Here is a 56,948-nt window from a genome sequence, read left to right on the forward strand (position 1 = left end):
TTCCGAGCGCGGTCGCGTGCGCGCTGGCGTCGAGGCCGACCCAGAGCTCGATGCGCGGATTCCGCACGGCATCCACGATGTCGACGAGGTGCATCTCACCGTCGTGGTACCGGGACAGGTAGGCCGTCGCGCCGACCTCGTCGGTGACCGTGCGGAGTGCCGCCCGTACGCGTGCCAGGAAGACTCCACGAGCGTCGGTCTCCGACTGGAAGGCCGGGAAGCGCGTCCCCAGCACCAGCCCGTCGGGCTCGCTCGTCAGATATCCCTCGTGGATCAGGGTGCGCACGAGGTTGTAGGTCGTGCCGGTGGTGAGCCCGGTGACGGCGGAGAGCGTCTTCACCGGCATCGGCCGAGGCGAGTTGGCGACGATGTCGACCAGACGCAGCGCGCGCTGCACCGACCCGATGAGGGTCGGCTCCGCCTCGGGGGCGTTCACCGCTATGCGCCTCCGCCGGACGCGCGACCTCCCAGAGCCCGCGAGTCGCGCTGACCCGAGGCATCCTGTCGCAGTTCCTTGGGCAGCGAGAACATGAGGTCCTCCTCCGCCGTCTTCACCTCTTCGACGTCGCGGTAGCCTGCGCCGTCGAGGGCGTCCAGCACCTCGCGCACGAGCACCTCGGGTACCGAGGCCCCGCTGGTCACGCCCACGGTGGCGACGCCGTCGAGCCACTCCTGCTTGACCTCTTCCGCGTAGTCCACGCGGTAGGCGGCCTTGGCGCCGTACTCGAGGGCCACCTCGACGAGGCGCACGCTGTTCGACGAGTTCGCCGATCCGACCACGATCACGAGATCCGCGTCCTTCGCGACCTTCTTGATCGCCACCTGACGGTTCTGGGTCGCGTAGCAGATGTCGTCGGACGGCGGATTGTGCAGTTCGGGGAAGCGCGTGCGCAGGCGGTTGACGGTCTCCATGGTCTCGTCGACCGACAGCGTGGTCTGCGAGAGCCAGACGACCTTCGACGGGTCCTTGACCTCGACCGTGTCCGCCTCCTCCGGGGAGTTCACCACGGTCACGTGCTCGGGGGCCTCGCCCGCCGTGCCCTCGACCTCTTCGTGGCCGTCGTGACCGATGAGCAGGATCTCGAAGTCGTCGCGCGCGAAGCGCACGGCCTCGCGGTGCACCTTCGTGACGAGGGGGCAGGTCGCGTCGATCGCGTGCAGACCTCGATCGGATGCCGCGTTCACGACCGCGGGCGACACTCCGTGTGCACTGAAGACGACGTGCGCTCCCTCGGGGACCTCGTCGACCTCCTCCACGAAGATCGCGCCCTTCTCCTCGAGCTCGGTGACGACATGGATGTTGTGCACTATCTGCTTGCGCACGTAGACGGGCGAGCCGTAGCGCTCCAGGGCCTTCTCGACCGCGACCACTGCGCGATCGACGCCTGCGCAGTATCCGCGTGGAGCGGCGAGTAGAACACGCTTCTGTCCGACCACCGGGTTATCCTGAAGCCGACCTGCCGCCGCACGTACTCGTGGGATGCGGGGAGTCGGGAGATGAACGGCAGTCGAAGTCACCCTTCGATTCTACCGTCGGCTGGCTGAGCAGGACCGGGAAGGTGCACTGAGCGGATGACAGTCTTCGAAGCGTCGACGCGTCCCGGCGAGACGCCCCCCGCCGACGCCGTCGCACCGCGCGACTCGTCGGCGTCGGCCCCCACCTCGGTGGCGCGGCTGAACGCCACGATCCGCGACTTCGTCGCCCGCTGGAACACGGTGTGGGTCGAGGGCGAGATCACCTCGTGGAACATCCGCGCCGGCAACATCTTCGCCCGTCTGAAGGACACCCGTTCGGATGCGCAGATCTCGATCCGCATCTGGTCGAGCGTGCGTCCGCGCATCCCGAACGACCTCGGCGTCGGCGATCACGTGGTCGCCGCCGTCAAGGCCGACTACTTCGTGAAGTCCGGTGACTTCAGCTTCGCGGTGTCGGCCATGAAGCACGTCGGGCTGGGCGACCAGCTCGAGCGTCTGGAACGCCTCCGTGCGCAGCTGCGCCAGGAGGGCCTGTTCGACCCGTCGCGCAAGAAGCGCCTCCCCTTCCTCCCGCACGTGATCGGCCTCATCACCGGCGAGCGATCGGATGCCGAGAAGGACGTGCACCGCAACGCGGAGCTCCGGTGGCCGCAGGTGCGATTCCGCACCGAGTACGCGGCGGTCCAGGGCGACCGGTGCGTACCCGACACCCTCGCCGCTCTCGCCCGCCTCGACGCCGACCCCGACGTCGACGTGATCGTCATCGCGCGGGGCGGCGGCGATCCCCAGACCCTGCTCGGGTTCAGCGACGAGCGCCTGGTGCGTGCTGTCGCAGCAGCATCCACCCCCGTGGTGAGCGCGATCGGCCACGAGAACGACCACCCCCTGCTCGACGACGTCGCCGACCTGCGCGCATCGACACCGACCGATGCTGCGAAGCGCGTCGTGCCGGACGTCAGCGAGCAGCGGGCGCTGATCGCCCAGCTTCGCTCGCGTGCCACGTCGCGTCTCACGCAGCGCGTCACGCATGACATCGCGCAGCTCGAGCAGCTGCGCTCGCGGCCGGCTCTGCGCTCCCCCGACCCGATCATCGACTCACGGTCGCAGGAGGTGTGGCTCATGCTCTCCCGGGGCCGCGACAGCATCACCCGGCAGCTCGACGCCGCGGGGAGGAAGACGAGCGAGCTGCGAGCCTCGCTGCGCGCGCTCTCCCCCGCCGCGACGCTCGCCCGCGGCTACGCGATCGCACACCTCGACGGCGGTGTGATCCTTCGTGACGCCGCCGACGCACCGGCGGGCAGCGCCCTGACGATCACGGTCGACCGGGGGTCGATCTCGGCGCGCTCCGAGGGCGAGATCGCCGAGAGCGACGACTGAGCGGATCCCGACGCGGAACGCGACGTGTGACACGCGAGGCGAGCTGTCTTGCCACCGTGCGACGGCGTCGGAGTGCGGCGGTCCGTGCCCTGCAGCGCGATGGCTCCGCGGCGGCTCTCCGCGTGAGCGCTCGGCGTGCGCCGCGTAGGATGGAGGCGTGAGTGCGCTGAACGACACCCCTGTGGACACGCTGTCGTTCGAGGCCGCGCGTGACGAGCTCGTGAAGGTGGTGGCGGAGCTCGAACAGGGCGCGCCGACCCTCGAGCAGTCACTCGCCCTCTGGGAGCGCGGAGAGGCGCTCGCTGCCCGGTGCGAGGAGTGGCTCCTCGGCGCGAAGCGCCGCCTGGACGCCGCACGGGCCGCAGCATCCGACTCCCCCGACGGAGCGGAGTCATGAGCAGACGAGCCCCGATCGTCGCCGAGCTCGGCCGCCCCGAGACGCCGGAGGAGACCGCGGTCCGCAAGGCCGAGTTCAGCAAGGCGTACCGGTCGAGTCAGACGGTCCGCGGACTCATCGCCGCACTACTCGCCACCCTGGCGATCGTCGTCGTCATCGTGCTGGCCGTGCCCCGCGGCGAGCCGGCCACCGAGCGCACAGTCGACATGGTCGGCATCGCCGCCGACGTCGAGTCCTCCGTCGGCAGCCCCGTCATCGTCCCCGAGCTCGGTGATTTCTGGCGTGTGAACGCCGCCGGCCTCACGAGCGGCGCGACCCCCGTGTGGGATGTCACGCTCGCCCCCGCATCGCAGAACGAGCGCGGCTTCATCAAGCTCGCCCAGGCCTTCGGCGTCGACTCCTCCTGGGCCCCGCAGCGGCTGAACGGCATCGCCCCGACCGACACCACCGACATCGGCGGACTGGAGTGGGACGTGTACTCACTCGGTGATGCGGGCGCCAAGCAGAACGTGACCTACGCCATCGGCACGCAGGCCGGCGACGACTACGTGCTCCTGTACGGCTCGCGCTCGGCCGAATCGACCGCCGACCTCGCCGAAACCCTCGTCCCCCAGATCCGCGATCTCTCGGAGTAGCCCATGACGCACCCGCTCACGCCCGCCGCCGCCTGGACGCAGATGCAGGAGGGGAACCGGCGATTCGTGAACGACGAGCCCCGTCACCCCAATCAGGATGTGGCGCGGCGCCGCGACCTCGAGGCCGCTCAGCACCCGGTGGCGACCCTCTTCGGGTGCTCCGACTCCCGCCTGGCCGCCGAGATCATCTTCGACCTCGGCCTCGGCGATCTCTTCGTCGTGCGCAACGCGGGTCAGGTGATCGGCGAGTCCATCGTCGCGAGCCTCGAGTACGCCGTCGCCGTGCTGGAGGTACCGCTCATCGTGGTGCTCGCGCATGACTCGTGCGGTGCCGTGCGCGCCGCGATCGACGGCACCGCGATCAACGCCGACCCGCTGCCTCCGCACATCTGGAAGCTCATCGCCCCGATCGTGCCCGCGGCCCGCAAGGTGCTCGCCGAGAGCGGTGGAACGACCGTCGACGAGATCGACGCCGAGCTCGTCGGGCGCGAGCACCTGCGCAACACGGTGGGCGACCTGCTGCAGTCGTCCGAGATCATCTCGAACGCCGTGGCCGAGGGACGCCTGGGCATCGTGGGCGCCAACTACCGACTCGCAGAGGGCACCGCCGTGCCCGTCATCACCGTCGGCATCGAGACCGACGGAATCGAGACCGAGGGGCAGAGCCCCGCAACCAAGGAGGGTTCGGAATGACCGACCAGCGCAGCGACGACCAGTCGCAGTGCCGCATCGAGTACGACACCATGGGCGAGGTGCGGGTGCCCGTGAACGCGCTCTACGGGGCGCAGACCCAGCGCGCGGTGGAGAACTTCCCGATCTCGGGCAAGGGCCTGGAGTCGGCGCAGATCGCTGCGCTCGCCCGCATCAAGAAGGCGGCGGCGCTCGCCAACAAGGAGCTCGGCACGCTCGACGGTGCGATCGCCGACGCCATCGCCCAGGCCGCCGACCAGGTCGCCGCTGGCACGCACGACGGGGAATTCCCCGTCGACACGTACCAGACGGGCTCGGGCACGTCGTCGAACATGAACATGAACGAGGTGCTGGCGACGCTGGCCACCCGCATCCTCGGCGCGAACGTGCACCCGAACGACCACGTCAACGCGTCGCAGTCGTCGAACGACGTGTTCCCGACCTCCGTGCACATCGCGGTCACGCAGGCGCTCATCGACACGCTCATCCCCGCCCTCGACCACCTCGCCGTCGCCCTCGAGGCGAAGGCGGAGCTCTGGAAGGATGCCGTCAAGTCCGGTCGCACGCACCTCATGGACGCCACCCCGGTCACCCTGGGTCAGGAGTTCGGCGGGTACGCGCGTCAGATCCGCCTCGGCATCGAGCGCGTGCAGTCGGCTCTCCCCCGCGTCGCCGAGGTGCCGCTCGGCGGCACCGCCACCGGAACCGGCATCAACACCCCGCTCGGCTTCCCGCAGAAGGTCATCGAGCTGCTCGCAGCCGAGACCGAGCTGCCGATCACCGAGGCGAAGGACCATTTCGAGGCACAGGGCGCCCGTGATGGTCTCGTCGAGGCGTCCGGCGCACTGCGCACGATCGCGGTGTCGCTCACGAAGATCAACAACGACCTGCGCTGGATGGGCTCCGGCCCCAACACGGGTCTCGGCGAGCTGCACATCCCCGACCTGCAGCCGGGCTCCTCGATCATGCCGGGCAAGGTCAACCCCGTCGTGCCGGAGGCCGTGCTCATGGTGTGCGCGCGTGTGATCGGCAACGACGCGACGGTCGCCTGGGCCGGAGCATCCGGGTCCTTCGAGCTGAACGTCGCGATCCCCGTCATGGGTACGGCGCTACTCGAGTCGATCCGTCTGCTCGCGAACGCCTCGCGCGTGCTCGCCGACAAGACCGTCGACGGCCTGCAGGCCAACCTCGAGCGCGCGGCCGCCTTCGCCGGCATGAGCCCGTCTATCGTGACGCCCCTGAACAAGCTGATCGGCTACGAGGCCGCCGCGAAGATCGCCAAGCACTCGGTCGCCAAGGGCATCACCGTGCGCGACGCCGTGATCGACCTCGGCTACGTGGAGCGCGGCGACCTCACCCTCGAGCAGCTCGACGAGAAGCTCGACCTTCTGTCGATGACCCACCCGGGCTGACCCGGCCGTCCGGACAGGTGGATGCCGCAGGGACGCTCCCTGCGGCATCCACCTGTCCCTTCTCGTCTGTCTAGCTGAGCTCGCCGCCCTCCAGCAGCTCGGTGACGAGCGCGGCGATCGCCGAGCGCTCCGAGCGCATGAGCGTGACGTGGGCAAACAGGTCGTGCCCCTTCAGGGTCTCGATCACGCTGGCGATGCCGTCGTGGCGTCCGACCCGAAGGTTGTCGCGCTGGCCCACGTCGTGGGTGAGGATCACGCGCGAGTTCTGTCCCATCCGGCTCAGCACCGTGAGGAGCACGTTCCGTTCGAGCGACTGCGCCTCGTCGACGATCACGAAGGCGTCATGCAGCGAGCGTCCGCGGATGTGTGTGAGCGGCAGCACCTCCAGCAGCCCGCGCTCGACGACCTCTTCCATGACGTTGCCCGAGACGACCGATCCGAGCGTGTCGAACACGGCCTGGCCCCACGGTCCCATCTTCTCGCCCTGGTCTCCGGGCAGGTAGCCGAGCTCCTGACCTCCGACGGCGAACAGCGGGCGGAAGACGATGATCTTCTTCTGCTGCTGCCGTTCGAGCACGGCCTCGAGACCCGCGCAGAGCGCGAGAGCGGACTTGCCCGTTCCCGCGCGTCCGCCGAGCGAGACGATGCCGACCTCCGGGTCGAGCAGCAGGTCGATCGCGATGCGCTGCTCGGCGGAGCGGCCGTGCATGCCGAAGATGTCGCGGTCACCGCGCACGAGGCGGTACTCGCCGTCTCCCGTGACGCGCCCCAGCGCCGAGCCGCGCTCGGAGTGGATGATCAGTCCCGTGTTCACGGGCAGGCCGCGGGCCTCCTCGCTGATCCCCACCTCGCTCTCGTACAGGTCGCTGATCTCGTCGCCCGACAGGTCGAGCGTGGTAATCCCCGTCCAGCCGGAGTCGACGGCCTGCTCGGCGAGGTACTCCTCGGCGCGCAGGCCCAGCGACGCGGCCTTCACGCGCATCGGCAGATCCTTCGAGACGATGGTGACGTCCTGCCCGTCCTGGGCGAGGTGCATCGCGACGGACAGGATCCGGCTGTCGTTGTCGCTGAGTCGGATGCCGGCGGGCAGCACGGAGGTGTCGGTGTTGGCGAGCTCGACGCGCAGCGTTCCCCCCTCCCCGACCTCGACCGGGAAGTCGAGGCGACCGTGCTCGATGCGCAGGTCGTCGAGGTGGCGGAGGGCCTGGCGCGCGAAGTAGCCGATCTCGGGGTCGTGGCGCTTGCCCTCGAGCTCGGTGATGACGACGACCGGGAGGACGACGGAGTGCTCCGCGAAACGGAACAGCGCCTGCGGATCGCTCAGCAGGACCGAGGTGTCGAGCACGTAGGTGCGCAGGTCCTGATCAGGGACTGCGGACGTGGCCCGACTCGTCGTCTTACGGGTGGACTGCTGCGCGGTGCTGCTGGAGGACTGCTGCGCTATACGTGAGGTCACGACCCACTCCCGACCCGGGGAATCCCGGCTATTCGAACGAGTCGACCAGGGGGTCACGAGTCGCGAACCTGAGGCCGACTCGACGGGCGCCTTGCCCGATGCCTAGAAGCTACGACCAGCCGCCGACATTTCGTCGGCTCGACACGCCAGCAATTCGTTACGTGTTGATGAACGGATCCGGGCCGCTCGCGGTCGGCGGGTCAGCGGCCGAATCGACGGTCGCGGTCGGCGTAGTCGCGGATGGCGCGGATGAAGTCCACCTGCCGCAGATCCGGGCCGAGCGCCTCGACGAAGTAGAACTCGCTGTGGGCGCTCTGCCACAGCAGGAAGTCGCTGAGCCGCTGCTCGCCGCTCGTGCGGATGACCAGGTCGGGATCGGGCTGTCCGCCCGTGTAGAGGTGCTCCCCGATCATCTCCGGCGTGAGGTGGGCGGCGAGGTCTTCGATCGTCCCGCCGGACGCCTGATGCGCCGTGACGATGCTGCGCACCGCGTCGACGATCTCGTTGCGTCCGCCGTAGCCGACCGCGAGGTTGACGTGCAGACCGGTGTGATCCTTCGTGCGCTCCTGCGCATCGTCGAGCACGCGTGCGAGCTCGGGCGGGAGGATGTCGGAGCGTCCGACGTGCTTGACGCGCCAGTTGCCCTCCTGCGACAGCGCCTCGGCGAGCTCCGCGATGATCTCGATGAGGTCGGCGAGCTCCGCGGAGTCGCGTTTGCGCAGGTTGTCGCTCGACAGCAGGTAGAGCGACACGACCCGGATGCCCAGCTCGTCGCACCAGCCGAGGAACTCGCGCATCTTGGCGGCGCCGGCACGGTGCCCCTCCGCAGGGGTGTCGTAGCCGAGCTGCCGTGCCCATCGACGGTTGCCGTCGATCATCATGGCGACGTGATGCGGAACGGACGCCGGATCGATGTGGCGACGCAGCCGGCTGGTGTAGAGGCGGTACAGCGGCCCCCGCCCCTGACCATCACGTGACATCACCTCCCTACGCTATCGTGCGGGGCTCGGTAAAGCCCGGGAGCGAGCGTCGACGCCGCCTTCGGAGTGCTCTCAGGTTATGTACGCCTGGTGGAATGGCACCCCGCCTAGAGTGAGCACGTGAGCACTCCCGACGCCTCCGCCCCCGATCTTCCCCAGCTTCCGCTGCTCGAAGAGGCGGCCGATGACGCGCACGTCGAGATCAAGCCCACGTGGCGCGGCTGGATCCATGCCGGGACGTTCCCCGTCGCGATCGCCGCCGGGATCGTCCTGATCGTCTTCGCCCAGGGCGGTGCCGCGAAGTGGGCCGCCGCCGTCTTCATGGCCTCGTCGCTGCTGCTGTTCGGCAACTCCGCCGTCTACCACCGCTTCAACTGGGGCCCCACGGTCAAGGTCGTCCTCAAGCGCATCGATCACGCGAACATCCTGCTGCTCATCGCCGGCACGTACACTCCCCTCGCCGTGCTCGCGCTGCCGCCCGAGAAGGGGATGCTGCTGCTCATCCTCGTGTGGAGCGGGGCGCTGCTCGGCATCCTGTTCCGGGTGTTCTGGATCAACGCGCCGCGCTGGCTGTACGTCGCCCTGTACCTGCTGCTCGGCTGGGCGGCCGTGATGTACATCGTCGACCTGCTGAACGCCAACGTCGCGATGATGGTGCTCGTCATCGTCGGCGGACTGCTCTACACGGGCGGCGCCGTGGTCTACGCGCTGAAGAAGCCGAACCCGTGGCCGGGCCACTTCGGGTTCCACGAGATCTTCCACGTGTGCACCGTGCTGGCGTTCCTGTGCCACTGGACGGCGTGCCTGCTCATCGCTCTCGAGCCGCTGTCGCCCTCGCTGGGCGCCTGACCGCGCGGCTGCGCGCCGCGAGGCCGGTCGTCGGGGGCCGGCCGTCGGGGACGGGCCGTGGGGTCGTGCGTCAGCGCTTCTCCGGGTCGTCGTCGCCCTCGCGCACGATCGGCTCGTCGGCATCCGTCTCCGTCGCCTCGTCCGCCGCGCGTGCGGCCTCCTCGGCATCCAGCTCCTCGCGGACCTCTTCGCGATAGCGCACGCGACGGATCCGGCGATTCATGTCGAGGATCAGCAGGATCACGGCGACGAGCAGGATCACCACGGCGGCGAAGCCGACGAATCCGGGGGTGACCGACTCGGGCGCCACCGTCATCGACGGTGTCGGCATCGGGGTCTCGGTCAGAGCGAGCATGGAGTCTGCCTTTCCTGCGCAGGTCGCATAACCTGGAGTTACCAGCCTAACGACCGGAAGACCCGCCCCGTGACGACCGCACAGCAGCTCGACGACCGCTATGGACGTACCCGCAGACGGAAAGCGCCGTGGATCGTGCTCATCGCCGTGGCCGTGCTCCTCGTCGGGGCCTTCGGCTGGTCGGTTGTGACGGAACAGATGAACAACGTCGACTCGGACGATCTGGGTTTCGACCTCGTCGACGAGCACACGGTCGACGTGCGCTTCCAGATCACCGGCGCGCAGGGCAAGGACGTCGTGTGCGTCGTCGAGGCGCTCGACGAGGAGTTCGGCGTGGTGGGCTGGAAGGTCGTCGAGATCCCGGCATCCGACTCCCACGCCCAGGCGCTGTCGACCACCGTGCCCACCGTCGCGGAGGCGACGACGGGTTTGGTGAACAGCTGCTGGGTCGCCTAGACTCAGGGCAGACAGACGACGCCCTGGCACCGTGCCGGGGCGTCTTGGCATATCCCCCGCAGGACGTCGGCGGATACCGAATGAAGGAGCTTCGTCATGTCTACTGACGCTCAGGTTCCCTTCCTCACGCAGGAAGCCTACGACCGGCTCGTCGCCGAGCTGGAGCACCTGTCGACGACGGGTCGCGAGGAGATCGCCAAGCGCATCGAGGCAGCCCGCGAAGAGGGCGACCTCAAGGAGAACGGCGGCTACCACGCCGCAAAGGACGAGCAGGGCAAGCAGGAGGCCCGCATCCGCACCCTCGAGGGTCTGCTGAAGACCGCGAAGGTCGGCGAGGCCCCGCCCAGCCGCGGCATCGTCGAGCCGGGTACGGTCGTCACGGCCGTCGTCGCGGGCGGCGAAGAGGTCTTCCTGCTCGGCAGCCGCGAGATCGCGGCCGGCAGCGACCTCGACGTCTACAGCGAGGCGAGCCCGCTCGGCCAGGCCATCCTCGGACTCAAGGTCGGCGAGAAGTCGTCGTACGAGGCGCCGAACGGCCGCTCGATCTCGGTCGAGATCGTCAACGTCGAGACCTACACCGGCTGACCGGTGACATCACGAAGGCCCCGTCCGTTCGGACGGGGCCTTCGTGATGTGCGCACCCGGGTGGCGGCCGTCACGTTCGGTTGGCACCTGACGCGGCACTTCTGCGCGCATCGCGGCATCAGGTGCCCACAGAGGATCAGTCGGGCACCACCATCGGCACGAACCCCTCGCGCCGCAGCGTCTCGAGCGTGAAGTCGGAGTGCTCCGGTCCGCGCGTCTCGACGCTGAGCTCCAGGATGACGTCGTTGATCTGCAGCCCGTGACCGTGGCGGGTGTGCATGGCCTCGATGACGTTGGCCCCCGCCTCGGCGATGAGCTCCGACACCCGTGCGAGCTGGCCGGGGCGGTCAGGCAGCGGGATGCGGATGGTGAGGTAACGGCCGGAGGCGGCGAGTCCGTGCGACACGACGCGCTGCAGCAGCAGCGGGTCGATGTTTCCTCCCGTCAGCACCGCCATGGTCGTGCCCGACGACTGCACCTTCCCCGCGAGGATCGCGGCGACGCCCGCTGCGCCCGCCGGCTCGGCGACCACCCTGGTCTGCTCGAGCAGGATGAGGATGGCTCGCGCCAGATCGTCGTCGGAGACCGTGACGACCTCGTCGACGAGGTCCTTGATGATGTCGAAGGGGATCGCGCCGGGGCGTGCGACGAGGATGCCGTCGGCGATGGTGGGCCGCGTCTCGATGTCGACGGGGCGCCCCGCTTCGAGCGACGGAAGCATGGCGGCGGCATTCTCGGCCTGCACACCGACGATCCGGATCGACCTTCCGCGTTCGGCGGCGCGCAGCTTGGCGGCCGCCGCGACGCCGGCGATGAGGCCGCCGCCGCCGATGCCGAGCACGATCGTGTCGACCTCGGGGGCGTCGTCGAGCAGCTCGAGACCGAGCGTGCCCTGACCGATCACGATGTCGCGGTGGTCGAACGGGTGGATGAGCACGGCACCGGTGCGGTCGGCGAACTCGGCGGCCAGTCGCAGCGAGGTCGCGACGGTCTCGCCCTCGAGCACGACCTCCGCGCCGTAGTTGCGGGTCGCGAGGAGCTTCGGCACCGGGACGCCGATCGGCATGAAGATGGTCGCGGGGATGCCGAGCGCCTGCGCGGCGAGGGCGACGCCCTGCGCGTGGTTGCCTGCCGACGCCGCCACGACGCCGCGGGCGCGCTCCTCGGCGCTGAGCCGTGACAGACGGTAGGCGGCACCGCGGATCTTGAAGGATCCGGTGCGCTGCAGGTTCTCCATCTTGAGCATCACGGGCGAGCCGAGGACGTCGGTCAGCGCGCGCGACGGCAGGGTCGGCGTGTGCATGATCACCTCAGCCAGACTCTGAGCGGCGTGCTCGAACTCGGTCAGGCTCGGGACTGCGCTCATGGATTCCTCCGTGTCCGCTCGCGCGGGACTGTGCTCCAGATCAGGTCGGCGTCCGGTTGGTCGCCCGTACGCCACGACCCTGTGCTGATGGTGACCGCGGCGACGTTGACGAAGGCCGCGAGGGGCACCGCGAACAGCGCCCCGGGAATGCCGCCGACCATGGAGCCGCCGGCCACGACGAGCACCACCGCGAGCGGGTGCACCTTGACGGCGGATCCCATCATGATCGGCTGCAGGATGTGCCCCTCCAGCTGCTGCACCGCGAGCACGACGCCGAGCATGGCGAGGGCGATCCAGGGGCCGTTGTAGACGAGCGCGAGCAGCACGGCGATCGCGCCGGTGACGACGGCACCGACGATCGGCACGAACGAGCCGAGGAAGACGAGGACGGCGACGGGGATCGCGAGCGGGACGCCGAGCAGAGCGGCGCCGACGCCGATGCCGACGGCGTCGATCGCGGCGACGAAGAGCTGCGTGCGCGCATAGTTGACGAGGGTCGCGAATCCGTTGGTCGCCGCGGCGTCCGCCGCGGGGCGGGCCGCGCGCGGGAACAGGCGCAGCGTCCACCGCCAGATCCGGCCGCCGTCGGCGAGGAGGCAGATGAGGATGAAGAGGGCCAGCACCGCGCCGGTGACGACGTGCGCCGCCGTGGTGCCGACAGCGAGAGCGCCGTTCAAGAGCGTCTGCGCCTGCTCGTTGACGATCTGCAGGCCCTGGTCGATGTAGCCCTGGATCTGCGACTCGCTGAGGTGCAGCGGCCCCTCGAGCAGGAACTGGCGGAACTGCTCGATCGCGTCGGCACTGCGCTTCTGCACGTCGGGGAGCTGCTGACGCACCTGCCACACGACGAGCCACATCAGCACGGAGACGATCGCGATGGTTCCGATGAGGGAGATCGCCACGGCAGCCCACCGCGGGAAGCGGTGGCGCAGCATCCACTGGAAGGCCGGCCACAGCAGAGCGGTGATGAGGATGCTGACCATGAGCGGGATGACGAGGAGCTTGAGCTGGATGACGATCCAGATGAACCCGGCGACCACGGCCGCGATGAGGAGCAGGCGCCAGGCGTAGGCGGCGCTGATGCGCAGACCGCGCGGAACCGCCTCGTCGGCCGGTGTCGTGACCGTGCGGTCGGTCGAGATCGGGCGCGGCCGGAAGAGGTCTCTCAGCCGCGGACGCTGCTCTTCGCTCATCGCCCAAGTCTACGGCGCTCGACCCCGCTCCCCCGACGCGGAGCGGCAAGATGACGCGGTGCGGATCGGCGGGATGACGCGGTGCGATCGGGGCGCAGATGCGGTGCGGATCGGGTCGGCGGCAGCGCCCCGATGTCGGCGACCCTGGCTACGCTGGCCGGGTGACCGACACTCTCAGCTCCGCGCAGGCACGCCGCATGGCGCTCGCGGCCCAGGGCTTCTCCCGCGCCCGGCCGACGACGGCTCCGACGACGCGGCACATCCATCGGGTGATGGACCGTCTCGGCGTTCTGCAGATCGACTCGGTCAACGTGTTCGCGAGGTCGCACTATCTGCCGCTGTTCTCGCGTCTCGGGAGCTACGATCCTGCACTTCTCGACCGAGTCTTCCTCTCGCGCACGACGCACTACGTCGAGTACCTCGCCCACGAGGCCACGTTCATCCCCGTCGAGGACTGGCCGCTGTGGCGCTTCCGCATGGAGAGGTTCCGACGCCGCGGGGCCGACCCGGACTCGTGGGCGGGCCAGAACGCCCAGACCCTCTCCTGGGTCCTCGACGAGCTGCGTGCGCAGGGACCGTTGCGGCCGGCCGACCTGCGAGCAGATGCGCCCCGCGAACGGGGCACGTGGTGGGACTGGGACGACGTGAAGCTGGCGCTGGAGCATCTCTGGCGCACCGGAGACGTCGCGATCAGTGGAAGGAAGGGCTTCGAGCGCAGCTACGCGCTGGCCGAGCACGTCATCCCCGACCACGTCCGTACGCGCGAGGTCTCGTACTCCGACTCCATCCGGGAGCTGATCCGGCGTGCGGCTCGCTCGTCGGGCGTCGCCACGATGGCCGATCTCGCCGACTACTACCGGATCCGCGACCGCGCGACGATCTCGCGCGCCGTGGCCGACCTCGTCGACGAGGGCGAACTCGTGCCCGTCCGAGTGCGCGGATGGGAGCGCAACGGCCGTCCGCTCGCCGCATGGCGGCACCGCGATGCCGTGCTGCCGCGACGAATCGACGCGGCAGCGCTGCTCACGCCGTTCGACCCGGTGGTGTGGTTCCGCGACCGCGCGCTCCGGGCCTTCGACCTCGACTACCGCATCGAGATCTACGTCCCCGCGGAGAAGCGCCGCTACGGCTACTATTCGCTGCCCGTACTGGTCGGCGACCGGGTGGTCGCGCGCGTCGATCTGAAGGCCGAGCGGGCGACGTCCACCCTGCAGGTGCAGTCGGCGTGGTGGGAGCCGCAGGCGGATACCGGTGCAGACGCCGAGCGCGTCGCGAGCGAACTCGCGCTCGCTGCGACGTGGCAGGGCCTTGAGCACGTGTCGGTGTCGGGCTGGGGAACCGCCGCCGACGGCCTGCACCGAGCCCTCAGCGCCCTGCCTGCCGTGTCGGTGCGCCGACACGTGCATGCGAGGGAGACCGGCGAGCCCAGCGAACCCGAGGAGCCCGGCGAGCTCGGCAGACACGAGGAGAGCGGGAAACCCGAGGAGCTCGAGGAGGCGACGCGGTGACGCGACGCACGCGGTGGCTCCTCGGCGGCGGGGCGATGATCGTCGTGGTCCTCGCGATCGCCGCGATCGTGTGGTCGACATCGGGTCGCACGCCGGAGGCGTCATCGAGTCCGCCCCCGTCGCCGACCGCCACCGTCGATCTGCTCGCCGCGGCTCAAGCAGAGCTCAAGGAGCATCTCGAGCAGTGCACAGCGGCGGGCGCGCCGAACGGCGTGGTCCCCGACGCGTGCGGGATCCGCATCCCGTGGGGAACCGAGTTCGCGGTGGTGGCGGACGCTCGGTTCCGCATCGAGCGGATGCCCCAGGTCGCCCTCAGCGACGACGGCTTCGTGGCGGAGGGCGGCGAGCTCGTCGCCACGGTGACGGGAACGGGTCAGGACGGTGCTCCACGCACCGAGACCTACCGCACGGACGACTGGTCGCTGCGCGGCGACATCGCGCGCACGACGACGGGCATCGACCTCACTGTCTGGTGATGTCGATACCCGTGCTGATGTCGTCGCTCGCTACGCGGAGCGTCAGAACTGCACGCGAGGGGGCTCGGAGATCGCGCCGCTGTCGGCCACCTCGAAGAACTCGCGCTCGGTGAAGCCGAGCCCCTTGGCGAAGAGGTTGTTGGGGAAGACCTTGATTTTCGTGTTCAGCTCGCGCACGCCCCCGTTGTAGAAGCGGCGGGCGGCCTGGATCTTGTCCTCGGTGTCGACGAGGGCCTGCTGCACCTGCAGGAAGTTCTGGCTCGCCTGCAGCTGCGGGTACGCCTCGGCCACCGCGAACAGGCTGCGCAGCGCCTGCTGCAGGTGCCCCTCGGCGATGCCCGCCTCGCCCGGCCCGCTTGCCGACAGCGTCTCGGCGCGAGCACGCGTGACGTTCTCGAACACGGCCTTCTCGTGGGAGGCGTAGCCCTTGACCGTCTCGATGAGGTTCGGGATCAGGTCGGCTCGTCGCTTGAGCTGCACGGTGATGCCGCTCCAGGCCTCGTCGACGCGGACGTTGAGCTGCACCAGCGAGTTGTACGTCGCCCACAGGTAGATGCCGACGAGCAGGATCACTCCGACGACGATCAGTACCGGCACGAGCCATTCCATCAGAGGCCCACCCTTCCTCGTGTTTGTCTCATCCTATCGGCGCAGTCTGCGCGTCGACTGGGTGCATGACCACGACACGGCGGGTCAGGCGCCGAGCACGCGGTCGAGGTACCGGTTGGTGAAGCGGCGCTCGGGGTCGAGGCGGTCGCGGAGCGCCACGAAGTCGTCGAACCGCGGGTAGCGTTCGCGCAACTGCTCCGCGGTCAGCGTGTGCAGCTTGCCCCAGTGCGGCCTGCCGCCGTGGTCGAGCATGATCTGCTCGACGGCCTCGAAGTACTCGGTGGGGTCGGCCCGCCAGTAGCGGTGCACGGCGATGTATCCGCTCGCACGTCCGTGTGCTGTCGACAGCCACCGGTCGTCGGCGGCGGCGAACCGCACCTCGATGGGGAACTCGATGCGCCAGCCTCGCTGCGCGATCAGCGCACGCACGGCGTGGAACGCGGGCACGACGTTCTCGGCCGGCAGCGCGTACTCCATCTCGCGGAAGCGCACGGTGCGGCTCTGCGTCAGCACACGGTGCGACAGGTCCGTGTACTCGCGGTCGCCCGTGACCTTCACAGCGAGGCGGCTGAACGGCGGCGTGATCGCCGGGACGGCCTGCCCCGCAGCGCACGCGACCCGGTAGACGCCGTTGGACAGGAGCGTCTCGTCGACCCACTTTCCCACGCGCGGCAGCGGCTGACGCCGCGCCGATTCCGGCAGCCGGGTCTGCTGCTTGGTCAGGGCGACCTCGGTGTGCGGGAACCAGTAGAACTCGAAGTGGTCGGATGCCGCGACGCGCTCATCGAGGGTGTCGAGCACGTCGGCGAGCGGCGCCGGCCTGTCGACGGCCTGCAGAACGAAAGCCGGGACGCACTGGAGCGTGACCTCGACGATGATGCCGAGCGCCCCGAGACCGAGCGCGACGGCGGGGAGCAACTCCGGCTGGTGCTCCTCGTCGATCCGCAGGAACTCTCCTTCCGCGGTGACGAGGGTGATGCCGACCACCTGGGTCGCGAGCCCGCCGAACGCCGCGCCCGTGCCGTGCGTGCCGGTCGAGATCGCCCCGGCGATCGACTGACGGTCGATGTCGCCGAGATTCTCCATCGCGAGGCCGTGCGCCGCGAGCAGCCGAGGAACACGGTGCAGGCGCGTGCCGGCGAGCAGCGTGACATGCCCCGTTGCGGCATCCGCCGAGACCAGACCCTGCAGGTCGTCGAGTTCCAGGAGCACACCGGGCGCGATCGCGATGCCCGTGAAGCTGTGACCCGCGCCGACCGCCTTGATGCTCAGCCGTTGCGCGACGGCGGCCTTGACCGCGCGCTGCACGCCCTCCGGGCTGCGTGGACGTTCGACGCGCAGCGGAGCGACCTGCGCCGAGCGCCCCCAGTTCTGCCAGGTGCCGCCGATGCGGGTCACAGGAACGCCTTCCGCTCGCCGCGGTAGGTGGGCAGTTCGTCCACGACCTCATCCCCCGACACCAGGTGGTAGCTGTCGATGCGTTCGGCCGGTTCGCCGCTCTTCGCGTGACGGAACCACACGCGGTCGCCGACGCCGAGCTGCGCGGCCTTGGGCCCCTGCAGCGGCGTCTGCACCTCCCCCGCTGCCTCGCGCGAGAGGGTGTGCAGTCCGTCGGGCCAGACCGGACGGGGCTGTCGCGAAGCGACGGCCGGACCCGAGGCGATCCACCCGCCGCCGAGCACGGTCGCGATGTCGGCCGCGGGGCGGCGAACGACGTCGAACGCGAAGGCCGCCGCGGGAGCAGGACGGAAGGACCGATAGCCGTCGAAGAGATGACCGCCGAGCAGTCCGCTCCCCGCACTCGCCTCGGTGAGTGACTCATCGCTGCCCGTGAACTCCAGCGATCCGGTGCCGCCGCCGTTGAGGAACTCGAGGGGCGCGATGCCGGTGAGAGCGCCGACGATCTGCGCCCGGCGGTCGCGCAGCTCGGCCCGCGAACGCGCCTGCACGAGGCGGATGACGGGGGCGTCGGCTCCGGCGCTGTCACCCTGTCCTGCGATCTGCGCCTCGTACATCTGCAGGCCGACGAGGCGGAAGCCGGGGCGGCGCACGATCGCACGCGCGAAGGCCGCGACCTCGCCTGCGGTGAAGAGTGCGGAGCGACGGACGCCGATGTGCCCGAGCGTCGCGGACCGGAGCGAGGCGTCGGCATCGATCGCGACACGGATCTCCGGCCGGCGCTCCGGTGGGGCGACGCTGTCGATGAGGTCGAGGTGCGCAGGGTCGTCGACCATGAGCGTGATGCGCTGCACTGCCTGCTCCGATGCGAAGAGCTCAGCGAGAGCGGAGCGATCGACCGTCGGGTAACCGATCACGATGTCGTCGTGCGTCTCGGCGAGCCAGAGCGCCTCCGGCAGGGTGAAGGCGAGGATGCCGCGATAGCCGGGCAGCTGCAGCACGGCGTCGAGCACGGCGCGCACACGCACGGACTTCGACGCCACGCGGATGGGGAGCCCTCCGGCCCGCACCAGCATGTCGAGCGCGTTGTGGCGGAGTGCCTCGCGATCGATCACGGCGACGGGCGCGGGGAGGTGACCCGTGGCCGCGGAGAGGCGCGGCCAGTACCGTGCGGGGTCGTGCCATTCGGGGGCGACCGGGGACTGCTCCGATGCGGGGCTCAGGTCGGCGGTGAGGTCGAGCACTCCCCCACCATACGACCTGGACGGACTCGGATTCACCCTTTGCGGGACCGGGTCGCAGACGATTCCGGCACTAGGCTGGCGGTCGTGCCCCCGTAGCCCAATGGCAGAGGCAGGCGACTTAAAATCGCTTCAGTCTGGGTTCGAGTCCCAGCGGGGGCACCACCGCGCACCGATCAGCGCCCGAACAGGTCGCCGATGCCGGGGATGCCGAGATCCCCGAGCTTCTGGCCCCATTCGCCAGCGGTGTCGCCGAGACCCGACACGGTGTCACCGAGACCAGACACGGTGTCACCCGCGGATCCCAGGACGCCCTCCGCCGCGCCGGCCAGTTCCTCGGTGCCGGGCCCGCCCGCGATCGCCTCGAGATCGATGCCCTGCGCCAGGGCGTCGAAGTCCACCCCGAGACCTGCCGCCTGCTCGAGCAGCGGGGCGGCGACCGCGCTGCCGATCGCTCCGACGGCCACGACGCCCAGGGCTCCGACCGCGGCGCCGCCCACCACTCCGGCGGCGCCGAAGCCGCCGACGCGCGACAGCAGTCCGCGCATCCGCCCGGGGCGCGCTGCCTCGGTGCGCCCTGCCGCGCGGGCCAGGTCGTCGGGTGATGCGGATGCCGGACGCTCGCCGGGTGCGAGCTCGGCCGTCATCCGCTGCTGTACCTGGGCGCGCTGCTCCGACGTCAGCCGCGCGAATGCCTCGCGGTGGATCTGCTCGACGCGATGCGGATCGGCGGTCTGCAGGAGGTAGTCGTAGCGTGCGATGGCCGCGCGATCAGCATCCGTTCCTCCCCTGGTGCCGGTGGAAGGCGGCGCGTACCCCGCGTGCGGGGCGGGAGGCGCGTACGGGTCGCGGGGCGAGGGCGGCGCGTAGGGCTGTGACGTGCGGGACTGGTGCGGCGCGCGCGAGGTGGACGCGCGGTTGCCGGTGCCGTCGAGGTCGAGCGCTTTCGCGGCCATTCCGAGCAGGCGGTTCAGCTTTCCCATGGTGGCGGTTCCTTCGTGTGACGAGCGGACCGCCCGGAACCGGTGACGAGGATCCGTGGCCGTCCGCGCTGATACGGACGCCCGGTCTCCTCCACCCTCGCGGGCCGATGGGCCGGGACACGATCTCATGTCCGTAATGACGACGCCACCGCAGATGGGAGTACTCCCCTTGCAGGCCCCACGTTAACGAGTGCGCCTATGAGCCGGGTGCGAGGGAGAGTCGGCCGGAGACGACGAACGCCCCGACTCCGTGAGGAATCGGGGCGTTCGTCGAGCGGACTACTTGGCGGCGGCCGTCTCGGCCGGCTTCTCCGCAGGAGCCTTCTTGGCGGCCGGCTTCTTGGCGGTGGGCTTCTTGGTCGGGGCCTTCGCCGCCGACGTCTCGGAAGCGGGCTTCTCGGCGGGAGCGTCGTCGGTCACCGGCTCGTCGGCATCCGGCGTCTTCTCGGCGGCGGCGATGGTCGTCGCCGGCTCCGAGGAGTGGGACCCGGGCAGTGCCGGAGCGGCCGGGGCGGCGGGCGCCGGAGCGTCGGCGGCCGGACGCGGGCGAGCGGCGAACTCCTCGAACACGTAACGCGGGTTCTGCACCGTCTGCAGGTTGACGAGGTCGCGGCCGAGCCACAGGTTGTTCCACCAGCCCCAGAGCACGCGCCACTTGCGCTCCCACGTCGGCATCGCGAGACCGTGGTACCCGCGGTGCGCGAGCCAGGCGACGAAGCCCTTGAGCGCGATCTTGCCGGACTGGAAGACACCGTTGTAGAGGCCGAGGCCCGCGACGGCGCCGAGGTTCTTGTGGAAGTACTCCTTGGGGGCCTCACCGCGGAGCACCGCGACGAGGTTCTTCGCGAGCAGCTTCGCCTGACGCACGGCGTGCTGCGCGTTCGGCACGCAGAAGCCGCCGACACCGCCGCCCGAGAGGTCGGGGACGGCCGAGACGTCACCGGCGGCCCAGGCGCCCTCGACGAAGGCCTCGGGCGTGCCGACGCGCAGGTCGGCGCGGGTCTGGATGCGACCGCGCTCCTCGACCGGCAGGTCGCCGCCGCGCACGACGGTCGGGTTCGCCATGACGCCGGCGGTCCAGACGATCAGGTCGGTCGGGATGACCTCGCCGGTCGACAGTTCGACGTTGCCGTCGACCGCGCTCGTGAGCTGCGTGTCGAGGTGCACGTTGGCGCCGCGCTTGGCGAGGTCCTTCAGCACCCACTCGCTCGTCTTGAGCGAGACCTCGGGCATGATGCGGCCCATCGCCTCGATCAGGTGGAAGTGCGTGTCGTCGAACGTCAGCTGCGGGTACTTGCCCACCAGCGACGAGGCGAGCGAGCGGAGCTCGGCGAACACCTCGATGCCCGCGAAGCCGCCACCCACGACGACGACGGTCAGCAGACGGTCGCGCTCGGGGCCGACCGGCAGCGAGGCCGCCTTGTCGAAGTTCGACATCAGGCGGTCGCGGATCGCGACGGCCTCTTCGATGGTCTTGAGGCCGATCGCGTTGTCGGCGATGCCCGGGATCGGGAACGTGCGCGAGACGGCGCCGGCCGTGACGACGATCTGGTCGTACGCGAACTCGTACGGCTCGCCCAGCGGCGGCGTGATGGTCGCCGTCTTCTCGGCGTGGTTGATGTTCGTCACCTTGGCGGTGAGCACGTGCGTGCGCTCGAGGTGACGACGGTGGGCGACCACCGAGTGGCGGGCCTCGATCGAGCCGGCGGCCACCTCGGGGAGGAACGGCTGGTACGTCATGTACGGCAGCGGGTCGACCATGGTGACGTCTGCTTCACCCTTGCGAAGGTGCTTCTCGAGCTTCCACGCGGTGTAGAAGCCTGCGTAGCCTCCACCGACGATCAGAATCTTGGGCACAGTGCTGTTCTGAGGCACGGGGGAAAAACTCCTCGGGAGTCAGGAATGTGGCGTGCGAGCGCGCGCCGATCGGATGCGCCGGGCAGCAGCGGTGACGCCAAGCGCTATCAGGATACCAGGGACTGTGAGCGCGATGAGCGGCAGGGTACCGTAGCGCAGTGAATCAGCGCTGGGAAGCAGCGGTGAACCCGGCTCCGACGGCGCGTCGGCCGCCGGCAACGGCGGCACCGCGATGGGCGTCGCCGTGGGCTCCGGCTGGGGCACCGTCTCGGCCCTGCGGTACAGGCGCACCCACTCTGCGAGATCGCCCATCGGGTTCTCGCTGACCTTGGGGAGATCGGCGGTCACCGCGGCCTGCGCGTCGATGAGCCCGTACCCGTAGAAGGGGTCCGGCACCCGCGCCATCCCCTCGACGGGGATCGCCGTCTTGATGATGCGGTTGATGACGTTCGCCGCGTCGAGATCGGGGTGCGCCGACCGGATCAGCGCGGCGATGCCCGCGACGATCGGCGCCGCGCCGCTCGTGCCGCTCCACGAGACGAGCTTGCCGTCGGCCGAGACGCCGAGCAGTCCCTCGCTCGGCGCGGCGACACCGATCGTGATTCCCTGCGTCGACGCCTCGATGCTCGCGGTGCCGGTCTGGTCGACTCCCCCGACCGTGAGCACGCCGGGGATCGTCGCCGGCGCCCCGATGATGTCGGTGCCGCTGCCGCGGTTGCCCGCCGCGACGACGACGACGACATCGTGCTCGAAGGCGTACAGGAACGCGTCGTCCCAGCTGCGGTCCCAGTCGAGCGTGTTCGTGGTGAAGGAGAGGTTGATGATGTCGGCGCCGTTGTCGACCGCCCATCGCATGGCCTTCGCGACCTGCTCGGTGAAGGGCACCGCCGCAGCGGCGCCGAAGCCGACCGAGATCGACAGCAGATTCGCCTCGGGCGCCACGCCGATCATGCCCGTGCCGTCGGCGGCCCCGCGACCGGCGGCCAGCGACGCCACCCAGGATCCGTGGTTCCCGTCGACCGCTCCCAGTGGCGTGCGGCCGTCCGGCGAACCGGCGCCGGAGACGTCTGTCCCGCCCACCACGGCTCCGTCGAACGTGCCCGGGACCTTGCCGATGCCCGTGTCGATCACCGCGATGGTCACGCCCTCTCCCCTGGTGGTCTGCCAGGCCTCGCGGATGCGCGCTCCGTCGAGCCAGTACTCCGCGGCGCGCGTGGGGTCCTGCGGGTCGTCGGCGACCGGCGGCGGAGTCGCCGCGCCGAGGAGCAGCACGGATGCCACCACCGCCGCAGCGGCGACGGCACTGCGCAGCATCCGCCCCGGGCTCATGCCGATGACGCCTCGGGGTCGCGGAGCGCCGCGCCGGGGTCGTCGCAGCGGCAGACGTCGGGTGACCAGCTGGAGCGCGCGAGCGCCTCGTCGCCGATCGGGTTCACCCCGGGTCCCGCGGCCAGCGCGTGGCCCGCCAGGGCGTGCAGGCATTTCACACGGGCCGGCATGCCCCCTGCGGAGACCCCGTCGATCTCCGGCACGTCGCCGAAGCCGGCACGGTCGGCGAGATACGCCTCGTGCGCGGCCAGGTAGGCCGCTGCGATGTCGGCGTCGTCGGCGAGCAGGGCTGCGAGCTCGGGCATGACCTGGGTGGCCTCGAGGGTCGACATCGCCGCGGTGGCCGCGGGATGCGTGAGGTAGTAGAACGTCGGGAAGGGCGTGCCGTCAGGCAGCCGCGGCGTCGTCGCGACCACGGTCGGGTTGCCGCACGCGCAGCGCGCCGCGATGCCCACGACGCCGCGGGCCTGACGCCCCAGCTGGGCAGAGACCACGGCGATCTCGGCGGGCGTGGGGGCAGGGAAGGGCGGGGTGGTCACCCGACAAGCGTACGGGAGCAGTCGGGGAGGATGCTCGGAGCCGCGCGGGCCGCGACCGCGGTCAGCGCGCGACGACGGCGGTGTCGCTGAGACCGGCCGAGGTGAGGGTCCGCAGCAGCTGCGGCATCCAGTCCGAGGGCTTCTCCTCGAGCGTGTCGCTGACCGGCCCCTGTTCCTGGGGCAGCGCGGCGGGGTCGAGGTCGTTGTCGATCAGGTAGACGACCTCGCCGGGCTTCACGTAGTAGAGACGCTCTCGGGCCTGGGTCGTGATGTACGCCGGGTCGTTCCAGCGCTCGCGCTCCTTCTGCAGTGCGGTGATCTCGTCCTCCGACACCTGGATCGAGTGCTCGAGCGCGGCGATCTTCTGCCGCTGGTCGATGTAGGTGCCGAGCGTCGGCACGAGCACCCACGCACCCAGCACGACGAGCGACAGCATGATGACGGAGAAGGCCGAGAGCCGGATGCCGGATGCCCACTCCCGGACGTCGACCCGCCTCTCCGCGGCGCCTCGCGACGAGCCACGGGGGGAACGAGCGGCGCGCGGAGCCGTGGCCGCCGTCGACGGGGTGCCGAGCGAGGACCCCGCGGACGCCGAAGGAGGAGCCGGTCGTCGTGCCACGGCTCCTCCTCCTGGTTCAGACCTCTCAGGCCTGGTGGATCGTCTTCAGCTGCGCTCAGCCCTGGTAACGGGGGAAGGCGGAGCGGCCGGCGAACACCGCGGCGTCGCCCAGCTCCTCCTCGATGCGCAGAAGCTGATTGTACTTCGCGACGCGCTCGCTGCGAGCAGGCGCACCCGCCTTGATCTGACCCGCGTTCGTCGCCACGACGAGATCGGCGATCGTGGTGTCCTCGGTCTCGCCCGAGCGGTGCGACAGCATTGCGGTGTAGCCGGAGCGCTGTGCGAGGCTGACGGCGTCGAACGTCTCGGTCAGGGTGCCGATCTGGTTGACCTTGACGAGCAGCGAGTTGGCGACGCCGCGCTTGATGCCGTCGGCGAGGCGGGTCGGGTTCGTGACGAACAGGTCGTCTCCGACGAGCTGGACCTTCGAGCCCAGCGCGTCCGTGAGGAGCTTCCAGTTGTCCCAGTCGTCCTCGGCGAGCGCGTCCTCGATCGTGACGATCGGGAAGTCGTTGACGAGGCCCTGGTAGTACTCGATCAGCTCGGGGCCGCTCCAGTCCTTGTTGTCGAGGCGGTACACGCCGTCGGAGAAGAACTCCGTCGCGGCGACGTCGAGGCCGAGTGCGATGTCGGTGCCTGGCGTGAAGCCGGCCTTCTCGATGGCCTTGACCAGGAAGTCGAGGCCCTCGCGGTTGCTCGGCAGGTCGGGGGCGAAGCCGCCCTCGTCGCCGAGGCCCGTCGCGTAGCCGGCGGCCTTCAGCTCGCTGCGCAGCACGTGGTAGGTCTCGACGCCCCAGCGCAGCGACTCGGAGTAGGTCTCGGCGCCGATCGGCGCGAGGAAGAACTCCTGCATGTCGATGCCGTTGTCGGCGTGCTCGCCGCCGTTGATGACGTTGAACAGCGGCACGGGCAGGACGTGCGCGTTGGGTCCGCCGAGGTAGCGGAACAGCGGCAGGTCGGCCGAGTCGGCGGCGGCCTTCGCGACGGCGAGGCTCACGCCGAGGATGGCGTTGGCACCGGTGCGCTGCTTGTTCTCGGTGCCGTCGGTCTCGATGAGGATCTCGTCGACGATGCGCTGCTCGCTCGCCTCGACGCCCTCGAGGGCCGGGCCGAGCTCGTCGATGACGGCCTCGACGGCCTTGAGCACGCCCTTGCCGCCATAGCGGGCCTTGTCGCCGTCGCGCAGCTCGTACGCCTCGAACGCGCCGGTGGATGCACCGGACGGGACGGCCGCCCGCTGGACGACGCCGTCGTCAAGGAGCACCTCCACCTCGACGGTCGGGTTTCCGCGCGAGTCGAGAATCTCGCGTGCGCCTACAGCCTCGATCAGTGCCACTGATGTGCTCCTTGTTCAGAGAGGAAGATGTGTGGAGCGTCGTCGATCCGCGCCCAGTCTAGCCCGCCGGCCGCTCCGGCCAGGGGGTGGCGTCCGGGCTCAGACGACCACGGCCAGGGCCACGCCGTCCCACCCCTTCACCCCGACCGTCTGCAGCGCTGTGGCGTCGAAGCGGGGGTCCTCCCCCAGCATCCGCAGGCCCTCGCGCGTGCCGACCACCTTGGGGTCTGTGCTGTCGTCGCGCACGATCTCGCCCTCGCGCCCGATGTTGTCGAGCACGATCACGGTGCCGGGGTGCCCGAGCTTCGCGGCCCAGTCGAGGTAGGTGGTGTTGGACTCCTTGTCGGCGTCGATGAACACGAGGTCGAAGCCGCCGTCGAGCGTCGGCAGCACGTCGGCTCCGCGGCCGACGCGAATGTCGACGCGGTCGCCGACGCCGGCCGCATCGATGCTCGCCCTCGCGACCGCGGCGTTGTCGGCCTCGGCCTCGACCGTGACGACCCGCCCCTCCGGCCCGACGGCCCTCGCCATCCAGATGGTCGAGTAGCCGCCGAGTGTGCCGATCTCGAGCACCCGCCGGGCGCCGCTGATGCGCACCAGCAGGTTCAGCAGCTTGCCGCCGACCGGCGCGACCTCGATCTCGGGCAGTCCCGCCTCGCGCTGGGCGTCCAGCGCCGCCTCCAGCTGCGGATCGCGCCCGACGAGGAGGTCGGCGAGATAGGCGTCGGCGTGCGACCAGGCTGAGGGCGTGGATTCCATGCCCTCAGCCAACCGCGATGCGGACGAGGGCGTCAAGGGGCGACGGACGGGGATGCCGAAGCATCCGTCTCGCCGACCCGCGTCGTCCTGACCGGTGCCGCACCGAGCTCGGGCTGACGCCGGAACTGACCGGTGACGAGGAGCACCGCGACGACGACGGCCGCCGCCACCCACCCCGCGACTCCGAGAGGGCCGGCGAGCGCGAGGTCGGGCTGTCCGGCGGCGACGATGAGGATGAGCCCCGCCGACGCGTTCAGTGATCCGTGCGCCACGACCGCCGGCCAGATCGAGGCGGACCGCAACCGCAGCCACCCCAGCAGCACGCCCCAGGCGACGCACCCGACGGTCATGAACAGCACACCGGAGACGTCGGTCCGGCCGAAGTTGTAGCCCAGGAGGATCACCGGGCTGTGCCAGAGCCCCCAGATGACTCCGCTGACGAGCAGTGCCGGCCCCGTGCCGAGCGGTCGGAGGGCGGGCAGGAGCCATCCGCGCCATCCCAGCTCCTCGCCGAGCGCCGGGACGCTGTTGACGAGGGCGGCGACGGGGATGATCGCGAGCTGCGAGATCACGACGAGACCGATCGGCGGCATCGGCGCCCCTGCCGGGAGCGCCTGTTCGATCTGCGCCGCGAGGCCCGCGAACGTGAAGTCGAGCTGCACGATGCCGAGCGCGACCGCGATGAGGATGCCGAACGCCACCACGACCGGCGGACCGAGCCAGCCGATCAGCAGCAGCCAGACGACGCGCCTCGCCGGCCGCAGCGGCCAGAACCCGAGGAACCGCAGCCGGGTGCCGCGCGCGGGTGCCCCGAGCGCGAACGTGACGATCAGCGCGGCGACGGCAGGCGTGAGCATCATGACGACGAGGAGCACGGGAGCCAGCGGTTCGGCGAGGCCGTCGCCGAGCCACAGCGGCAACGCGACGAGCCAGGCGAGCCCGCATGCGAGAAGCACGAAGGCGAGCACCGGCGCCCAGCGGACCTTCTGCGCCGCGGTCATCAGTCGCCCTCCTCTGTCGCGGCGGCCGGGCCCCCGGCGTCTCGGTCGACATAGGTCCGCAGCAGCGCGGCCCCTTCCTCGGCCCCGTCGATCGTGACGAGGAAGGACGCGCGTTCCCGGCGCGACACCTCGATCGCCGGACCTCGCCGCGTCACGATGCCGGTGCGGCCGTCGGTGGAGATTCGCCATCCCCAGCCGCCGAAGTCGCCGAACGGCGAGACGTCGATCGCGCGCACATCGACGATCTCGTGGACCGGGATGTCGACGCGCGGTCGCCCGAGCAGGGAGCGGGCGCTGAAGCCCTCGGGGGTGATGCTCACGCGGTACGAGGCGGTGGCCGCGAGCGCGACCGCCACGACGAGCGCGCCCACCGCGACGACCCACCAGCCGGCGACGCCGAGCGACAGCATGGTCGCGGCGAGCACGATCATCCCGGCCAGAACGAGCCCCAGAAGGATCAGCGCACCCCGCGGCATCGTGGTCGTCGCGAGCCAGACGACGCGCTCGGCGGCGCCGACGCTGACGTCCTGCCGCGGTGCGAGCGGTCGCCCGGCGGGGGTGCGGTAGCGCGGCTGCACCAACCAGGCGGCACCTCCGACGACGAGGAGGGCCGCCAGGGCCGCAGCCGTGACGCCGCCGACGCCCGGCACCTCCGCCCCGGGAGCGAGATCGCGCTGGATCCACAGGGAGCCGAGACTCGTGACCGCGGCGAACGCCGACATGCCTGCGGCGAGCGCGCCCATCAGCCGGGCGGCGCCACCCCACTGATCACGCACGGCGACCAGTGTCGTCACCACCAGGAGGAGGGGCACCCCGAGGCCGACTCCCACGAGGAGCCACAGGTACAGGGAGGCCGGGCCGAAGCCGTCGGCCCCGCCCGTGCCCCAGTGCACGGCGACGGGCTCGGTGAAGGCCGGCAGCCATCCGGAGAGCACGACGGCGGCCACGGCCACGATGACGACGGGTACGACGATCGCGACCAGGGTGAAGAGCAGGCGTGCCCGCCGGAGCGGGGTGCCGGAAGCGGGTCGGGGGCCGGTGGACGTCATGGCTGTGCCTCCTCTGGGTCGTGCGTCGCCGCGCGGCTGCGCGTCGAGCTCTGCGCGGCGCCCGGACGGGGCCGGGCGTCGGCGTGTGTGCGGATGATGCCGGCGAGGATCTCGGCGGAGACCCCCATCTGCGCGGCGCGCTCCACGAGGTCGTCGATCTCGTGCGCGAGGTCGGCGAGCGGCGCGGCTGCGGCCGAGATGACCGCTCCGCGCCCGCGGCGGAGATCGATGAGCCCCTCGTCGCGCAGCCCCTGGTACGCGTGCAGGACCGTGTGCTGGTTGATGCGCAGCGCGGTCGCGACGTCGCGGGCGGCGGGGAGCCGGTCGCCCGGGGCGAGGACGCCCGCGAGCAGATCGGCGCGGATCGATGCCGCCACCTGGTCGTAGAGCGGCCGGGGGCTCTCGGGGTCGACTCTGATCAGCATCCGCGCACCTCCTCGTCCTTCGCTAATAATTCTATGTGAACTATAACAACTGTGGCAATCTCCAGAAGAGTTCGGATGGTGCGCTCCTCTGCCGCACACTGTCGGGATGCGCATCACCCCACGCCGTCTCGCGATCGGCATGAGCCTCTGGGCACCGAACCTCTTCAGCGGCATCCGCGTCCGTCGGTTCTCGGACGACTGGACCCGCGCGACCGTCGAACTGCACGTCAACGTCGTGACCCGCAATTACGTGAAGACCGCGTTCGGCGGATCGATGTCGGCGATGACGGACCCGTACTTCTTCATGCTCGTGATGCATCAGCTCGGCCGCGACTACGTCGTGTGGGACACCCGCGGCGAGATCGAGTTCGTCAAGCCGGGGCGCGGGGTGCTCACGGCCGAGTTCGAGGTGACGCGCGAGAAGGCCGACAAGCTGCGAGCCCGCGCCGCAGGCGGCGCCAAGGTGCGGGAATGGTTCGAGACGGTGATCACCGACAGCGACGGAGACGTGGTCGCCCGGGTGCGGCGCGAGGTGTACGTGCGCGAGAAGAAGCGGGTGACGGCCGCCCGATCCTGATGTGCGCGCGCTTCGCGACACCGCCCGTTCATCCGCGCGTGCCACGATGATCCCGTGCCCCTCGCCCGCCGACTGAGCCTCCCCGACGCCGTCGCGATCGGTCTCGGATCGATGATCGGCGCCGGCGTGTTCTCGGTGTGGGGTCCGGCCATCGGAGTCGCCGGCAACGGCATCCTCGTCGCTCTGGTCATCGCCGCCGTCGTCGCCTACTGCAACGCCACCGCCTCGGCCCAGCTCGCCGCCGTGCATCCCGTCGCCGGCGGCACCTACGCGTACGCGCGGGCGGAGATCGGCCCCTGGTGGGGGTTCGTGGCCGGATGGAGCTTCGTGATCGGCAAGATCGCGAGCTGCGCGGCGATGGCGCTCACCTTCGCCGCCTACGCGGCGCCCGCGGGGTGGCAGGTGCCGGTGGCCGTGGTCGCCGTCGCAGCTCTCGTCGTCGTGAACTGCTTCGGCGTGACCCGCACGGCGCTGCTCACCCGCATCCTCGTCGCATGCTCGCTTGTCGGACTGGCCGTCGTCGTGGCGATCGGCGCGGGGTCGATCGGGATCAGCGAGCCGACGCCGTTGCCCGCCACGAACGCCTACGGCGTGCTGCAGGGCGCGGGGCTGCTGTTCTTCGCGTTCGCCGGGTACGCGCGCGTCGCGACGCTCGGCGAGGAGGTCGTCGACCCCGCGAGGACGATCCCCCGCGCGATCGTCCTCGCCCTGGGCAGTGCCGTCGTCGTGTACGCCGCTGTCGGGATCACGGTGATGCTGACGCTCGGAGCGGATGCCGCGGCGACGACCGCTCCGCTCGCCGAGGTGGTCGCGGCGAGCGAGTGGTCGGCGCTCGGTCCCGTCGTGCGGATCACCGCGGCAGCCGCGTCGCTCGGCGCGCTGCTCGCTCTGCTCACCGGCATCGGGCGCACCGCCCTCGCGATGGCACGCGAGAGTGATCTGCCGCGCGTCCTCGCCCGGATCGACGACCGGTGGCAGGTGCCGCGCCGCGCGGAGATCGCCGTCGGCGTCGTCGTGATCGGCATCGTGATGCTCGGCGATCTGCGAGAGACCATCGGCTTCTCGTCGTTCGGGGTGCTTCTCTACTACCTCATCGCGAACGCCGCCGCGTTCCGACAGGCGGGGCCGGTGCGGCGGTACCCTCGTGCGCTGCAGGTCGTCGGCGCACTCGGGTGCCTGCTGCTCGTGAACACACTGCCGGTCGTGGCGTCGCTGGTCGGCACGGCGGTGGTGCTGCTCGGCATCCTCTGCCGCGCGATACGGCTGCGGCTCGCGGTCAGCGCGCAGCCTCCGGACGGCGACGGACGCTGAGCGCGGTCTCCGCGCCTCGGACCACTGCGGGAAGCAGCGCGTCGGCCGTGCGACGGTAGCCGAGAGGACTCGGGTGGAAACGGTCGAGACTGAACATCGCGTCGGGGTCGTCGAAGAACATGGGTCCGACGGCGCGGCGCAGGTCGACCGCGACGGCACCCGCGTCGCGCGCCGTGGCGGTCTGCGCCTCGGCCAGCCGACGGGAGAGGCTCGATACGAGCCGACGCAGCGGCTGCGGCACCGGACGGAGCGCGCCGAGGTCGGGGCACGTCCCCACCACGACCTCGGCACCGCGGGCTCGCAGCTCGTCGATCGCGTGACGGAGGTGCCGCGTCGAGGTCGACACGGGCAGCCGGTGGGTCACGTCGTTGCCGCCGACCACGATCACGGCGACATCCGGCGCATAGCCGGCGGGAAGGAGTGCGAGCTGCGCGTCGAGGTCGGGCGACTCCGAGCCCACCACGGCGCCGGTCCGCAAGCGCACCGGGCGGTGCAGGCGGCGACCGAGCCCTTTCGCGAGCCGACCACCCAGGGTCTCCTTGCGCCGCTCGGCCCCGAGCCCTGCCGCGAGGGAGTCGCCGAGCACGAGCAGGTCGACGGGGTCGCCCTCGAGTGCGCGGCGCCAGACTCGGTCGGCGTCGATCGACTCCTCGCCCAGGGGCTTGCCGATGCGGCGACGGGCGATCGCCGCCTGGCGCCGCAGCACGGCGCCGACGCCGAACGCGGTGGTGACGGCCACGACGCCGATCCCGGCGAGAACGGCGATGGACGATCGGCGCATGCGCTGATTCGACCCCACGGTCGTGAACGCGGCGTGAACGGAATCCGGGAGACGCTGGGCCGGGTACTCCGCACCGCGGCCGTCAGCTGAGCGGCTTGAGCTCCAGGTCGGAGGCGCCGGCGCTCACGGTCGCGAAGGCCGTGTAGCCGTCGGCGGCAGAGCGCTCCAGCAGCGCCTTGACGTTCTTGGTGCGCCGTTCGAGCCGCACGCGGGCACCGGACGCGACGAGCGCGGCCTTGTGCCGGACGAGCTCCCCGACCGGCACGTCGGCGTCGTGGATCAGCACGACGGCGCGCTCCTCGGCATCCGTCGCGTCCGCGACGAGGTCGACGAGGCGCTCGAAGCCGAGCGAGAACCCGACCGCCGCGACCTGCTGTCCGAGGAAGCGGCCGATCATGCCGTCGTAGCGACCTCCGCCGCCCAGCGAGTAGCCGACCGAGGGGTGCGCGAGCTCGAAGATCGTGCCCGTGTAGTAGCCCATGCCCCGAACGAGGAACGGGTCGAAGACGAGGGGGATGTCGGTGACGTCGGCGGAGGGAGCGTCCGGAGCGAGACCCGCTGCCACGGCGTCTCCGATGCCGACGAGGTGCGCGACGATGTCGTCGGGCGCTCCGTCGGGCAGCGCCTTGCGGATCTGCCTCTCGCCGAACGGGTTGTACTCCATGGTCTGCGGACGCTGCAGGAACGCCTCGAACGCGTCGACAGCGGATGCCGCGGCGCCCCGCTCGCGGAGCTCCGCCGCCACACCCTCGACGCCGATCTTGTCGAGCTTGTCGATCGTGATGAGCACGCCGGGGCGCTCCTCGGCGGTGAAGCCGAAGCTGTCGAGCATCCAGTCGAGCGCGCGGCGGTCGTTGATGCGCACCGTCGCCCCCTCGAGACCGAGCGCGCCCGTGGCGTCGAGCGAGGCCACCATGAGCTCGGCCTCGGCCCGCGACGAGTCGTCGCCGATGATGTCGATGTCGCACTGCACGAACTGGCGGTAGCGCCCCTTCTGCGGGCGCTCGGCGCGCCAGACCGGCCCGATCTGGATCGCACGGAACACACCGGGCAACTGTCCGCGGTTGCTCGCGTAGAAGCGCGCGAGCGGCACGGTGAGGTCGTAGCGCAGCCCCAGGTCGGCGAGCGCGCCCTGGTCGTCGGCCGCCGCCCTGATCGCCTCGGCGTCGAGGCCGCGACGCAGCACGTTGTAGGCCAGCTTCTCGTTGTCTCCGCCGATGCCGGCGTGCAGGCGCGAGTACTCCTCGAGCGCCGGGGTCTCGATCTCGTCGAAGCCGTGCGCGCGGTAGCGGTCGCGGATGACGGAGAGCACCCGCTCGCGGCGGGCCTTGTCGGCGGGGAGGATGTCGCGCATGCCGCGCGGCGGGTTCACAGTAGCCACGTCTCCATCTTCCCAGGTCGGAGACGCACGCCCGTCCCGGTCGGAGACGGATGCAGTGGCCTCAGCCCTCGACCTCCGCGGCGCGCACCTCGTCCTCGAGGAGGCGCAGACGCTCGCGCAGTGCCCGCTCGGCGTCCCACCCACGCTCGCGGGCGAGGGAGACGAGGACGAGCATGGCATCGCCGAGCTCGCCTTCGGACGAGGGGTGGGGGCCGGACGATGGCTGGGTCCCGGACGCGTCGGGCGTGACGCCGACACCGGCTGCACGTCCGACGAGCTTCTGCGCGAGCGCGAGGGCCGGCATCCCGCGCGGCACGCCGTCGAGCACGCTGGTCCTCGTGCGTTTCTCGGCCGCCTTCGCCGCGTTCCAGTGCACGAGCACCTCGTCGGGCGTGGTCGCGACCTCGCCCGCGAAGACATGGGGATGGCGCCTGACCATCTTCTCGGTGAGGGTCTGGGCCACGTCGTCGATGTCGAACGGATCGTCGGGGTCCTGCGCAGCGATCGCCGAGTGGAAGAGCACCTGCCACAGCAGATCGCCGAGCTCTTCGCGCAGGTCGTCTCTCGTGCCGCTCTCGACGGCCTCGATCACCTCGTGCGACTCCTCGATGAGGTACGGCACGAGATCGCGATGCGTGATGCGCTGCGACCACACGCAGCGCTCCCTGACCGCGCGCATCGTGTCGGCTGCCGCTCGCAGCGGATCGGTCTGGGAATCTTCGGTCACGGCTGCTCCTCGGTGCGGGTCCTCGGTTCGGATCGACTCTCTCATGTCTCGCGCCGTCATGCGTGCAGGGCACCGCTCCCGACCCGGCTACGCTCGTGTGCGTGACCCCCGCACAGAGTTTTCCCGAGCCCACCGACACCTCGGCCATCCGCATCATCGGCCGATTCGAAGCGGGCCGCGGCATTCCGGACGCCATGCGCTCCGACGTGAGAATGCTCGGCGGTCTCCTCGGCCAGGTGCTGCGCGAAGCCGGAGGCGACGAGCTGTTCGCCGACGTCGAGCGCCTCCGTCTCGCCACCATCCAGGCGTACGACGAGGAGACGTCCGATGCGTTCGACCGCGCTGCGGCGATCGCGGAATCGTTCACGATCGAGCGCGCCGACGAGGTCGCCCGCGCCTTCACGTGCTACTTCCACCTGGTCAACCTCGCCGAGGAGCACCAGCGCGTGCGCGTGCTGCGCGAGCGCGCCGGCCAGCCCGGTCGCGAGGACGCCGCCGACACCGTCGCGACCGCCTACGCCCGACTGAAGTCCGAGGTGGGCGACGATGAAGCGCGCCGCCGCCTGCAGAGCCTGCGCTTCCACCCCGTGTTCACCGCGCACCCCACCGAGGCCCGCCGGCGCGCCGTGTCGTCGAGCATCCGCCGTCTCTCCGAGCTGCTCACCCAGCACGACGCCGCGAGCGAGAGCGGCGCGGAGCAGCACCGGGCGCGCCGCCGCATGCTCGAGGAGATCGAGACCCTGTGGCGCACCGCGCCGCTGCGCGCGCAGAAGCCCTCGCCCACCGATGAGGTGCGCACGGTCATGAGCGTGTTCGACGAGACGCTGTTCACGACGGTGCCGCACGTGTACCGCCGCATCGACGACGCCCTGCGCGGCGACGACTCGGGCGCGAGCGAGCCCGTCGTGCCGGCTTTCGTGCGCGTCGGCTCCTGGGTCGGCGGCGACCGCGACGGCAACCCGTTCGTCACGGCATCCGTCACCAGGGAGGCGTCGCAGATCGCCTCCGATCACGTGCTCCGCGGACTCGAGCGCGCCCTGGAGCGCATCGGCCGCACGCTGACGCTGGATGCCGAGGACACGCCGCCCAGCGACGAGGTGCTCGCTCTGTGGGAGCGCTTCGCGACCGCCGAGCCCGGACTCGCCGACGAGCTCGCCGCGCGGTCGCCCGGCGAGCCGCACCGCCGTGTCGTGCTCGCCCTCGCGCATCGCGTCGGCGCCACCCGTCGCGGCGACGACGAGCGGTACGGCGCCCCCGAGGAACTCCTCGCCGATCTCCGCGCGGTGCAGTCGTCGCTCGCGGATGCCGGCGCCCGCCGTCACGCGTTCGGCGGTGTGCAGCACCTCATCTGGCAGGTCGAGACGTACGGCTTCCACCTGACCGAGCTCGAGGTGCGTCAGCACTCGCAGGTGCACGCGAAGGCGCTGGCCGAGCTCTCCGGTGACGAGCCGGTGAGCGCCCAGACCGAGGAGGTCCTCGAGGTCTTCCGCGCGATCGCCGACATCCAGCGCGACCGCGGTCTGCGTGCGGCCGGTCGCTACGTCGTGTCGTTCACGCAGGCGGCGTCCGACCTCGCGAACGTGTACACGCTCGCCCGCCACGCGCTCGGCGACGACGCCCCGGTGCTCGACGTGGTGCCGCTGTTCGAGACCTTCGCCGACCTGCAGGCCGCGCCCGCGATCCTCGCCGAGGCCGTCACGTTCCCCGAGTTCCGCGAGCGCATGGCCGCCACCGGCAACCGCCTCGAGGTCATGCTGGGGTACTCCGACTCGTCGAAGGACGTCGGCCCGGTCGCCGCGAACCTCGCGCTGTACGAGGCCCAGGAGAAGATCGCGCTCTGGGCCAAGGAGTCCGGCATCGAGCTGACGCTGTTCCACGGTCGGGGCGGTGCTCTCGGCCGCGGCGGCGGCCCCGCGAACTCCGCGATCCTCGCGCAGCCGCCCCACTCGGTGGACGGCCGTTTCAAGCTCACCGAGCAGGGCGAGGTCATCTTCGCCCGCTACGGCGAGCCGGCGATCGCGATGCGTCACATCGATCAGGTCGCCGCAGCGACGCTGCTCGCCTCCTCCCCCGCCGTCGAGCAGCGCACGAGCGACGCCGCGCGCCGCTTCGCCGACATCGCCGAGGTCATGGACCGCTCGTCCCGTAAGCGGTTCTTCTCGCTCGTCAAGGCCGACGGCTTCGCCCCGTGGTTCGCGACCGTGACGCCGATGGAGGAGATCGGGCTGCTCGCGCTGGGCTCGCGCCCCGCGCGGCGCGGCCTGTCGGTGGAGTCGCTGGAAGACCTGCGGGCGATCCCGTGGGTGTTCGCGTGGACGCAGGCGCGCATCAACCTCGCCGGGTGGTTCGGTCTCGGCACGGCCCTCGCCGCCGTCGGCGACGAGCAGCGGCTGGCCGAGGCGTATCGCGAGTGGCCGCTGCTGCACACCATGATCGACAACGTCGCGATGAGCCTCGCGAAGACCGACGAGCGCATCGCCCGCCAGTACCTGGCACTCGGCGACCGCGACGATCTCGCGCAGCTCGTGCTCGACGAGCTGGCGCTCACCCGCGAGTGGGTCATCCGTCTCACCGGCGGCGTCGGCCTGCTCGAGAACAAGCCGATCCTGCAGCGCGCCGTGCAGCTGCGCACGCCGTACGTCGATGCGCTGTCGCTGCTGCAGCTGCGCGCGCTGCGCGCGCTCCGCGACCCGGCCGAGGCCGTGGGCTCCGGATCGGAGGACGAGCAGCGTCGTCTGCTCCTGCTCTCGGTCAGCGGCGTGGCGGCCGGACTGCAGAACACCGGATGACGCGCATGTGCGACGCCTCCCTCGACCCGATCAGAAAGCCCTCTCGCGCGTGACCCCTTCACCTTCCCCCTCCGCCGACTTCCACCCGCTCGCCGACACCCTGCAGCCCGTCTTCGACACCGTGCTGGCGCGCAGCCCGCACGAGCCGGAGTTCCAGCAGGCCGTGCACGAAGTGCTGAACTCGATCGCCCCGGTGCTCGAACGGCATCCGGAGTACGTCGACGGCGGGATCGTCGAGCGCCTCGTCGAGCCGGAGCGGCAGATCCTGTTCCGCGTCCCGTGGGTCGACGACGCGGGACGGCTGCAGGTCGACCGCGGCTACCGCATCCAGTTCTCCTCGGTGCTCGGCCCGTACAAGGGCGGCCTGCGCTTCCACCCCTCGGTCAACCTGTCGATCATCAAGTTCCTCGGCTTCGAGCAGATCTTCAAGAACGCGCTCACCGGACAGGGCATCGGCGGCGGCAAGGGCGGATCCGACTTCGACCCGCACGGACGGTCGGATGCCGAGATCATGCGCTTCTGCCAGTCGTTCATGAGCGAGCTCTACCGTCACCTCGGCGAGCACACCGACGTGCCTGCCGGTGACATCGGCGTCGGCGGCCGCGAGATCGGCTACCTGTTCGGCCAGTACCGCAAGATCACCAACCGCCACGAGTCGGGCATGTTCACCGGCAAGGGCACCGGATGGGGCGGCGCCGAGGTGCGCACCGAAGCCACCGGGTACGGCGCGGTGTTCTTCGCGCAGGAGATGCTCGGCGTGCACGGCGACTCGCTCGACGGCAAGCGCGTCGCGGTCTCCGGCTCGGGCAACGTCGCGATCTACGCGATCCAGAAGGCCGCCCAGCTCGGGGCGACCGCCGTCACGGCATCCGACTCCTCCGGCTATGTCGTCGACGACGAGGGCATCGACGTCGATCTGCTGCGTCAGATCAAGGAGGTGGAGCGCGCCCGCATCGTCGAGTACGCGCGTCGCCGGCCGAGTGCCCGCTTCGTCGAGGGCGGCAGCGTGTGGGAGGTCCCTGTCGACATCGCGGTGCCCTCGGCGACGCAGAACGAGCTCGACCACGAAGCCGCTCAGGCGCTGATCGCGAACGGAGTCCGCGCCGTGTCCGAGGGCGCGAACATGCCGTGCGTCCCCTCGGCGATCGACGCCTTCCAGGCGGCCGGCGTGCTGTTCGCCCCCGGCAAGGCCGCGAACGCGGGCGGCGTGGCCACCTCGGCGCTCGAGATGAGCCAGAACGCCTCCCGTCAGCGCTGGAGCTTCGACGCGAGCGAGAACAAGCTGCGCGAGATCATGGCCGACATCCACCGGGCCGCGTTCGACGCCGCCGAGCGCTACGACGTCGCGGGCGACTACGTGGCGGGCGCCAACATCGCCGGCTTCGAGCGCGTGGCTGCCGCGATGCTCGCGCAGGGCGTCATCTGACGCCTTCCGGGTGTCGAATCGCGTGAATGGCAGCTCCCACGCGGGGAATGTTGCAATGCAAGCGATTCGAAACCCGCGGACGCCTCAGCGCTCGTCGACCGGCACCTTCACCACCTTGTTGTAGCCCGTCACCGCCTGGTTCTCGTCGAACGCGACCACCTTCTTGCGGAAGCCCTTCGTGATGACCGCGAGGTAGATGAGACCGAGCACCGTCCAGGTGATGCCGCCGATCAGCGCGTCGGGGTGCAGGTTCACCCACAGCAGCCCCGTCAGCAGCATGCCGATGCCCGGCATCACGATGTACGAGAAGATCTCCCGCGGCGTGCGGCGCAGACCCTTGCGGATGGCGAACCAGGCGATCACCGAGACGTTGACGAACGTGAACGCGATGAGCGCGCCGTAGTTGATCCACGCGGCGATCAGCTCGAGCGTGAACGGGATCGCGAGCAGCGAGATCGCCCCCACCAGCACGATGTTGAACGTCGGCGTGTGGGTGCGGCGGTTGATGTAGCCGAAGGCGCGCTGCGGCAGCACGTTGTTGCGCCCCATCACGAGCAGCATGCGCGAGACCGAGGCGTGCGAGGCGAGGCCCGACGCGAGAGTCGCGCAGAAACCAGCCGCGGTGAGCACCGCCATGAAGACGTCGCCGCCCACGAGGTCGCCGATGATCGGCAGGGTCGAGTCCTCGACGAACTGCATGTCGCCGCCGGGGGCGAACTCGTTCCAGTCGGGGAACCGCAGCTGCGACACGTACGAGGCCACGAGGAAGATCCCCCCGCCGAGGAGGACCGTGAGGAGGATCGCCTTGGGCATGATCTTCGGGTCCTTCGCCTCCTCCGCGTACATCGTCACCGCGTCGAAGCCGATGAACGAGAAGCAGACGATGGTGGCGCCCGTCAGCACCGCTCCCATGGTCACGTCGTCGTGCAGGAAGGCGCCGACCGAGAGGATCGTCGCCGCGCCCTCCCCGCGCATGAGCTGCGCGACGACGAGCACCACGAACACCACCATGACGACGATCGAGAACACGAGCAGGATCATGTTGAGGTTCGACGTGCCGCGCATGGTCATGTAGATGATGCTCGTGACGAGGATGCAGTAGAGCACGACCCAGATCCAGGCCGGGACGTCGGGGAACATCGCCTCGAGGTAGCTCTTGATGATGAGGCAGTTCACCATCGGCAGGAGCACGTAGTCGATCAGCGAGGTCCAGCCGACCATGAAGCCGAGGTTCGGATGGATCGACTCGCGCACGTAGGTGTAGGCGGATCCGGCGCTCGGGATGGCGCTGGCGATCTTGCCGTAGCTGATGGCGGTGAACACCATGACGATCAGCGCGACGAGGTACGCGGCCGGGACGACGTCGTTCGTGTCGCGCGCGACCATGCCGAAGGTGTCGAACACGACGGTGGGCGTCATGTAGCCGAGACCGAGTCCCACGATCGCCCACAGCCCGAGGTTGCGTCGGAGGGTTCCGCCTCCCTGCGCGAGCGGCTTGGTCTTCGTGGCCATATGTACTCCTCCGGGAACAGCGCAGGGGCCGGACTTCGGGTCGTCCGACGCTGAGCATCAGTATGGACCCGGGATATTCGTCAGCGGAAGAGCAAATCTCGTTCGAAATACGCATTTAACATGACGAACGAAGGCCGGATTCGAAGGCCGGGCTCACCATCCTTCCGAGAGCACCCGATCCAGCGAGGCGAGCACGTGGTCGGCGCTGTCCGCGGTCAGGCACAGCGGCGGCTTGACCTTGAGCACGTTCGACCTCTCCGAGGTCGTGAGGACGACGACCCCGAGCTCCCGCATCCGTTCGCAGATCGCCGCGGCCTCGGCGTCCGCCGGCTCCATCGTTTGCCTGTCGCGCACCAGCTCCACGCCGAGGTACAGGCCCGCGCCGTGCACGGGCCCGATCAGCGGATGCCGTCGCGCGAGCTCCCGGAACCCGTCAGCCAGCCGAGCACCGATCTCGCGGGCGTTGCTCTGCAGCCCGTCCGCCTCCATCGCGTCGAGCACGGCGATCCCCACCCGGCAGCTGAGCGTGCTGCCGCCCGCGGACGAGAAGAACTGCCCCTGGCTGCTGAGCGCGTCGGCGATCCGCTTCGAGGTGATGACGCCGCCGATCGGGAACCCGTTGCCCATGGGCTTCGCGATCGTGACGATGTCGGGCACGACGCCCGACTGCTCGAAGCCCCAGAACGTCGACCCCATGCGTCCGAACCCGACCTGGACCTCGTCGGCGATGCAGAGCCCACCGCGAGCACGCACGCGTTCGTAGGCTCCGGCGAGGTAGCCGTCGGGGAGCAGCACGCCGCCGGCATTGCCGAGCACGGATTCGCAGAGGAAAGCCGCGACGTCCCGCCCCTCGACGGCGAGTCGGTCGAGGTCGGCGTCGAGGTCCGCGAGGTAGAGGTGGGCCGTGTCGTCGCCGCGATAGGTGCCGCGGTAGCGGTTGGGCACGTCGGCGACGTGCACCCAGTCGGGACGCGTCTCGAGCGCGAAGGGGTTGTCGTACGCGCTGGTCGTGACCGCGTCGCTCGCCATGGTCCACCCGTGGTACGCCTCGCGGAGCGCGACGACCGTCCGACGCGCGGTGGCGGCCTGCGCGAGCCGGAGGGCGAGATCGACCGCCTCGGAGCCGCTGTTGACGAGCAGCACCGTGTCGAGCGCACTGCCCTCCGGCATCAGCGCGATGAGCCGCTCGCTGTACTCGGCGAGGTCGCGGAACAGGAAGCGCGAGTTGGTCGCGAGCGTGCGCAGCTGACGGCTCGCGGCCTCAGCCACGAGAGGGTGCGCGTGGCCGAGTCCGGCGACGTTGTTCACCATGTCGACGTAGGTGCGGCCCGTCGTGTCGATCAGGTGGTGGCGCCAGCCGCGCTCGATCTGCGGCGGACGCTCGTAATACCGTTCCTGCGCCTCGGCGAAGATGCGCTCTCTCCGACGCAGCTCCTCCTCCGCCTCGTCGTGCTCGGCGTGCGACGGGATGCCGAGCAGCGCGGCCGGATCCGCGGTGAGCCGCCGCCACGCGGGCACGCGGTCGGGGGTCACGAGGGCCGCGACGCCGCCCCGACCGTGGTGAGGAGGCGCGCCGATCCGCCGGACTCCGATCACGAGCACGGCGGGGTCCTCGGCCGCCGCGACCGTCGCGATCTGCTCGCCCGCTCCCACGAGCCGGCCTGCGGGCCCGCCACGCAGTCCTGAGCCGCGCAGTCCTGAGCCGCGCAGTTCCAGCACCCACCCGTCGTCCGCGACGAGGCGGAGGCCTGCGTCGTCGTCCTGCAGGTCGCCGGCCCACGGAGCGATGATGCGCGACTCCCGTCCGGGGGCCAGGTGCAGCTCGGTCTCGCCCGGCCACGTCGCCGCCGGATCGGCGGCATCGACCGCCGCACGGGTGAGTCGGAACGCGCCGTACGGCAGCACCGCGACGGCGGCTCCCCGAGCGTGCGCCTCGGCGACGAGGCTGGTCTCGGCCGCGGCATCCATCCAGCGTCCGGCGTCGAGCTCGGCCGATCCGACGCCCGCATCGACGACGACGAGTCCGCCGTCGAGGTCGGGAAGCAGTCCATGGGTCGCCCGCGGCCGGTCGGGCGCAGGCACGACGCCCAGTCGGTCCAGCACGTGCTCGACCGCCTCGGCGAGCGGCACGGCCGTGGCGGCGTCGAAGATCGCCTGCTCCGTCGCGACGCGCTCCCGCGCGTAGTCGTTGGCGCCGTCGATCGCGAGCTGCCGCCATCCACTGGCGACGAGCAGCGCCGCCCGCAGCACGATGAGCGGCCACACCGCCCGTGCTTCCGCCCGCTGCAGCAGCACACGGTCGTGGAAGGCGGCGATCGTGTCGAGCACCCGCAGCGGACGCTCCGGCTCGTGGTGCAGCATCGACGAGGCGCACACGGCGAGCTCCGCGACCCGCCATCCGAGTCCGAGGTCGCCGAGGTCGAGCACGACGTGCGGATGCAGCCGGGAGTCGGCTCCGCGGGCACCTGTCACGTTGTCATCGGTCAGGTCGCCGTGGATCGGCTGCACAGGGAGGTCGGACGCCACCGCGGCGAGCGCGGCGTGCGCCTCGTCCGCCGCCGACAGCACGCGCCGCCGCAGGTCGTCGTCGTCGATCGCGTCGGCGAGCGCGCGGACCTGGTCGTACGCGACGCGCATGTCCCACATCTGCTCCCGATCGAGTCCCGGATGCTGCAGATCGGCGAGCGCGGAGACGGATGCCGCGGCGAGCGCGCCGAACTCGGCGAGCACGACCGGAGCGAGGTAGCCCGCATCGACGATCGGCTCGCCCTCCGCGTACTCGCTGCGCCGTACCGCGAACCCCTGCCAGCGCTGGGTCAGCCGACCGTCGAGCCCGGCGAGCACCGCGGGCACGCGCACACCCGCCGCGCGGTACGCCTCGAGCGCAGCGTGCTGGGCATCGCGCGCCTCGTCGCCGAACACGGGGTTGTCGACCCGCAGCACACTGCGTCCGCCGTCGGCCTCGTGCAGCACGAAGTTGCGGTCCTGGTTGCTGCCGAGCTCGGTCGCCGTCGCCTCGATGCCGTAGCACGCGCGGGCGATCGCCTCGGCATCCTCCGTCGTGACGTCCGGGCGCACCAGGCCTGTGCCGGCGCTCACTCCCCACCCGCCGCTGCACCGTCGACACGCACGTCCTGGGCGTGCCTGGCCAGCGAGCTGCCGTAGCGCTCGGTGAGCTGCACCATGAGGTCGGGGGTGTCGCGGTCGACCCCGAACACATGGCCGGGGAAGTCGAGCTCGGGCTGCGCGGCGGCGATCTCGTCTTCGCGGTCCGGGGAGAGCAGTTGCACGGGGTCGCCGACGGCCACCCAGCCGATCGGCACCACGGTGCCCGACGGCAGCACCGCCCGCCGGTGCACGATCGCATTGACCCGCACCTCGCAGCGGTCGCCGACGATCGCGCCGTTGAAGATCCGCGCACCGGAGGCGAAGAAGACCTCTTCGCCCACCGTCGCGCCCGCGATGCTCGCGAGCGTGCCGATCAGTGTGTGCGGCCCGATGTGCACGGCGTTCGCCGCCGTCGCCCTGATCAGGGCGTTCTCCATCACGATGACGTGCTCGCCGATCGTGATCGGTCCGCCCTCGGCCGTGATGACCGCGCCGTGCAGGACCTGGCAGCCGGGCCCGATCTGCACGTCGCCGGAGATCACGGCGGTCGGAGCGATGACGGCGGTGTCGTGGATCCGGGGCCGAGCCCCGAGGTGCTCGTACAGCATGTCGTCAGCGTAGCGCCGACGAACGCGTGAGCGAGAGACCTACTTCCTGGTGGCGGCGCCTCGGCGCAGCATCCCGATCACGAGCGTCGCGAGGAACAGCACGACTCCCAGGACGGCCAGCCACAGCAGCCCCTTGATGACGAAGCCGAAGACCGCGAGACCGGCCCACAGGACGAGGAGGATGATCAGCAGTGCCCACATGCGTCCACTATCCCGCGGGTGCGCGGCACCGGTCACCCCGTTGACGTGCGGCTCGCCTGTCGCTAGTCCCGCTGCTACGCTGGCGCCCATGGCTGGCCTCTGACTCGATCCTCTCCCCCGCCGTTCGGCTGCGTTCCCGCGCGCCTCGGCACCTCCGATCGAAAGGAACCCCCATGCACGCTTCCCCTCTTCCCCTGCGCGGCAAGACCGCCCTCGTGACCGGCGTCTCGCGCCTCCGCGGCATCGGCTTCGCGACCGCCGTGCGCCTCGCGTCTCTCGGCGCGAACGTCGTGACCCACCATTACCGTCCGCACGACATCGACCAGCCGTGGGGCGCCGACAACCTCGACGCTGTGCGCGCGGGGATCGCCGACGCCCTCGCTACCGGTGCCGCGATGAGCGATCACCACGCCGATCTGCGCGATCCGGCGACGATCGAGCCGCTGCTCGACGCAGCATCCGCCCTGACGGGTCGTCTCGACATCCTCGTGTGCAATCAGGCTCTGACCGGAGGGGACGGCTCGATCTTCGACATGACGCCCGACCGGCTCGACGCCCACTGGCAGACCAACGCCCGCGCGTCGCTCCTGCTGACCGCGGGGCTCGCCCGGCGGCGGCAGACCGAACGGGGCGGCTCGCACGTCGATGTCGCACGGCCCGGCGACCGCGTCGCGGACCTCGGACCGTTCGACGCACCGACCGGCCACGTGATCTGGATGACCTCCGGTCAGGGACACGGCGCGATGGTCGGCGAGATCGCCTATGCGACGAGCAAGGCGGCGCTCGCCGGCATCACCCGGTCGGTCGCGAGGGAGCTGCTCGACGTCGGCATCGTGCTGAACACCGTCAACCCCGGTCCGGTGAACACGGGGTACCTCGATCCGGACACCACCGACCGCGATCTGTCGGGTGTCGCCGAATGGATCAGCGCGCAGCCGTTCGGTCGGGTGGGACGCCCCTCCGACCCCGCGAGCCTGATCGGTTGGCTCTGCACCCCGGACGGCTCCTGGGTGGTCGGTCAGGTGCTCACATCGGACGGCGGGTTCTCGCTCTGAGCCGTGGCCGCGAGGGGCGGTCACGGCTCAGCATCCTCACTCGGCCTTGACGGGCTCCGGGAAGATCGCCGTGAACAGCTGGCCGACCCACTCGAGCAGTTCCGCGTCGGGCAGGGGCTCGAGGCCCACGCCGACCGCGGCCGGCACGGTCGGCATCGGCACGACCAGCGCCTCGCCGCCCGCCACGAGCTTGGCCTTGGGGTAGAGCCGCTGCAGACGCACCTTGATCGAGTCCTCGAGGCGTGCCGGCGCGATGCGCAGGTTCGACCCCATGACCACGACGTCGGCGAGACCGGCTCGTGCGGCGCGGCGCCGCAGCCGGGCGACGGCGATCAGACCCTCGACCTCCTCGGGAGGCGTGCCGTAGCGGTCGGTGAGCTCGTCGATCACGAGGTCGATCGCGTCGTCCTTGGCGGTCGCGGCAGAGGCGGCGGAGAGCTTCTGGTACGCCTCAAGCCGCAGGCGCTCGCTGTCGATGTAGTGCTCCGGGATGCGGGCGTCGAGCGGCAGTTCCAGCCGCAGCTCCTGCCCGCTCTCGACCTCGTCGCCGCGGAACGTCGCGACGGCCTCGCCGATCATCCGCAGGTAGAGGTCGAATCCGACGCCGGCGATGTGCCCGGCCTGCTCGGCGCCGAGCATGTTGCCCGCTCCGCGCAGCTCGAGGTCCTTCAGGGCGACCTGCATGCCCGAACCGAGATCGTTGTTCACGGCGATGGTCTGCAGCCGATCGGCCGCCGTCTCGGAGAGCGGCTTCATGTCGTCGTAGAGGAAGTACGCGTAGGCGCGCTCACGTCCGCGGCCCACGCGTCCGCGGAGCTGGTGCAACTGGCTCAGGCCGTACTTGTCGGCACGGTCGATGATGATCGTGTTCGCGTTGGAGATGTCGAGGCCGGTCTCGATGATCGTCGTCGACACGAGCACGTCGAACTTGCGCTCCCAGAAGTCGTCGACGACCTGCTCGAGCTGGTGCTCGCCCATCTGCCCGTGAGCGACGGCGATGCGAGCCTCCGGCACGAGCTCCGCGAGCTGCGCGGCGACCCGCTGGATCGACTGCACGCGGTTGTGCACGAAGAACACCTGACCCTCACGCAGGATCTCGCGACGGATGGCGGCGGCGATCTGCTTGTCGCTGCGGGGGCCGACGAACGAGAGGATCGGATGCCGGTCCTCCGGCGGCGTCGCGAGGGTCGACATCTCGCGGATGCCCGTGACGGCCATCTCGAGGGTGCGCGGGATCGGGGTGGCGCTCATCGCGAGGATGTCGACATTCGTCTTCATCTTCTTGAGCGCGTCCTTGTGCTCGACACCGAACCGCTGCTCCTCGTCGATGATCATGAGGCCCAGGTCCTTGAACATCACCTGGTCGGTGAGGATGCGGTGCGTGCCGATGACCATGTCGACCGTGCCGTCGAGCAGCCCCTCGAGCGTCAGCCGCGCCTCCTTGTCGGTCTGGAAGCGCGACAGCGGCCGCACCTTGACCGGGAAGCCCGCGAACCGCTCCGTGAACGTCTCGAGGTGCTGCTTGACGAGCAGGGTGGTCGGCACGAGCATCGCGACCTGCTTGCCGTCCTGGATCGCCTTGAACGCCGCTCGTACGGCGACCTCGGTCTTGCCGAAGCCGACGTCGCCCGACAGCAGGCGGTCCATGGGGATGGGCCGCTCCATGTCGGCCTTGATCTCGTCGATGGTCTGCAGCTGGTCGTGCGTCTCGGCGAAGGGGAACGCCTCTTCGAGCTCACGCTGCCACGGGGTGTCGGGCCCGAAGGCGTGGCCCTTCGCGCTCATGCGTGCCGAGTAGAGCTTGACGAGCTCGACGGCGATGTCGCGCACGGCCTTGCGCGCCTTGCCCTTCGCCTGCGCCCAGTCGCTGCCGCCCATCTTCGACAGGGTCGGCGCCTCGCCGCCCACGTACTTCGACAGCAGGTCGAGCTGGTCCGTCGGCACGAACAGCTTGTCGCCCGGGTAGCCGCGCTTCGACGGCGCGTATTCGAGCACGAGGTAGTCGCGCGTCGACTTGGTCGCGTTGCGTCCGCCCGTCGACACCTCGCGCTTGGTCATCTCGACGAAGCGGCCGATGCCGTGCGTGTTGTGCACGACGAAGTCGCCCTGCTTGAGCTGCAGAGGGTCGACGACGTTCTTGCGCCGCGAGGCGAGCTTCTTCACGACGCGCTGGTCGCCGCCGATCGTGCGTCCGTAGAACTCGTTGTCGGTGAGGACGGCGAGCTTGGCGTCGGCGATCTGGAACCCGGACTCCACGGATCCCGTCACGAGCGTGGCGACCCCGGTGTCGGGAAGCTCGGTCAGCTGCTCAACGACCCGGGCGGCGATGCCCCGGTCGGACAGCACGTCGCGCGCCCGGTCGACGAGACCGGGACCGGTCGCGATCACGACGACGCGCCAGCCGTCCGACACCTTCGCCTCGACGAACGAGATCGCGCCGTCGACGTTGCCGTGGAATGACGGGATGACCGCCGCATCGATCGTCTCGGCATCCTCTCCCCCCATCGCGAAGGGACTGAGGCGCCACCAGACGCCGCCGCGCTCGCGCACGACCTCGCGGAGCCGCGCGATCGTGAGGAAGTCGCCGGCTCCGAGGTCGATGGGCGCGGAGGCGCCGGAGGTCGCGGCGCTCCAGGCGGCGTCGAGGAACTCGCGATTGGTCTCGCCGAGTGTGATGGCGCGGGCGCTGGAGCGCTCGGGATCGACGACCGCGGTGGCGGTGCCCTCGGGCAGGTACTCGACGAGCGACTTCAGCGGTCCGGCCACGGCGGGCAGCAGCGACTCCATCCCCTCGACGGGGATGCCCTCCGCCATCTTCTCGAGCATCCCGGCGATCGCGGGGAAGCCGCCGATGAGAGCACGCGCACGGTCGCGCACGTCCTGCGTGAGCAGCAGCTCGCGGCTCGGCGGGAGGTCGACGAGGGCGACGTCGCCGGGGAGGGAACGCTGGTCGGCGACCGAGAACGCACGGATCTGGTCGACCTCGTCGCCGAAGAACTCGACGCGGAACGGGTGCTCGGAGGTCGGCGGGAAGACGTCGAGGATGCCGCCGCGCACCGCGAACTCGCCGCGGCGCGACACCATGTCGACCCGGGAGTAGGCGCGCTCGACGAGCTGCTCGGCGACGTGGTCGAGCTCGTACCCGCGGGTGCCGACGGAGAGCTCGAGCGGCACGATGTCGCCGAGGTTGCCGGCGATGGGCTGCAGGGCCGCACGCACTGACGCCACGACGACGAGCGGGCGCTCCCCCGACCACTCGGCGATGCGGCGCAGGGTCTGCAATCGCTGGCCGACCGTGTCGGGGCTGGGGCTGAGCCGCTCATGCGGCAGCGTCTCCCACGCGGGGAAGGTGACGACCTCGGCCTCGGGCAGGTAGGCGGCGACAGCCTGCGACAGCGATTCGGCGCGGCGCCCCGTCGGGACGACGGCGAGCAGCGACGCCGGCTGCCCCGCGGCACGGCGCTTGTCGAGCAGCCCGGCGAGCGCGGGCGCGTCGAGCCCGTCGACCAGTCCGAGGTCGGCGTCGGTCTGCGCCCAGCGGAGGGCGTCACGATACAGAGACGCCTCTTCCAAGGCGCGCAGAATCCCCGGAACAGTCACCTGACAAGCCTAGCCGCGGCGTCCGACACTGCGGCGCGAACCCTCGCCTTCGCCGACGCGCTCGCCTTCGCCGAACCACCCCTTTGCGTGCGACCCACCCCCTTTGAGACCGCCTCTAAAGGGGCCGCTCGGGAGCAAGGGGGCCGCTCGGCGATCAGTAGGCTTTCGGGATGGAACCGGTCACCCTCACCACCGAGCGGCTCGTGCTGCACGCGCCCGGCGCCTCCGACGTCGACGCCATCGCCGAAGCGTGCCAGGATCCGGAGATCCCGCGCTGGACGACTGTGCCGAGCCCGTACTCGCGCACGGACGCGGAGGACTTCGTCCGTCTCATCGGCGAGTGGTGGGCCGACGGCAGCCAGACCGTCTGGGCGGCGTACCGAGACGGCGAGCTCGTCGCGTCTATCGGCCTTCACCACATCACCGATGCGGTCGGCGGCGGCGACGCCGAGCTCGGGTTCTGGGTCACGGCATCCGCACGCGGCAACGGCTACATCGTCGAGGCGGCGAGGGCGGTCATCGACTTCGGGTTCGGCGAGCTCGGCCTCGCACGCATCGTCTGGCGCGCGGTCGTCGGCAACGTGCCGTCGGCGCGGGCCGCCCGCGCGCTGGGCTTCCGCTACGAGGGGCTCGCCCGGCAGGCGCTCACGAGCAGGCGCGGTCGCGACGACGGCTGGTCCGCGGGGTTGCTCGCCACCGACGACCGCACCCCGATGGCCTGGCGCGTGCTGGACTGAGCCCCTCCCCTGGCCCGGTGTCGGAGGCGGGTGGCAGGATGGGCGCATGCCGGAGATGCCGGAAGTACAGGGCCTGACGACCTTCCTCGCCGACCGCGTGGTGGGGCGCACGATCACGCGAACGAGCGTCGGGGCGATCGCCGCGCTCAAGACCTACGATCCGCCGAACACGGCGCTGCACGGTGCCGAGATCACCGCGGCGACGCGGCGGGGCAAATTCATCGTGCTGTCGGCGGGCGACGACCTGCATCTGGTCTTCCACCTCGCGAAGGCCGGGTGGCTGCGCTGGTACGAGCTGCTGCCCGCCACCCTCCTCAAGCCGGGCAAGTCGCCGATCGCCCTGCGGGTGGCGTTCGACGACGACAGCGGGTTCGACCTCACCGAGGCGGGCACGAAGAAGTCGCTCGCCGTCTACGTCGTGCGCGACCCCGACCAGGTCCCGGGCATCGAACGGCTGGGGCCCGACCCCCTCGATGCCGACTTCACCCGTGAGGTCTTCGGCGACGTGCTCACCGGGCGACGGATGCAGATCAAGGGTCTCCTCCGCGACCAGGGCGTGATCGCCGGGATCGGCAACGCCTACTCCGACGAGATCCTGCACGCGGCGAAGATGTCACCGTATGCGATCGCTGACAAGCTCACCGACGACGAGGTCGATCGCCTCTACGCGGCGATGCAGTCGACGTTGACGGATGCCGTGGCGCAGGCGTCGGGCAAGCCTCCAGCCGACCTCAAGGATGCGAAGCGACGAGGGATGCAGGTGCACGCCCGTCGCGGTGAGACCTGCCCCGTCTGCGGGGACACCGTGCGGAGCGTGTTCTTCGCCGATCGCTCCCTCGAGTACTGCCCGACGTGCCAGACCGGCGGCAAGATCCTCGCCGACCGCCGCCTCTCGCGTCTGCTTAAGTGACCCGAGTCTGCTTCTCGTCGTGTTACGGGGAATGAACCCGGCGGTCACGCGGCTTGTACACTCAGAACATCAACGTGCTCCGGGGTCGGTGGGAATCCGAACCGGCGGTGACAGTCCGCGAGCGTCTCGATTCGTCGAGGTGCCGATCCGGTGGAAATCCGGAACCGACGGTGATGCGAGGCCCCGCCTCGCTAGTCCGGAAGGGAGGCAGCACGGTGGGCCGCCGCATGCGCGTTCCGCTCTTTCCTCCCTGCGACCCCTGAGTCCAGAGAGGAACACGGATGGCAGTGAACGAGGCGGAACGCCGGGCGATGACCCGCGCGCTCGAGCTCGCGACCCTGGGCCCGCGCGGAGTGAACCCGCAGGTGGGTGCCGTGATCCTCTCCCCCGACGGCGACGTGCTCGCCGAGGGCTGGCATCGAGGAGCCGGCACGCCGCACGCCGAGGTCGACGCGCTGTCGAAGCTCGCGCCGGGCGCTGGCGCCGGCGCGACGGCCGTCGTCACTCTCGAGCCCTGCAACCACACGGGTCGCACGGGCCCGTGCGCTGTCGCGCTGATCGAGGCCGGCGTCGCCAGGGTGGTCTACGCGCTCGACGACCCCGGGGCCGTCTCGGGCGGCGGAGCCGAACGGCTACGGGCGGCGGGCGTGAGCGTCGACTCCGGCGAGCAGCTCGACGCCGCGCACCGGATCATCGACGGCTGGCTCACCGCCCAGCGGCTCGGACGCCCGCACGTCACCGTGAAGTGGGCGCAGAGCCTCGACGGCCGCGCCGCGGCATCCGATGGATCCAGTCAGTGGATCACCGGCCCGGAGGCACGCGCCGACGTGCACCGACGTCGCGCCGGGGCCGACGCCATCGTCGTCGGCACCGGGACTCTGCTCGCCGACGACCCGTCGTTGACCGCTCGCGACGGCGACGACCTGTACCCGACGCAGCCCATCCCGGTCGTGATCGGGTCGCGTCCGGTACCCGCCGATGCGGCCGTCCGCCGGCATCCGCACACTCCCCTCGCCTACGACACGCACGATCTGCATGCCGTGCTCGCCGATCTGCAGGCGCGCGGCGTCCAGAGCGTGTTCGTCGAGGGCGGCCCCACCCTGGCCAGCGCGTTCGTGGCCGCGGGCCTCGCCGACCGCGTGCTCGCCTACGTCGCGCCGGTGCTGCTCGGCGGCGACCGGCTCGCGCTCATCGACATCGGCGTCGCCTCGATCGGCGAGGCGCGTCGCCTGACCGTCGACGAGTGGTTGCCGCTCGGCGCCGACCTGCTCGCGATCGCCCGCCCTGCCGTCGGCGGCGAACCGGCGCCACACGGGCGTCAGACTGCACACGGACCAGACATCTCGCACGAAGGAGCACGCTGATGTTCACGGGAATCATCGAGGAGATCGGCGAGATCACCGCCATCGAGCCCTCCGGCGACGGGTGGCGGCTCACCGTCCGCGCCCCGAAGGCAGCGGCGGATGCCGTGCACGGCGAGTCCATCGCGGTCTCCGGCGTGTGCCTCACCGTCGTCGGGTCGACGCCCGAGTCCTTCGACGCCGATGTCATGAAGCAGACCCTCGACGTCGCGGCGCTGGGCACGGCATCCGTCGGCACGCGCGTCAACATCGAGAAGGCCATGCCGGTCGGGGCCCGCCTCGGCGGCCACATCGTCCAGGGTCATGTCGACGGCACCGGCGCCGTGATCGACGTCCGCCCCGGCCAGGAGTGGAGCGTCCTGCGCATCTCGCTCCCCGCCGACCTCGCTCCCCTCGTCGTCGACAAGGGATCGATCTCGGTCGACGGCACATCGCTCACCGTCAGCGCGGTCAGCGCGCCCGATGCCGTCGAGGCCTGGTTCGAGGTGTCCCTCATCCCGGAGACGCTCGCCGCCACCACCCTCGGCACGCGCGCGGTCGGCGACCGCGTCAACCTCGAGACCGACATCCTCGCCCGGCACGTCGAGCGCCTGCTCGCGTTCCGGGCCGCAGCGGAAGGAGGCTCGCGATGAGCCTGTCCACCATCCCCGAGGCGCTGGACGCGCTGCGCGCGGGGCGTCCCGTCCTCGTCGCCGACGACGAGAACCGCGAGAACGAGGGCGACGTCGTGCTGTCGGCGCAGCTCGCGACCCCGGAATGGGTCGCCTGGACCGTGCGCTGGTCGTCGGGCTTCATCTGCGCCCCGATGCCGGCCGACCTCGCCGACTCGCTGAACCTGCCGCCCATGGTGGCCGCGAGCGAGGACGCCCGCTCGACCGCGTACACGGTCAGCGTGGATGCCGCCGAGGGCGTGACCACCGGCATCAGCGCCCACGATCGCGCGCACACGCTCACCGTGCTGGCGAACCCCGAGTCGACGGCCACGAGCATCATCCGCCCCGGTCACGTGCTCCCGCTGCGCGCGGTCGACGGCGGCGTGCGCGAACGCAACGGCCACACCGAGGCCGCGGTCGAGCTCATGAAGCTCGCGGGCCTGCACCCCGTCGGCGCGATCGCCGAGGTCGTGGCCGAGGACGGCAGCATGATGCGCCTTCCCGGTCTGCTGGAGCTGGGCGAGCGCGACGGCGTGCCCGTCATCACGATCGAGCAGCTCATCGCCCACCTGAACGAGACGGATCCCGCCGGCGCCGCCCCCGGCGTCGGGAGTCGTCGGGTGAGCCTCCGCGCCGACGCGACCGTGCCCACCACGCACGGAGTGTTCCGCTTCCTCGCCTACAAGGACCGCGTCACCGGCACCGATCACATCGCCGTCGTCTCGGGGGAGGTCGGCGAGACCGCGCTCGTGCGCGTGCACTCGGAGTGCCTGACCGGCGAGGCGTTCGGATCACTGAAGTGCGAGTGCGGACCCCAGCTGGACGCGGCGCTCGACGCGATCGAGCAGGACGGCGGGGTGGTGATCTACATGCGCGGCCACGAGGGGCGCGGCATCGGACTCATCAACAAGCTGCGCGCCTACAGCCTGCAGGAGGAGGGACTCGACACGGTCGACGCCAACCTCGCGCTCGGCCTGCCCGCTGACGCCCGCGACTACGCCGCGGCAGCCGGCATCCTGTCGGACCTCGGAGTGTCGAAGGTGCGCCTGCTGACCAACAACACCGACAAGGTGAACCAGCTGCGCAGCCTCGGCCTCGACGTCGTCGAGCAGGTTCCGCTGATCGTCGGCGTCGGGCCGAACAACCACCAGTACCTCGAGACCAAGCGTGACCGCATGGGTCACATCATCGGAGAGGCGGAGCTCGCACAGGCTCTCGCCGACGGAAAGAAGGACGACGCATGAGCGGCGCAGGAGCAGCACCCCGCACGGAGAAGATCGACGGATCGGGCCTCGACGTCGTCGTGATCGCCGGCACGTGGCATGAGGTCATCACGAACGGGCTCATCGCCGGCGCGCAGCGCGTGCTCGACGGATCCGGCGCCTCTTACCGCGTGGTGCGCGTTCCGGGATCGTTCGAGCTCGCCGTCGCAGCGCAGGCCGCGTTCGCCGGCGGAGCGGACGCGGTGGTGGCGCTCGGCGTGATCATCCGCGGCGGCACCCCGCACTTCGAGTACGTGTCGGCGGCCACGACCGACGGCCTCACCCGGGTCTCCCTCGATGCGGGCAAGCCGGTCGGCTTCGGCGTGCTGACGCTCGACGACGAGAAGCAGGGCCTCGACCGCGCGGGCCTCGAAGGCTCGCACGAAGACAAGGGTGCGGAGGCGGCGGATGCCGCGCTGCGCACGGCGCTCGTGGTCAAGGAGCTCCGCGGCTGAGGTGAGGCGGACCTTGCTGGCGGGATATCGGCAGCGATCACTAGCGTGAGGGCATGGAGACCCTGCGCCACATCGTTCTCTTCGTCCACCTGATCGGCTTCGCCGTTCTCTTCGGAGCATGGGCGGTGCAGGCATTCGGCGGCAAGCGCGAGTTCACGCGCCTCATGAGCATCGGCATGACGATCGCCGCCGTCGCCGGTCTCGCCCTGGCCGCGCCGTGGGGCATCGAGTACGACTTGAACTACGTCAAGATCGGGGTCAAGCTCGTGATACTGCTCGTGATAGGGGCACTGCTCGGCATCGGGACGGCTCGGCAGAAACGCGGCGCCGGCGTCCCCGCCGCGATGTTCTGGCTCGTCGGCATCCTGACCGCGGCGAACGCGGCCATCGCCGTGATCTGGCGCTGAGGCCTCCGGGGATCGTCAGCGCGTTTCGTCTCGCTGCGCTCGCTCAACGACCCGCGTGAGGGGTCCGCTCAACGACCCGCGTGAGGGGTCCGCTCAACGACCCGCGGCGGCGTCCCAGATCGCCTGCGTCGGGGCGCTGACGCTCGCGGCGCGGATCCGCTGCCAGTTGCGACCGCCTCGGCCGAACGTCGCCTTCACGTCCGCCGGCACCACCGCGTCGGCGATGGGCTCCGCGAGCCAGTCGCACGCGCGGACGTGCACGAGGTCGACGGCATCGGCCTCGTCGTCGGTGTCGTACGCCCAGGGCCCGTCGAGGCGGCCGAGGTAGGTCAGCCCGTCGACGTCCCTCGTCCAGACGAAGGAGCCGATCGGCGCCTTCGCGAACCTCTCGATGCGCCAGGCGAGGCGGATGCCGGACTGTGCATCCGCCTTCGCGAGCGCATCCTCCAGAGAACGGGGCGCCGGATGCAGTCTCCCACCGATGCCGCAGAGGCCGAGGGTCAGCGCGCGCTCCGGCCCCGCCCCGTCCGGCACGGAGTCGTCGCGCGATCGCATGGGCGCGCGGTACACGAGCATCTCCTCACTCATGCGACCGGCACCAGACTCGCGTCGATCGCCGCACCGTCGATCGTGACGGTCATCATGGTGCACACCGGCTGACGGCGACGGTCGGTGGGCGAGCCGGGATTGAGCAGCCGCATCCCGGCTGGCGAGACGGTGTCCCACGGGATGTGGGAGTGGCCGAAGATCAGCAGGTCGATGCCGGGGAACGCCTCGTCCATGCGCTGTTCGCGGCGCGCGGCCTGACCGGTCTCATGGATCATCGCGACGCGCACGTCCTCGACCTCGAACTCGGCGATCTCGGGGAGTCGCTCGCGCAGTTCGGTGCCGTCGTTGTTCCCGTACACGCCGTGGAATTCGCGCGACCGCGCCTCGATCAGGTCGAGGGTCGCGAGGTCGACCCAGTCGCCGGCGTGCGCGACGACGTCGGCGTCGTCGATCGCCCGCAGCACGAGGTCGGGCAGACGCCGCGCGCGCTTGGGCACGTGCGTGTCGGCGAGCAGCAGCATCCGGGTGGTCATCGGCATCCTTCCGCGGGGTGTCCTCCCGACTCTACGCAGACGGATGGCCTCGCGAACCGTCATCCGCGCCCAGCGAACTCTCAGGAAGGCGTAGGATCGGCCGGTGCGCTGGTATACCGGCGTACGGATCTAAGGAGCAGCATGAGTACGTCCACCGCCCCCGCGAATCCGCGCTCGCGGGTCATCACCGCCAGTCTCGTCGGCACCACGATCGAGTTCTACGACTTCTACGCGTACGCCACCGCTGCCGTGCTCGTCTTCCCCGTCCTCTTCTTCCCGACGGGCAACGACACCACGTCGCTCCTGTCGTCGTTCGCCGTGTTCGGCGCTGCGATGGTCGCCCGCCCGATCGGCGCCGTCGTGTTCGGGCATTTCGGTGACCGGTTCGGCCGCAAGGCCACGCTCGTGGCGTCGCTGCTCACCATGGGCATCGCGACCTTCGTGATCGGCCTGCTCCCCACGTTCCAGCAGATCGGCTGGTGGGCGGCTCTGCTGCTCCTCATCCTGCGTCTGTTCCAGGGCTTCGCTCTGGGCGGCGAGTGGTCGGGCGCCGCGCTCGTCGCCACCGAGAACGCCCCCGCGGGCAAGCGCGCCTGGTACGGCACCTTCCCGCAGCTGGGCGCTCCACTCGGCTTCATCATCGCGAACTTCCTCTTCCTGGCGATCAACTGGCTGCTCCCGCACGCCGAGAACCCGGCGCTGAAGTCCGAGGCGTTCCTGTCGTGGGGCTGGCGGATCCCGTTCCTGTTCTCGGCCGTCATGGTCATCATCGGCCTGTGGGTGCGTCTCAAGCTCGTCGAGTCCGACACGTTCAAGAAGGCCGAGAAGGTCGGCGCGATCCGCAAGCTGCCGCTCGCGACCGTGTTCCGCCACCACTGGAAGGCGCTGATCCTCGGCACCTTCATCATGCTGGCCACGTACGTGCTGTTCTACCTGATGACGAACTTCACGCTCGCGTACGGCACCAAGCCGGCCTCTCTCGAGACCGCGTCCGCCGCCGCTCAGGCGGCCGCCGAAGCCGCCGGGAAGGACTTCGACGCCTCCGCGTTCGCCGCGCAGTTCTACCCCGGTCTGGGCTTCGGCTACACCGACTTCGTGCTCATGCAGATCGTCGGCGTCGTGTTCTTCGGCATCTTCACCCTGCTGTCGGGTCCGATCGCCGATTCCATCGGACGCCGCAAGCTGCTCCTGTGGGTCACGGGGCTCATCATCGTGTTCGGCCTCACGTTCAACGCGTTCCTGCTGCCGGCGATGGACCCCAAGTTCACCGGCGCCCTGGCGCAGGCCTTCCTCGTGTTCGGGTTCATGCTCATGGGTGCGACTTTCGGTCCGATGGGCGCGCTGCTGCCCGAGCTGTTCCCGACGAACGTCCGCTACACGGGGTCCGCGATCTCGTACAACGTGTCGTCGATCCTCGGCGCTGCGGTCGCACCGCTCATCGCCGTGTGGCTGTGGGAGCTCGGCGACGGCGCGCCCTGGCTCGTGGGACTGTACCTCTCGGTCATGGGCGTGCTGACATTCATCGCGCTCTTCCTGTCGAAGGAGACCAAGGACACCGACTACGAGTCCGATCTCGGGGTGGCTGCCGCCGTCGAACTCTGACCCCGCAGTTTCCGAGAACGGCCGCATCCCGCACGGGGTGCGGCCGTTCCGCATCTGCCGCCACCCGTCAAAAGGAGCCGGTGACCGTGCGCGCTCGCGCGTCGAGAGCCATCATGCCGCCGTAGGGCACGATCCACTGCGGGCGCGTGTGCCCGAACGGCACGCCGACGCAGATGACCGCGTTCGGGTTGTACCGCGACACCGTCTCGATCACGATGTCACGCTGAGCGGCCCGGAGGGCGTCCGCCTCCTCGGGAGAGGGGTGCACGTCGAAGTCGCTCACTGGCGGGCGCGCCACGACGACACCGGCGACCGCATCGAGGACGCCCCGCTCGCCGAGCCCGCGCACCCAACGGCCCACCCAGCTCGCGGCGGGGCGCTCCTCGCTCGTCTCGAGCAGCAGGATGCCGTCGCGCAGCTCCTCCACTGCGGGAAGACGGTCGGCGAACGCGAGCTGGTCGAGGACTTCGAGACAGCCGCCCCACGTGCGTCCTTCGACGCGTGTGGACGGTCCCGCCCACACCCACTCCTCGGTCGGCACGCGTTCGCCGTACTCGTGCAGCGCCCGGGGATCGACCCAGCGGCGTCCGACGTCCTCGGACTCGCCCGGCTCGGAGAGCGCGAGGTCGCCGCCCTCGAGCAGCGCCGCACGGAGCGAACGCAGGTGCACGTCGTCGACCGCCGGGCCGGGACCGAGGTGCACCGCGGTGGACCCTCCGTAATATCCGCGGATGCCGAGACGCCACAGCCAGTTGAGGATGTTGGTGTTGTCGCTGTAGCCGAGGAACGGTTTCGGATCGGCGAGCGCGAGCGTCTCGTCGAGATGCGGAACGACGAGGATCTGGTCATCGCCTCCGATGGTCGCGACGATGGCGCGGATGCCAGGATCCGCGAATGCGGCGTTGACGTCGGCGGCACGCGCCTCGGGACTCGCTCCGAGCTGTCGCGTCGTCGGGAACTCGACCGGCACGAGTCCGGTGAGGTCTTCGAGCCGGCGGAGGGCCTGTGCGTGCAACTCCGGCGCGACGGCCGGCGCGGCGAACGCGG

54 protein-coding genes and 1 tRNA gene (2 of these 55 cut by a window edge) are annotated in these 56,948 nt (G+C 70.6%); 24 read left to right on the top strand and 31 right to left on the bottom strand.

Going from position 1 to position 56,948, the window contains the following annotated elements; all coding sequences use genetic code 11:
* Both RAC69_RS07925 and RAC69_RS07930 read right to left on the bottom strand, forming a co-directional pair.
* Nucleotides 1-436, bottom strand: the 5' portion of a protein-coding gene (locus RAC69_RS07925) for an IclR family transcriptional regulator (RefSeq protein WP_375086327.1). It extends 353 nt beyond the left edge of the window; only the first 436 of its 789 coding nucleotides appear in the window; it begins with the start codon at nt 434-436; its stop codon lies beyond the left edge, outside the window.
* Nucleotides 437-438: 2 nt separating this feature from the next.
* The gene (locus RAC69_RS07930; protein WP_375086398.1) at nt 439-1,482 is read right to left on the bottom strand and encodes a 4-hydroxy-3-methylbut-2-enyl diphosphate reductase; all 1,044 of its coding nucleotides are present in this window, start codon (nt 1,480-1,482) and stop codon (nt 439-441) included.
* 90 nt (nt 1,483-1,572) lie between these two features.
* On the opposite strand from RAC69_RS07930, the gene xseA reads away from it, so the two are divergent.
* The 5 genes from xseA (at nt 1,573) to RAC69_RS07955 (ending at nt 5,987) form a co-directional block, all read left to right on the top strand.
* Nucleotides 1,573-2,853, top strand: a complete 1,281-nt coding sequence (xseA, locus tag RAC69_RS07935) for an exodeoxyribonuclease VII large subunit (protein WP_341935060.1) — start codon at nt 1,573-1,575, stop codon at nt 2,851-2,853.
* 157 nt (nt 2,854-3,010) lie between these two features.
* Entirely contained in the window at nt 3,011-3,250 is a 240-nt protein-coding gene (locus tag RAC69_RS07940) for an exodeoxyribonuclease VII small subunit (RefSeq protein ID WP_341935061.1), read from the top strand.
* On the top strand, nt 3,247-3,885 hold the full coding sequence (locus RAC69_RS07945; RefSeq protein ID WP_375086330.1) for a DUF4245 family protein: 639 nt from the start codon (nt 3,247-3,249) through the stop codon (nt 3,883-3,885). Before RAC69_RS07940 ends, RAC69_RS07945 begins: the two co-directional genes overlap by 4 nt.
* A 3-nt stretch (nt 3,886-3,888) precedes the next feature.
* A complete protein-coding gene (locus RAC69_RS07950; protein WP_341935063.1) occupies nt 3,889-4,578 on the top strand; it encodes a carbonic anhydrase in 690 nt (229 codons plus the stop codon).
* Entirely contained in the window at nt 4,575-5,987 is a 1,413-nt protein-coding gene (locus tag RAC69_RS07955) for a class II fumarate hydratase (RefSeq protein ID WP_375086331.1), read from the top strand. The genes RAC69_RS07950 and RAC69_RS07955 overlap by 4 nt, the downstream gene beginning before the upstream one ends.
* 70 nt (nt 5,988-6,057) lie before the next feature.
* On the opposite strand, the gene RAC69_RS07960 is transcribed toward RAC69_RS07955, so the two are convergent.
* Together RAC69_RS07960 and RAC69_RS07965 are read right to left on the bottom strand one after the other, a co-directional pair.
* On the bottom strand, nt 6,058-7,443 hold the full coding sequence (locus RAC69_RS07960) for a PhoH family protein (RefSeq protein WP_375086332.1): 1,386 nt from the start codon (nt 7,441-7,443) through the stop codon (nt 6,058-6,060).
* 200 nt (nt 7,444-7,643) lie between these two features.
* On the bottom strand, nt 7,644-8,423 hold the full coding sequence (locus tag RAC69_RS07965) for an isoprenyl transferase (RefSeq protein ID WP_375086399.1): 780 nt from the start codon (nt 8,421-8,423) through the stop codon (nt 7,644-7,646).
* Between the two features lie 120 nt (nt 8,424-8,543).
* On the opposite strand from RAC69_RS07965, the gene RAC69_RS07970 reads away from it, so the two are divergent.
* Nucleotides 8,544-9,272: a hemolysin III family protein gene (locus RAC69_RS07970; protein ID WP_375086333.1), complete on the top strand. Its 729-nt coding sequence runs from the start codon at nt 8,544-8,546 to the stop codon at nt 9,270-9,272.
* A 70-nt stretch (nt 9,273-9,342) separates the two neighbouring features.
* On the opposite strand, the gene RAC69_RS07975 is transcribed toward RAC69_RS07970, so the two are convergent.
* A complete protein-coding gene (locus RAC69_RS07975; protein ID WP_341935066.1) occupies nt 9,343-9,627 on the bottom strand; it encodes a hypothetical protein in 285 nt (94 codons plus the stop codon).
* A gap of 69 nt (nt 9,628-9,696) precedes the next feature.
* Between RAC69_RS07975 and RAC69_RS07980 the strand changes: the two genes are divergently transcribed.
* The gene (locus tag RAC69_RS07980; RefSeq protein ID WP_375086334.1) at nt 9,697-10,083 is read left to right on the top strand and encodes a DUF4307 domain-containing protein; all 387 of its coding nucleotides are present in this window, start codon (nt 9,697-9,699) and stop codon (nt 10,081-10,083) included.
* Nucleotides 10,084-10,179: 96 nt separating this feature from the next.
* Nucleotides 10,180-10,668: a transcription elongation factor GreA gene (gene greA, locus RAC69_RS07985; protein ID WP_341935068.1), complete on the top strand. Its 489-nt coding sequence runs from the start codon at nt 10,180-10,182 to the stop codon at nt 10,666-10,668.
* A gap of 136 nt (nt 10,669-10,804) precedes the next feature.
* Here greA and ilvA read toward each other — a convergent pair whose 3' ends face one another.
* Together ilvA and RAC69_RS07995 are read right to left on the bottom strand one after the other, a co-directional pair.
* Nucleotides 10,805-12,034: a threonine ammonia-lyase gene (gene ilvA / locus RAC69_RS07990; RefSeq protein ID WP_375086336.1), complete on the bottom strand. Its 1,230-nt coding sequence runs from the start codon at nt 12,032-12,034 to the stop codon at nt 10,805-10,807.
* Entirely contained in the window at nt 12,031-13,227 is a 1,197-nt protein-coding gene (locus tag RAC69_RS07995; protein ID WP_375086337.1) for an AI-2E family transporter, read from the bottom strand. Before RAC69_RS07995 ends, ilvA begins: the two co-directional genes overlap by 4 nt.
* Before the next feature lie 161 nt (nt 13,228-13,388).
* Here RAC69_RS07995 and RAC69_RS08000 point away from each other — a divergent pair, with 161 nt between their 5' ends.
* On the top strand, nt 13,389-14,735 hold the full coding sequence (locus RAC69_RS08000) for a winged helix-turn-helix domain-containing protein (RefSeq protein ID WP_375086338.1): 1,347 nt from the start codon (nt 13,389-13,391) through the stop codon (nt 14,733-14,735).
* Entirely contained in the window at nt 14,732-15,211 is a 480-nt protein-coding gene (locus tag RAC69_RS08005; RefSeq protein WP_375086340.1) for a hypothetical protein, read from the top strand. Before RAC69_RS08000 ends, RAC69_RS08005 begins: the two co-directional genes overlap by 4 nt.
* 42 nt (nt 15,212-15,253) lie before the next feature.
* On the opposite strand, the gene RAC69_RS08010 is transcribed toward RAC69_RS08005, so the two are convergent.
* From RAC69_RS08010 to RAC69_RS08020, 3 genes are all read right to left on the bottom strand, one after another.
* A complete protein-coding gene (locus RAC69_RS08010) occupies nt 15,254-15,820 on the bottom strand; it encodes a LemA family protein (protein WP_050721493.1) in 567 nt (188 codons plus the stop codon).
* Nucleotides 15,821-15,904: 84 nt separating this feature from the next.
* The gene (locus tag RAC69_RS08015; protein WP_375086341.1) at nt 15,905-17,218 is read right to left on the bottom strand and encodes a D-arabinono-1,4-lactone oxidase; all 1,314 of its coding nucleotides are present in this window, start codon (nt 17,216-17,218) and stop codon (nt 15,905-15,907) included.
* Nucleotides 17,215-18,462, bottom strand: a complete 1,248-nt coding sequence (locus tag RAC69_RS08020) for an alanine racemase (protein ID WP_375086342.1) — start codon at nt 18,460-18,462, stop codon at nt 17,215-17,217. The genes RAC69_RS08015 and RAC69_RS08020 overlap by 4 nt, the downstream gene beginning before the upstream one ends.
* An 86-nt stretch (nt 18,463-18,548) precedes the next feature.
* On the opposite strand from RAC69_RS08020, the gene RAC69_RS08025 reads away from it, so the two are divergent.
* A tRNA-Leu gene (locus tag RAC69_RS08025) sits at nt 18,549-18,624 on the top strand.
* A gap of 11 nt (nt 18,625-18,635) precedes the next feature.
* On the opposite strand, the gene RAC69_RS08030 is transcribed toward RAC69_RS08025, so the two are convergent.
* The 10 genes from RAC69_RS08030 to RAC69_RS08075 all read right to left on the bottom strand — a co-directional run bounded on the left by RAC69_RS08030 (nt 18,636) and on the right by RAC69_RS08075 (nt 28,356).
* Complete coding sequence (locus RAC69_RS08030; protein ID WP_375086344.1) at nt 18,636-19,442, bottom strand: cation-transporting ATPase; 807 nt, start codon at nt 19,440-19,442, stop codon at nt 18,636-18,638.
* Between the two features lie 279 nt (nt 19,443-19,721).
* A complete protein-coding gene (locus RAC69_RS08035; protein ID WP_375086346.1) occupies nt 19,722-21,299 on the bottom strand; it encodes an NAD(P)/FAD-dependent oxidoreductase in 1,578 nt (525 codons plus the stop codon).
* A 39-nt stretch (nt 21,300-21,338) separates the two neighbouring features.
* Nucleotides 21,339-22,628: a S8 family serine peptidase gene (locus RAC69_RS08040; protein WP_375086348.1), complete on the bottom strand. Its 1,290-nt coding sequence runs from the start codon at nt 22,626-22,628 to the stop codon at nt 21,339-21,341.
* Nucleotides 22,625-23,167, bottom strand: a complete 543-nt coding sequence (locus tag RAC69_RS08045) for a DUF501 domain-containing protein (RefSeq protein WP_341935078.1) — start codon at nt 23,165-23,167, stop codon at nt 22,625-22,627. The genes RAC69_RS08040 and RAC69_RS08045 overlap by 4 nt, the downstream gene beginning before the upstream one ends.
* A 61-nt stretch (nt 23,168-23,228) precedes the next feature.
* Complete coding sequence (locus RAC69_RS08050; RefSeq protein ID WP_375086350.1) at nt 23,229-23,786, bottom strand: septum formation initiator family protein; 558 nt, start codon at nt 23,784-23,786, stop codon at nt 23,229-23,231.
* A 55-nt stretch (nt 23,787-23,841) separates the two neighbouring features.
* A complete protein-coding gene (eno, locus tag RAC69_RS08055) occupies nt 23,842-25,122 on the bottom strand; it encodes a phosphopyruvate hydratase (RefSeq protein ID WP_341935080.1) in 1,281 nt (426 codons plus the stop codon).
* Nucleotides 25,123-25,221: 99 nt separating this feature from the next.
* Complete coding sequence (locus RAC69_RS08060) at nt 25,222-25,881, bottom strand: O-methyltransferase (RefSeq protein ID WP_375086353.1); 660 nt, start codon at nt 25,879-25,881, stop codon at nt 25,222-25,224.
* Nucleotides 25,882-25,913: 32 nt separating this feature from the next.
* Entirely contained in the window at nt 25,914-26,882 is a 969-nt protein-coding gene (locus tag RAC69_RS08065; RefSeq protein WP_375086355.1) for a lysostaphin resistance A-like protein, read from the bottom strand.
* Nucleotides 26,882-27,931 carry a DUF1648 domain-containing protein gene (locus RAC69_RS08070; RefSeq protein ID WP_375086357.1) on the bottom strand — a complete coding sequence of 350 codons (1,050 nt, stop codon included), beginning with the start codon at nt 27,929-27,931 and terminating at the stop codon, nt 26,882-26,884. The genes RAC69_RS08065 and RAC69_RS08070 overlap by 1 nt, the downstream gene beginning before the upstream one ends.
* Nucleotides 27,928-28,356 (bottom strand): GntR family transcriptional regulator, encoded by a 429-nt coding sequence (locus RAC69_RS08075; RefSeq protein ID WP_341935084.1) that lies wholly within the window; start codon nt 28,354-28,356, stop codon nt 27,928-27,930. The genes RAC69_RS08070 and RAC69_RS08075 overlap by 4 nt, the downstream gene beginning before the upstream one ends.
* Before the next feature lie 106 nt (nt 28,357-28,462).
* Between RAC69_RS08075 and RAC69_RS08080 the strand changes: the two genes are divergently transcribed.
* Complete coding sequence (locus RAC69_RS08080; RefSeq protein WP_375086359.1) at nt 28,463-28,933, top strand: PaaI family thioesterase; 471 nt, start codon at nt 28,463-28,465, stop codon at nt 28,931-28,933.
* A gap of 54 nt (nt 28,934-28,987) precedes the next feature.
* Nucleotides 28,988-30,244, top strand: coding sequence for an APC family permease (locus tag RAC69_RS08085; RefSeq protein WP_375086361.1), 1,257 nt, complete (start codon nt 28,988-28,990; stop codon nt 30,242-30,244).
* Here RAC69_RS08085 and RAC69_RS08090 read toward each other — a convergent pair.
* The 3 genes from RAC69_RS08090 to RAC69_RS08100 all read right to left on the bottom strand — a co-directional run bounded on the left by RAC69_RS08090 (nt 30,210) and on the right by RAC69_RS08100 (nt 33,085).
* Nucleotides 30,210-31,025 (bottom strand): SGNH/GDSL hydrolase family protein, encoded by an 816-nt coding sequence (locus RAC69_RS08090; RefSeq protein WP_375086363.1) that lies wholly within the window; start codon nt 31,023-31,025, stop codon nt 30,210-30,212. The genes RAC69_RS08085 and RAC69_RS08090 overlap by 35 nt on opposite strands.
* An 82-nt stretch (nt 31,026-31,107) precedes the next feature.
* Entirely contained in the window at nt 31,108-32,379 is a 1,272-nt protein-coding gene (locus tag RAC69_RS08095; RefSeq protein WP_375086400.1) for a histidine--tRNA ligase, read from the bottom strand.
* Between the two features lie 88 nt (nt 32,380-32,467).
* Entirely contained in the window at nt 32,468-33,085 is a 618-nt protein-coding gene (locus tag RAC69_RS08100; protein WP_375086401.1) for a MazG family protein, read from the bottom strand.
* Nucleotides 33,086-33,234: 149 nt separating this feature from the next.
* Between RAC69_RS08100 and RAC69_RS08105 the strand changes: the two genes are divergently transcribed.
* Nucleotides 33,235-35,922 (top strand): phosphoenolpyruvate carboxylase, encoded by a 2,688-nt coding sequence (locus tag RAC69_RS08105; protein WP_375086365.1) that lies wholly within the window; start codon nt 33,235-33,237, stop codon nt 35,920-35,922.
* Between the two features lie 49 nt (nt 35,923-35,971).
* Nucleotides 35,972-37,348 (top strand): NADP-specific glutamate dehydrogenase, encoded by a 1,377-nt coding sequence (gene gdhA, locus RAC69_RS08110; protein WP_375086367.1) that lies wholly within the window; start codon nt 35,972-35,974, stop codon nt 37,346-37,348.
* 84 nt (nt 37,349-37,432) lie between these two features.
* Here the strand turns inward: gdhA and RAC69_RS08115 are convergent, their stop codons facing one another.
* The 4 genes from RAC69_RS08115 to RAC69_RS08130 form a co-directional block, all read right to left on the bottom strand.
* Nucleotides 37,433-38,860 (bottom strand): APC family permease, encoded by a 1,428-nt coding sequence (locus RAC69_RS08115; RefSeq protein ID WP_375086369.1) that lies wholly within the window; start codon nt 38,858-38,860, stop codon nt 37,433-37,435.
* Nucleotides 38,861-39,013: 153 nt separating this feature from the next.
* A complete protein-coding gene (locus RAC69_RS08120) occupies nt 39,014-41,959 on the bottom strand; it encodes an aminotransferase (RefSeq protein ID WP_375086371.1) in 2,946 nt (981 codons plus the stop codon).
* Complete coding sequence (locus RAC69_RS08125; RefSeq protein WP_375086373.1) at nt 41,956-42,576, bottom strand: gamma carbonic anhydrase family protein; 621 nt, start codon at nt 42,574-42,576, stop codon at nt 41,956-41,958. Before RAC69_RS08125 ends, RAC69_RS08120 begins: the two co-directional genes overlap by 4 nt.
* A 39-nt stretch (nt 42,577-42,615) precedes the next feature.
* Nucleotides 42,616-42,777, bottom strand: a complete 162-nt coding sequence (locus tag RAC69_RS08130; protein ID WP_341935093.1) for a hypothetical protein — start codon at nt 42,775-42,777, stop codon at nt 42,616-42,618.
* A gap of 173 nt (nt 42,778-42,950) precedes the next feature.
* Here RAC69_RS08130 and RAC69_RS08135 point away from each other — a divergent pair, with 173 nt between their 5' ends.
* Nucleotides 42,951-43,832, top strand: a complete 882-nt coding sequence (locus RAC69_RS08135) for an SDR family oxidoreductase (protein ID WP_375086374.1) — start codon at nt 42,951-42,953, stop codon at nt 43,830-43,832.
* A gap of 36 nt (nt 43,833-43,868) precedes the next feature.
* Here the strand turns inward: RAC69_RS08135 and mfd are convergent, their stop codons facing one another.
* A complete protein-coding gene (gene mfd / locus RAC69_RS08140) occupies nt 43,869-47,432 on the bottom strand; it encodes a transcription-repair coupling factor (protein ID WP_375086375.1) in 3,564 nt (1,187 codons plus the stop codon).
* 170 nt (nt 47,433-47,602) lie between these two features.
* On the opposite strand from mfd, the gene RAC69_RS08145 reads away from it, so the two are divergent.
* The 7 genes from RAC69_RS08145 (at nt 47,603) to RAC69_RS08175 (ending at nt 53,217) form a co-directional block, all read left to right on the top strand.
* Nucleotides 47,603-48,169 (top strand): GNAT family N-acetyltransferase, encoded by a 567-nt coding sequence (locus RAC69_RS08145; RefSeq protein WP_375086376.1) that lies wholly within the window; start codon nt 47,603-47,605, stop codon nt 48,167-48,169.
* 46 nt (nt 48,170-48,215) lie between these two features.
* Nucleotides 48,216-49,079: an Fpg/Nei family DNA glycosylase gene (locus tag RAC69_RS08150; RefSeq protein WP_375086377.1), complete on the top strand. Its 864-nt coding sequence runs from the start codon at nt 48,216-48,218 to the stop codon at nt 49,077-49,079.
* Nucleotides 49,080-49,360: 281 nt separating this feature from the next.
* A complete protein-coding gene (ribD, locus tag RAC69_RS08155) occupies nt 49,361-50,443 on the top strand; it encodes a bifunctional diaminohydroxyphosphoribosylaminopyrimidine deaminase/5-amino-6-(5-phosphoribosylamino)uracil reductase RibD (protein WP_375086378.1) in 1,083 nt (360 codons plus the stop codon).
* Nucleotides 50,443-51,072 carry a riboflavin synthase gene (locus RAC69_RS08160; RefSeq protein ID WP_341935099.1) on the top strand — a complete coding sequence of 210 codons (630 nt, stop codon included), beginning with the start codon at nt 50,443-50,445 and terminating at the stop codon, nt 51,070-51,072. The genes ribD and RAC69_RS08160 overlap by 1 nt, the downstream gene beginning before the upstream one ends.
* Nucleotides 51,069-52,337, top strand: coding sequence for a GTP cyclohydrolase II (ribA, locus tag RAC69_RS08165; RefSeq protein ID WP_375086379.1), 1,269 nt, complete (start codon nt 51,069-51,071; stop codon nt 52,335-52,337). The genes RAC69_RS08160 and ribA overlap by 4 nt, the downstream gene beginning before the upstream one ends.
* Nucleotides 52,334-52,810 carry a 6,7-dimethyl-8-ribityllumazine synthase gene (gene ribH, locus RAC69_RS08170; RefSeq protein ID WP_375086380.1) on the top strand — a complete coding sequence of 159 codons (477 nt, stop codon included), beginning with the start codon at nt 52,334-52,336 and terminating at the stop codon, nt 52,808-52,810. Before ribA ends, ribH begins: the two co-directional genes overlap by 4 nt.
* Before the next feature lie 53 nt (nt 52,811-52,863).
* Entirely contained in the window at nt 52,864-53,217 is a 354-nt protein-coding gene (locus RAC69_RS08175) for a Fe-S protein (protein ID WP_375086381.1), read from the top strand.
* Between the two features lie 93 nt (nt 53,218-53,310).
* Here RAC69_RS08175 and RAC69_RS08180 read toward each other — a convergent pair whose 3' ends face one another.
* Together RAC69_RS08180 and RAC69_RS08185 are read right to left on the bottom strand one after the other, a co-directional pair.
* On the bottom strand, nt 53,311-53,805 hold the full coding sequence (locus tag RAC69_RS08180) for a GAF domain-containing protein (protein WP_375086382.1): 495 nt from the start codon (nt 53,803-53,805) through the stop codon (nt 53,311-53,313).
* Entirely contained in the window at nt 53,802-54,299 is a 498-nt protein-coding gene (locus RAC69_RS08185; RefSeq protein ID WP_375086383.1) for a metallophosphoesterase family protein, read from the bottom strand. Before RAC69_RS08185 ends, RAC69_RS08180 begins: the two co-directional genes overlap by 4 nt.
* Nucleotides 54,300-54,440: 141 nt before the next feature.
* Here RAC69_RS08185 and RAC69_RS08190 point away from each other — a divergent pair, with 141 nt between their 5' ends.
* Nucleotides 54,441-55,901 carry an MFS transporter gene (locus RAC69_RS08190; RefSeq protein ID WP_341935105.1) on the top strand — a complete coding sequence of 487 codons (1,461 nt, stop codon included), beginning with the start codon at nt 54,441-54,443 and terminating at the stop codon, nt 55,899-55,901.
* Nucleotides 55,902-55,968: 67 nt separating this feature from the next.
* Here the strand turns inward: RAC69_RS08190 and RAC69_RS08195 are convergent, their stop codons facing one another.
* A protein-coding gene (locus RAC69_RS08195) for a S66 peptidase family protein (RefSeq protein ID WP_375086384.1) crosses the window boundary here: on the bottom strand, nt 55,969-56,948 show its 3' portion. 52 nt of this gene lie beyond the right edge of the window; 980 of the gene's 1,032 nt are visible here — the last part of the coding sequence; the start codon falls outside the window, past its right edge — the gene reads right to left on this strand; it ends in the stop codon at nt 55,969-55,971.

Source organism: Microbacterium sp. LS_15, assembly GCF_041954735.1.
GTDB lineage: Bacteria > Actinomycetota > Actinomycetes > Actinomycetales > Microbacteriaceae > Microbacterium.

Coding starts and splice junctions, on each gene's coding strand:
- xseA (WP_341935060.1), top strand. CDS start 1,573: ATGACAGTCTTCGAAGCGTCGACGCGTCCCGGCGAGACGCCCCCCGCC.
- RAC69_RS07945 (WP_375086330.1), top strand. CDS start 3,247: ATGAGCAGACGAGCCCCGATCGTCGCCGAGCTCGGCCGCCCCGAGACG.
- RAC69_RS07950 (WP_341935063.1), top strand. CDS start 3,889: ATGACGCACCCGCTCACGCCCGCCGCCGCCTGGACGCAGATGCAGGAG.
- RAC69_RS07955 (WP_375086331.1), top strand. CDS start 4,575: ATGACCGACCAGCGCAGCGACGACCAGTCGCAGTGCCGCATCGAGTAC.
- RAC69_RS07965 (WP_375086399.1), bottom strand. CDS start 8,423: ATGTCACGTGATGGTCAGGGGCGGGGGCCGCTGTACCGCCTCTACACC.
- RAC69_RS07975 (WP_341935066.1), bottom strand. CDS start 9,627: ATGCTCGCTCTGACCGAGACCCCGATGCCGACACCGTCGATGACGGTG.
- greA (WP_341935068.1), top strand. CDS start 10,180: ATGTCTACTGACGCTCAGGTTCCCTTCCTCACGCAGGAAGCCTACGAC.
- ilvA (WP_375086336.1), bottom strand. CDS start 12,034: ATGAGCGCAGTCCCGAGCCTGACCGAGTTCGAGCACGCCGCTCAGAGT.
- RAC69_RS07995 (WP_375086337.1), bottom strand. CDS start 13,227: ATGAGCGAAGAGCAGCGTCCGCGGCTGAGAGACCTCTTCCGGCCGCGC.
- RAC69_RS08010 (WP_050721493.1), bottom strand. CDS start 15,820: ATGGAATGGCTCGTGCCGGTACTGATCGTCGTCGGAGTGATCCTGCTC.
- RAC69_RS08030 (WP_375086344.1), bottom strand. CDS start 19,442: ATGGGAAAGCTGAACCGCCTGCTCGGAATGGCCGCGAAAGCGCTCGAC.
- RAC69_RS08040 (WP_375086348.1), bottom strand. CDS start 22,628: ATGAGCCCGGGGCGGATGCTGCGCAGTGCCGTCGCCGCTGCGGCGGTG.
- RAC69_RS08060 (WP_375086353.1), bottom strand. CDS start 25,881: ATGGAATCCACGCCCTCAGCCTGGTCGCACGCCGACGCCTATCTCGCC.
- RAC69_RS08065 (WP_375086355.1), bottom strand. CDS start 26,882: ATGACCGCGGCGCAGAAGGTCCGCTGGGCGCCGGTGCTCGCCTTCGTG.
- RAC69_RS08070 (WP_375086357.1), bottom strand. CDS start 27,931: ATGACGTCCACCGGCCCCCGACCCGCTTCCGGCACCCCGCTCCGGCGG.
- RAC69_RS08075 (WP_341935084.1), bottom strand. CDS start 28,356: ATGCTGATCAGAGTCGACCCCGAGAGCCCCCGGCCGCTCTACGACCAG.
- RAC69_RS08080 (WP_375086359.1), top strand. CDS start 28,463: ATGCGCATCACCCCACGCCGTCTCGCGATCGGCATGAGCCTCTGGGCA.
- RAC69_RS08090 (WP_375086363.1), bottom strand. CDS start 31,025: ATGCGCCGATCGTCCATCGCCGTTCTCGCCGGGATCGGCGTCGTGGCC.
- RAC69_RS08095 (WP_375086400.1), bottom strand. CDS start 32,379: ATGCGCGACATCCTCCCCGCCGACAAGGCCCGCCGCGAGCGGGTGCTC.
- RAC69_RS08100 (WP_375086401.1), bottom strand. CDS start 33,085: ATGCGCGCGGTCAGGGAGCGCTGCGTGTGGTCGCAGCGCATCACGCAT.
- RAC69_RS08115 (WP_375086369.1), bottom strand. CDS start 38,860: ATGGCCACGAAGACCAAGCCGCTCGCGCAGGGAGGCGGAACCCTCCGA.
- RAC69_RS08125 (WP_375086373.1), bottom strand. CDS start 42,576: ATGCTGTACGAGCACCTCGGGGCTCGGCCCCGGATCCACGACACCGCC.
- RAC69_RS08130 (WP_341935093.1), bottom strand. CDS start 42,777: ATGTGGGCACTGCTGATCATCCTCCTCGTCCTGTGGGCCGGTCTCGCG.
- RAC69_RS08135 (WP_375086374.1), top strand. CDS start 42,951: ATGCACGCTTCCCCTCTTCCCCTGCGCGGCAAGACCGCCCTCGTGACC.
- RAC69_RS08145 (WP_375086376.1), top strand. CDS start 47,603: ATGGAACCGGTCACCCTCACCACCGAGCGGCTCGTGCTGCACGCGCCC.
- RAC69_RS08150 (WP_375086377.1), top strand. CDS start 48,216: ATGCCGGAGATGCCGGAAGTACAGGGCCTGACGACCTTCCTCGCCGAC.
- ribD (WP_375086378.1), top strand. CDS start 49,361: ATGGCAGTGAACGAGGCGGAACGCCGGGCGATGACCCGCGCGCTCGAG.
- RAC69_RS08160 (WP_341935099.1), top strand. CDS start 50,443: ATGTTCACGGGAATCATCGAGGAGATCGGCGAGATCACCGCCATCGAG.
- ribA (WP_375086379.1), top strand. CDS start 51,069: ATGAGCCTGTCCACCATCCCCGAGGCGCTGGACGCGCTGCGCGCGGGG.
- ribH (WP_375086380.1), top strand. CDS start 52,334: ATGAGCGGCGCAGGAGCAGCACCCCGCACGGAGAAGATCGACGGATCG.
- RAC69_RS08175 (WP_375086381.1), top strand. CDS start 52,864: ATGGAGACCCTGCGCCACATCGTTCTCTTCGTCCACCTGATCGGCTTC.
- RAC69_RS08180 (WP_375086382.1), bottom strand. CDS start 53,805: ATGAGTGAGGAGATGCTCGTGTACCGCGCGCCCATGCGATCGCGCGAC.
- RAC69_RS08185 (WP_375086383.1), bottom strand. CDS start 54,299: ATGACCACCCGGATGCTGCTGCTCGCCGACACGCACGTGCCCAAGCGC.
- RAC69_RS08190 (WP_341935105.1), top strand. CDS start 54,441: ATGAGTACGTCCACCGCCCCCGCGAATCCGCGCTCGCGGGTCATCACC.